At 65.1% G+C, this 56152-nt stretch carries 51 protein-coding genes, 2 tRNA genes and 2 pseudogenes (2 of these 55 only partly in view); 23 read left to right on the top strand and 32 right to left on the bottom strand.

Annotated features, from left to right (window positions below; all coding sequences use genetic code 11):
• A protein-coding gene (cfa, locus tag AB4Y42_RS14945; protein ID WP_368694604.1) for a cyclopropane fatty acyl phospholipid synthase crosses the window boundary here: on the bottom strand, window positions 1–749 show its 5' portion. 415 nt of this gene lie to the left of the window's left edge; the window shows 749 of its 1164 coding nt (coding positions 1–749); its start codon is at window positions 747–749; the stop codon falls past the left edge of the window.
• 234 nt (window positions 750–983) lie between these two features.
• Between cfa and AB4Y42_RS14940 the strand changes: the two genes are divergently transcribed.
• Entirely contained in the window at window positions 984–1400 is a 417-nt protein-coding gene (locus AB4Y42_RS14940; RefSeq protein ID WP_069262497.1) for an HIT family protein, read from the top strand.
• A gap of 36 nt (window positions 1401–1436) precedes the next feature.
• Here the strand turns inward: AB4Y42_RS14940 and AB4Y42_RS14935 are convergent, their stop codons facing one another.
• The 3 genes and pseudogenes from AB4Y42_RS14935 to AB4Y42_RS14925 form a co-directional block, all read right to left on the bottom strand.
• Window positions 1437–2108, bottom strand: a complete 672-nt coding sequence (locus AB4Y42_RS14935; protein WP_368686553.1) for a nitroreductase — start codon at window positions 2106–2108, stop codon at window positions 1437–1439.
• Between the two features lie 159 nt (window positions 2109–2267).
• A pseudogene (ltrA, locus tag AB4Y42_RS14930) lies at window positions 2268–3744 on the bottom strand (group II intron reverse transcriptase/maturase).
• Window positions 3745–4103: 359 nt separating this feature from the next.
• Window positions 4104–4252, bottom strand: a pseudogene (locus tag AB4Y42_RS14925) (porin); the annotation flags it as partial.
• Between the two features lie 182 nt (window positions 4253–4434).
• On the opposite strand from AB4Y42_RS14925, the gene AB4Y42_RS14920 reads away from it, so the two are divergent.
• Window positions 4435–4525, top strand: a tRNA-Ser gene (locus AB4Y42_RS14920).
• 114 nt (window positions 4526–4639) lie between these two features.
• Here AB4Y42_RS14920 and AB4Y42_RS14915 read toward each other — a convergent pair.
• The 4 genes from AB4Y42_RS14915 to acs form a co-directional block, all read right to left on the bottom strand.
• Window positions 4640–5002 carry a hypothetical protein gene (locus tag AB4Y42_RS14915; RefSeq protein WP_368686554.1) on the bottom strand — a complete coding sequence of 121 codons (363 nt, stop codon included), beginning with the start codon at window positions 5000–5002 and terminating at the stop codon, window positions 4640–4642.
• 389 nt (window positions 5003–5391) lie between these two features.
• The gene (locus tag AB4Y42_RS14910) at window positions 5392–7410 is read right to left on the bottom strand and encodes a VC_2705 family sodium/solute symporter (RefSeq protein WP_368686555.1); all 2019 of its coding nucleotides are present in this window, start codon (window positions 7408–7410) and stop codon (window positions 5392–5394) included.
• Window positions 7407–7772, bottom strand: a complete 366-nt coding sequence (locus tag AB4Y42_RS14905) for a DUF4212 domain-containing protein (protein ID WP_342921918.1) — start codon at window positions 7770–7772, stop codon at window positions 7407–7409. Before AB4Y42_RS14905 ends, AB4Y42_RS14910 begins: the two co-directional genes overlap by 4 nt.
• Before the next feature lie 100 nt (window positions 7773–7872).
• Entirely contained in the window at window positions 7873–9855 is a 1983-nt protein-coding gene (acs, locus tag AB4Y42_RS14900; RefSeq protein ID WP_368686556.1) for an acetate--CoA ligase, read from the bottom strand.
• A gap of 337 nt (window positions 9856–10192) precedes the next feature.
• Between acs and AB4Y42_RS14895 the strand changes: the two genes are divergently transcribed.
• The 9 genes from AB4Y42_RS14895 (at window position 10193) to AB4Y42_RS14855 (ending at window position 18000) form a co-directional block, all read left to right on the top strand.
• Window positions 10193–11089: a DMT family transporter gene (locus AB4Y42_RS14895; RefSeq protein WP_368686557.1), complete on the top strand. Its 897-nt coding sequence runs from the start codon at window positions 10193–10195 to the stop codon at window positions 11087–11089.
• A gap of 204 nt (window positions 11090–11293) precedes the next feature.
• Entirely contained in the window at window positions 11294–11938 is a 645-nt protein-coding gene (locus AB4Y42_RS14890; RefSeq protein ID WP_368694603.1) for a TIGR00645 family protein, read from the top strand.
• A 53-nt stretch (window positions 11939–11991) separates the two neighbouring features.
• Window positions 11992–13515 (top strand): fumarate hydratase, encoded by a 1524-nt coding sequence (locus AB4Y42_RS14885; protein WP_069262504.1) that lies wholly within the window; start codon window positions 11992–11994, stop codon window positions 13513–13515.
• A 202-nt stretch (window positions 13516–13717) separates the two neighbouring features.
• Window positions 13718–14197 carry a bacterioferritin gene (bfr, locus tag AB4Y42_RS14880; protein ID WP_110857464.1) on the top strand — a complete coding sequence of 160 codons (480 nt, stop codon included), beginning with the start codon at window positions 13718–13720 and terminating at the stop codon, window positions 14195–14197.
• Between the two features lie 70 nt (window positions 14198–14267).
• A complete protein-coding gene (gene murI / locus AB4Y42_RS14875; RefSeq protein ID WP_368694602.1) occupies window positions 14268–15128 on the top strand; it encodes a glutamate racemase in 861 nt (286 codons plus the stop codon).
• Between the two features lie 365 nt (window positions 15129–15493).
• Window positions 15494–15748, top strand: a complete 255-nt coding sequence (locus AB4Y42_RS14870) for a bacterioferritin-associated ferredoxin (protein WP_028208420.1) — start codon at window positions 15494–15496, stop codon at window positions 15746–15748.
• Window positions 15749–16036: 288 nt separating this feature from the next.
• Window positions 16037–16768, top strand: coding sequence for an energy transducer TonB (locus AB4Y42_RS14865; RefSeq protein WP_368686560.1), 732 nt, complete (start codon window positions 16037–16039; stop codon window positions 16766–16768).
• A 47-nt stretch (window positions 16769–16815) separates the two neighbouring features.
• Window positions 16816–17562, top strand: coding sequence for a MotA/TolQ/ExbB proton channel family protein (locus tag AB4Y42_RS14860; RefSeq protein ID WP_368686561.1), 747 nt, complete (start codon window positions 16816–16818; stop codon window positions 17560–17562).
• A gap of 18 nt (window positions 17563–17580) precedes the next feature.
• Entirely contained in the window at window positions 17581–18000 is a 420-nt protein-coding gene (locus tag AB4Y42_RS14855; protein ID WP_028208423.1) for a biopolymer transporter ExbD, read from the top strand.
• 417 nt (window positions 18001–18417) lie between these two features.
• On the opposite strand, the gene AB4Y42_RS14850 is transcribed toward AB4Y42_RS14855, so the two are convergent.
• Window positions 18418–19458: a LysR family transcriptional regulator gene (locus AB4Y42_RS14850; protein WP_368694601.1), complete on the bottom strand. Its 1041-nt coding sequence runs from the start codon at window positions 19456–19458 to the stop codon at window positions 18418–18420.
• 121 nt (window positions 19459–19579) lie between these two features.
• Between AB4Y42_RS14850 and AB4Y42_RS14845 the strand changes: the two genes are divergently transcribed.
• The 4 genes from AB4Y42_RS14845 (at window position 19580) to hemP (ending at window position 21956) form a co-directional block, all read left to right on the top strand.
• On the top strand, window positions 19580–20461 hold the full coding sequence (locus AB4Y42_RS14845) for a pirin family protein (RefSeq protein WP_368686563.1): 882 nt from the start codon (window positions 19580–19582) through the stop codon (window positions 20459–20461).
• Window positions 20462–20598: 137 nt separating this feature from the next.
• A complete protein-coding gene (locus AB4Y42_RS14840) occupies window positions 20599–20997 on the top strand; it encodes an OsmC family protein (protein ID WP_368694600.1) in 399 nt (132 codons plus the stop codon).
• A 38-nt stretch (window positions 20998–21035) separates the two neighbouring features.
• Window positions 21036–21521, top strand: coding sequence for an SRPBCC family protein (locus tag AB4Y42_RS14835; protein WP_133183540.1), 486 nt, complete (start codon window positions 21036–21038; stop codon window positions 21519–21521).
• Between the two features lie 174 nt (window positions 21522–21695).
• Entirely contained in the window at window positions 21696–21956 is a 261-nt protein-coding gene (hemP, locus tag AB4Y42_RS14830; protein WP_368686565.1) for a hemin uptake protein HemP, read from the top strand.
• A gap of 277 nt (window positions 21957–22233) precedes the next feature.
• On the opposite strand, the gene AB4Y42_RS14825 is transcribed toward hemP, so the two are convergent.
• The 6 genes from AB4Y42_RS14825 to uvrB all read right to left on the bottom strand — a co-directional run bounded on the left by AB4Y42_RS14825 (window position 22234) and on the right by uvrB (window position 28504).
• A complete protein-coding gene (locus tag AB4Y42_RS14825; protein WP_368686566.1) occupies window positions 22234–22641 on the bottom strand; it encodes a heme-binding protein in 408 nt (135 codons plus the stop codon).
• Window positions 22642–22783: 142 nt separating this feature from the next.
• Window positions 22784–24211, bottom strand: coding sequence for a 4Fe-4S binding protein (locus AB4Y42_RS14820; RefSeq protein WP_368694599.1), 1428 nt, complete (start codon window positions 24209–24211; stop codon window positions 22784–22786).
• Complete coding sequence (locus tag AB4Y42_RS14815; protein ID WP_368686568.1) at window positions 24208–25053, bottom strand: FTR1 family protein; 846 nt, start codon at window positions 25051–25053, stop codon at window positions 24208–24210. Before AB4Y42_RS14815 ends, AB4Y42_RS14820 begins: the two co-directional genes overlap by 4 nt.
• A 66-nt stretch (window positions 25054–25119) precedes the next feature.
• On the bottom strand, window positions 25120–25473 hold the full coding sequence (locus tag AB4Y42_RS14810; RefSeq protein ID WP_042261500.1) for a cupredoxin domain-containing protein: 354 nt from the start codon (window positions 25471–25473) through the stop codon (window positions 25120–25122).
• An 82-nt stretch (window positions 25474–25555) separates the two neighbouring features.
• Window positions 25556–26104 carry an iron transporter gene (locus AB4Y42_RS14805; protein WP_368686569.1) on the bottom strand — a complete coding sequence of 183 codons (549 nt, stop codon included), beginning with the start codon at window positions 26102–26104 and terminating at the stop codon, window positions 25556–25558.
• 318 nt (window positions 26105–26422) lie between these two features.
• A complete protein-coding gene (gene uvrB, locus AB4Y42_RS14800) occupies window positions 26423–28504 on the bottom strand; it encodes an excinuclease ABC subunit UvrB (RefSeq protein ID WP_368686570.1) in 2082 nt (693 codons plus the stop codon).
• Between the two features lie 344 nt (window positions 28505–28848).
• Between uvrB and AB4Y42_RS14795 the strand changes: the two genes are divergently transcribed.
• Window positions 28849–30048, top strand: coding sequence for an amino acid aminotransferase (locus AB4Y42_RS14795; RefSeq protein ID WP_368694598.1), 1200 nt, complete (start codon window positions 28849–28851; stop codon window positions 30046–30048).
• A 124-nt stretch (window positions 30049–30172) separates the two neighbouring features.
• On the opposite strand, the gene AB4Y42_RS14790 is transcribed toward AB4Y42_RS14795, so the two are convergent.
• A complete protein-coding gene (locus AB4Y42_RS14790; protein WP_368694597.1) occupies window positions 30173–31453 on the bottom strand; it encodes a DUF3734 domain-containing protein in 1281 nt (426 codons plus the stop codon).
• Window positions 31454–31482: 29 nt separating this feature from the next.
• Complete coding sequence (locus AB4Y42_RS14785; RefSeq protein WP_368686573.1) at window positions 31483–32286, bottom strand: 3-hydroxybutyrate dehydrogenase; 804 nt, start codon at window positions 32284–32286, stop codon at window positions 31483–31485.
• Between the two features lie 261 nt (window positions 32287–32547).
• Here AB4Y42_RS14785 and AB4Y42_RS14780 point away from each other — a divergent pair, with 261 nt between their 5' ends.
• Both AB4Y42_RS14780 and AB4Y42_RS14775 read left to right on the top strand, forming a co-directional pair.
• Window positions 32548–33519, top strand: coding sequence for a potassium channel beta subunit family protein (locus AB4Y42_RS14780; RefSeq protein WP_368686574.1), 972 nt, complete (start codon window positions 32548–32550; stop codon window positions 33517–33519).
• 198 nt (window positions 33520–33717) lie between these two features.
• The gene (locus tag AB4Y42_RS14775; protein WP_368686575.1) at window positions 33718–34563 is read left to right on the top strand and encodes a 23S rRNA (adenine(2030)-N(6))-methyltransferase RlmJ; all 846 of its coding nucleotides are present in this window, start codon (window positions 33718–33720) and stop codon (window positions 34561–34563) included.
• Window positions 34564–34592: 29 nt separating this feature from the next.
• Here AB4Y42_RS14775 and AB4Y42_RS14770 read toward each other — a convergent pair whose 3' ends face one another.
• From AB4Y42_RS14770 to cueR, 3 genes are all read right to left on the bottom strand, one after another.
• A complete protein-coding gene (locus tag AB4Y42_RS14770; protein ID WP_368694596.1) occupies window positions 34593–35015 on the bottom strand; it encodes a hypothetical protein in 423 nt (140 codons plus the stop codon).
• A 152-nt stretch (window positions 35016–35167) separates the two neighbouring features.
• The gene (locus AB4Y42_RS14765; protein ID WP_110388587.1) at window positions 35168–35317 is read right to left on the bottom strand and encodes a DUF3563 family protein; all 150 of its coding nucleotides are present in this window, start codon (window positions 35315–35317) and stop codon (window positions 35168–35170) included.
• A 297-nt stretch (window positions 35318–35614) separates the two neighbouring features.
• On the bottom strand, window positions 35615–36040 hold the full coding sequence (gene cueR, locus AB4Y42_RS14760) for a Cu(I)-responsive transcriptional regulator (protein WP_368694595.1): 426 nt from the start codon (window positions 36038–36040) through the stop codon (window positions 35615–35617).
• Window positions 36041–36203: 163 nt separating this feature from the next.
• Between cueR and AB4Y42_RS14755 the strand changes: the two genes are divergently transcribed.
• Together AB4Y42_RS14755 and AB4Y42_RS14750 are read left to right on the top strand one after the other, a co-directional pair.
• The gene (locus AB4Y42_RS14755) at window positions 36204–36410 is read left to right on the top strand and encodes a heavy-metal-associated domain-containing protein (RefSeq protein WP_201698136.1); all 207 of its coding nucleotides are present in this window, start codon (window positions 36204–36206) and stop codon (window positions 36408–36410) included.
• A gap of 11 nt (window positions 36411–36421) precedes the next feature.
• Window positions 36422–37345, top strand: a complete 924-nt coding sequence (locus AB4Y42_RS14750) for a dTDP-4-dehydrorhamnose reductase family protein (protein ID WP_368694594.1) — start codon at window positions 36422–36424, stop codon at window positions 37343–37345.
• A 10-nt stretch (window positions 37346–37355) separates the two neighbouring features.
• On the opposite strand, the gene AB4Y42_RS14745 is transcribed toward AB4Y42_RS14750, so the two are convergent.
• From AB4Y42_RS14745 to AB4Y42_RS14725, 5 genes are all read right to left on the bottom strand, one after another.
• Window positions 37356–40838 (bottom strand): error-prone DNA polymerase, encoded by a 3483-nt coding sequence (locus AB4Y42_RS14745; RefSeq protein ID WP_368694593.1) that lies wholly within the window; start codon window positions 40836–40838, stop codon window positions 37356–37358.
• A gap of 34 nt (window positions 40839–40872) precedes the next feature.
• Complete coding sequence (locus AB4Y42_RS14740) at window positions 40873–42477, bottom strand: DNA polymerase Y family protein (RefSeq protein ID WP_368686580.1); 1605 nt, start codon at window positions 42475–42477, stop codon at window positions 40873–40875.
• The gene (imuA, locus tag AB4Y42_RS14735; protein WP_368686581.1) at window positions 42386–43243 is read right to left on the bottom strand and encodes a translesion DNA synthesis-associated protein ImuA; all 858 of its coding nucleotides are present in this window, start codon (window positions 43241–43243) and stop codon (window positions 42386–42388) included. The genes AB4Y42_RS14740 and imuA overlap by 92 nt, the downstream gene beginning before the upstream one ends.
• 296 nt (window positions 43244–43539) lie before the next feature.
• On the bottom strand, window positions 43540–45156 hold the full coding sequence (locus tag AB4Y42_RS14730; protein WP_368686582.1) for an NAD(P)/FAD-dependent oxidoreductase: 1617 nt from the start codon (window positions 45154–45156) through the stop codon (window positions 43540–43542).
• A 172-nt stretch (window positions 45157–45328) separates the two neighbouring features.
• Window positions 45329–45405: transfer RNA gene (locus AB4Y42_RS14725), tRNA-Pro, on the bottom strand.
• 163 nt (window positions 45406–45568) lie between these two features.
• Here AB4Y42_RS14725 and sixA point away from each other — a divergent pair.
• Together sixA and AB4Y42_RS14715 are read left to right on the top strand one after the other, a co-directional pair.
• Window positions 45569–46033: a phosphohistidine phosphatase SixA gene (gene sixA / locus AB4Y42_RS14720; protein WP_342921894.1), complete on the top strand. Its 465-nt coding sequence runs from the start codon at window positions 45569–45571 to the stop codon at window positions 46031–46033.
• Between the two features lie 231 nt (window positions 46034–46264).
• Complete coding sequence (locus tag AB4Y42_RS14715; protein WP_324150960.1) at window positions 46265–47083, top strand: GNAT family N-acyltransferase; 819 nt, start codon at window positions 46265–46267, stop codon at window positions 47081–47083.
• Between the two features lie 135 nt (window positions 47084–47218).
• Here AB4Y42_RS14715 and ppx read toward each other — a convergent pair whose 3' ends face one another.
• Window positions 47219–48841, bottom strand: coding sequence for an exopolyphosphatase (gene ppx / locus AB4Y42_RS14710; RefSeq protein WP_368686719.1), 1623 nt, complete (start codon window positions 48839–48841; stop codon window positions 47219–47221).
• Between the two features lie 193 nt (window positions 48842–49034).
• Here ppx and ppk1 point away from each other — a divergent pair, with 193 nt between their 5' ends.
• The gene (gene ppk1, locus AB4Y42_RS14705; protein ID WP_342921892.1) at window positions 49035–51098 is read left to right on the top strand and encodes a polyphosphate kinase 1; all 2064 of its coding nucleotides are present in this window, start codon (window positions 49035–49037) and stop codon (window positions 51096–51098) included.
• 79 nt (window positions 51099–51177) lie between these two features.
• Here ppk1 and phoR read toward each other — a convergent pair whose 3' ends face one another.
• The 6 genes from phoR to pstC form a co-directional block, all read right to left on the bottom strand.
• Window positions 51178–52491: a phosphate regulon sensor histidine kinase PhoR gene (gene phoR, locus AB4Y42_RS14700; protein WP_368686583.1), complete on the bottom strand. Its 1314-nt coding sequence runs from the start codon at window positions 52489–52491 to the stop codon at window positions 51178–51180.
• A 132-nt stretch (window positions 52492–52623) separates the two neighbouring features.
• Window positions 52624–53325 (bottom strand): phosphate regulon transcriptional regulator PhoB, encoded by a 702-nt coding sequence (gene phoB, locus AB4Y42_RS14695; protein WP_042261377.1) that lies wholly within the window; start codon window positions 53323–53325, stop codon window positions 52624–52626.
• A 34-nt stretch (window positions 53326–53359) separates the two neighbouring features.
• Window positions 53360–54064: a phosphate signaling complex protein PhoU gene (gene phoU, locus AB4Y42_RS14690; protein ID WP_028208453.1), complete on the bottom strand. Its 705-nt coding sequence runs from the start codon at window positions 54062–54064 to the stop codon at window positions 53360–53362.
• A gap of 19 nt (window positions 54065–54083) precedes the next feature.
• A complete protein-coding gene (gene pstB / locus AB4Y42_RS14685; RefSeq protein WP_368686584.1) occupies window positions 54084–54944 on the bottom strand; it encodes a phosphate ABC transporter ATP-binding protein PstB in 861 nt (286 codons plus the stop codon).
• Window positions 54945–54962: 18 nt separating this feature from the next.
• Window positions 54963–55859, bottom strand: a complete 897-nt coding sequence (gene pstA, locus AB4Y42_RS14680) for a phosphate ABC transporter permease PstA (protein WP_342921888.1) — start codon at window positions 55857–55859, stop codon at window positions 54963–54965.
• Window positions 55856–56152 carry the end of a phosphate ABC transporter permease PstC gene (gene pstC, locus AB4Y42_RS14675; protein ID WP_342921887.1) on the bottom strand. It continues 690 nt past the right edge of the window, so 297 of the gene's 987 nt are visible here — the last part of the coding sequence; the start codon falls outside the window, past its right edge; it ends in the stop codon at window positions 55856–55858. Before pstC ends, pstA begins: the two co-directional genes overlap by 4 nt.

Below are 56152 nucleotides of genomic sequence, written 5' to 3'. Positions count from 1 at the left end.
TAGTTCTTCGGGCCTACGTGCTCGAACATGCCCACGCTCGCAATGCGGTCGAACTTCTCGTCGAGCAACCGGTAGTCCTGCAGGCGGAATTCGACGGGCAGATCCTTGCAGCGCTCGGCGCCGAGCGCGGCCTGCTCCTTCGAGATCGTCACGCCCACGCACGACACGCCATAGTGTTCGGCCGCGAACTTCATGAGGCTGCCCCACCCGCAGCCGATGTCGAGCAGGCGCATGCCGGGCTTCAAACCCAGCTTGCGGCAGATGAGATCGAGCTTGGCGTCCTGCGCCTCGTCGAGCGTCTTCGCGCCGCCCGACCAGTAGCCGCAGGTATAGGCCATGTTCTTGTCGAGCATCGCCTCGTAGAACTCGTTGCCGATATCGTAGTGCTGCTGGCCCACCTTCCATGCCCGGCGCACGGTCTGGCGGTTCATGAGGCGCGCCTTGAGCGCGTAGAAGACGAGACGGGAGGGATCGATCTGGTCATCTAGATGCGCGCGCAACACATGCGCGAAGAATTCGTCGAGCTGCTCGCAGTCCCACTGGCCGTCCATGTAGGCCTCGCCGAGGCCCAGGTTGCCTAGCGCCAATACGCGCTCGGGCAACTGCGGATCGTGAATGCGCATGTCCCACGGCCGGGTGCCGTTGAACTTCACGTCAGCGCGCGCCAATAGCTGGGCTATGAACCGCCAGGCCCCGGAAACGGTGGCCTCACGAACGGGTTGAGCTGCTTCGAGATCAGTCGTTGCCATACGTGCTCCATGCGGCAGGAGTCGGGTCCTTGGTACCTTGCTCCGATGCCATTCAAGAGGTTGCTATCAAGACATTCGTCGTCGCGCGCGCTGCGAGAAACTCTATGATGCACCTACTTCAAAAATTGTGCAGGAACACGCACAGGCCATACGGGGCGGGCCATAATCGCAAACTCGACGAAACCCATCGCCCCTGCGCGAGCAAACGGCGCGCCCGAACTGGAGAGACTGACCATGGCCTACGACGACAAGAACATCTTCGCGCGCATCCTGCGCGGCGAAGCACCCTGCATCAAGGTGTACGAGGACGACGCGACGCTCGCGATCATGGACGTCATGCCGCAATCCGAAGGCCATCTGCTCGTGCTGCCGAAGGAAGGCGCCGAGTTCATCTATGAGCTTTCGCTGGAAGCCGGCGCCGCCGCGATGGCGACGGTGCAGAAGATGGCGGTCGCGATGCGCAAGGTGCTTGCACCCGAAGGCCTGTTGATCGCGCAGTTCAACGGCGCCGCCGCCGGGCAGACCGTACCGCACGTGCACTTTCACCTGATTCCGCGCCGCGCGGGTGAAGAGCTGCGTCCGCATGCGCGCGAAATGGCCGACATGGCGCAGCTCGAAGCGCTGGCCGCGCGCATTCGCGCCGCACTGTAAGCAATATGTATTGCTATCGTTAGTTATTCATAAGATTTAAATGCCGTCGAATTGCACGAATTCGTCGAGCGGGACGCGCGCCGAGCGCCACTGGTTGATGGGCGCGTCCGCGTCTTCGTGACCGATCGCCATGCCGCAGAACACCATGCGTTCGCGCGGCAAGGCGAGAAACTCGCCAACGCTCTGCGCGTAGCGCGCCCAGCATTCCTGCGCGCAGCTATGCAGGCCGGCTTCGCGCAGGAGCAGCATCACCGTCTGCAGGAACATGCCGAGGTCGGCCCATTGCGGCGGCCCCATCTGACGATCCACGCTGCAAAAGAGCGCGAGCGGCGCATCGAAAAACGCGTAGTTGCGCGCGAATTGCCGTAGCCGGCCGGGCCGGTCCTCGCGAGCGACGTCGATGCTGCGGTAAAGATCCTCGCCCACCTGATAACGACGTTCGCGATACGGCGAACCCAGCTCGCGTGGATACACGTCGTACTCCATCGGCTCGCCCGCCGGCGCCTGCGCAATGCGATCGGCCATGATCGACTTGAGCTTCGCGAGCGATTCGCCGCCCACGACATGGACATGCCACGGCTGCAGATTGCCGCCCGAGGGCGCGCGCGCAGCGGTATCGAGCACGCGGCGAATGATGGCGGGATCCACCGGACCGGGCAAAAACTGGCGTACGGACTTGCGGCTGGTGACGGCTTCGCTGACTTTCAAGCAGATTCTCCTCGGGGGATCGCCGAAGCATTATCGGCGATCCCCCGTGCGGCTGCCGACGCTCGCCGCATAGGTCCGCGCTGGCGATCGCGGTAGGAATGCTCATTACTGGACACCCCCCGCACAGATCCCGGCGTGCCCAATTCGGGCACCGGGCTCCTACCTTGGGTGTTTGACGGCGAACCGGCGATCCGGCCACGGGTGAAGGATTCGAGGTTGGGGAAGCCAGGCATCCGCGATCCGCTCGACCCGCGTCCACGTCATGTGATCTTTCTGGCTGCGGCGCCGAAGCGCACGCCGCCAGAGATCCACGACATGGTAGCGGAACGCGCCAAGTGCTCGCGAATTCGTTGGTACCGCGTGGTACGCGAAGTAACCGCGCACCACCTGCCCGAGCCATTTCCCTTGTGCAGGAATCGGTTCGTGCATGCGCCGCCGTAGTTCCTCCTTGATCCCCCTGAGCTTCGCCCGCATGCGGTCGCCCCGGGTCTTCCGCTGAAGCTGGAAGGTACCCCGTCGCGATTTGCCGCAGATAAAGATGAAGCCCAGAAAGGTGAAGGTCTCCGGCCGGCCAAGGCCGCGGCTTCGGCGATTGGCCGCCGCATAGCGACCAAACTCCAGCAGCCTCGTCTTGTCCGGGTGAAGCGCCAAGCGCGAACTTCTCCAACCGCGAGCGCATCGCGTCCCAGAAGCGCCGCGCGTCAGCTTCGTGCTCGAAGCCGACAACAACATCATCTGCGTATCGCAAGATAATGACGTTGCCTTTGGCTTCTCGCCGTCGCCATCGGTTAGCCCAGAGGTCAAAGACGTAGTGCAGATACACGTTCGCGAACAGCGGTGAGGCCACTGATCCCTGCGGGGTACCTGTCTCACCCACGCTCAGCACTCCGTCTTCCAGCACGCCCGCCTTGAGCCACTTGCGCACAAGTCGGATGATCCGTTGGTCGCCGATCCGGTGTTCAATGAAACGAACTAGCCATTCCTGGCTAACCGAGTCAAAGAAGCTCTTGAGATCGGCGTCTAAAATCCAGTTCACCGGGGTGCTGGTGATCGCTGTCGCCAACGCGTCCAGCGCATCGTGCTGACTGCGCCCGGGCCGGAACCCGTACGAGAATCCGAGGAAATCCCCCTCGTAGATCGCGTTCAGCACATCAACCACCGCGCGCTGGACGATCTTGTCCTCCAGTGCTGCAATCCCCAACGGGCGCTGCTTGCCATCCGGCTTAGGTATGTACTGCCGCCGAACAGGCAGTGCCCGATACGCTCCGCTGTGCACTTGTGCGTGCAGACGCTGGAGATAGTCCTCCAGTCCTGCCTCGTAGTACCGCCACGTCATGCCGTCCACCCCGGGGGCCGCATTGCGCTTGAGCGCAAAGAACGACTCCCGAAGGCAACCGATCGTGACGTGGTGCAGCAGCGCGGTGAACCGCTCCTTCTTCCGCTGCCTCGCAGCTTGCCGTACACGTTCCAGCCCCTGTGGCACGCTTGCCCGGTTCTGCGCCCGGCGCGTGTGTTGCTGACCCGTGTTCCCCTTGGTCCCCGCCCTTCGCTCCACCTGCTCCGCAGCCGGCTTCCCGGCCTTGTTCGCAGGCTTCGACGCTACTATGGCGGAGTCTGACTTCTCCCGTCCGTTCATCATCGGCTACGGCTCCTCGCCTTCCCGACACGGACCAGTCCGTGATGCAACTGGCCAGACGAGAGATCTCCCGGTTCCCGCGCAAAGAGCGTCCGTGCGTGCCAGGGTCTCTGACCACGCCGGGTCGTCGGGGCGCTCGCGCTAGCGCGCCCCTCCATGTTGCCTTCCGCGTTCTGAACCGCGTCGGCACCCGGAATAACACAACTATCGCGGCTCAATGGCTGGCCCACACGCTCCCCTACCGACGCTTCGCCGACCACCTCGCGGCAGCCTGCGCACGGCTCGGGGCCGATGTGGTTCGCTACTCCTTCATCGTGGCAGACTTGCACCGCCTACTCCTTGCCGGTCTCCCGGCGCACTCAGAACTTGTGACGGATCCCCACTACGACGAGCGCCTGATTGTCGGCGCCCGAACTCACGCCAAAGTCGCCGATCGATGACTGCGCAACGAACTCGAACCCTTCGCGTCGAGCGTATGGCCGCTCGCCTTCTGGTAACCGGCGAGCGCGGTCCTTGCGAGGCGGCTGAAAGGCCGGCGCGGCAACGTTACGGAATGCCCGGCAAGCGGGGAACGAACGATTTCTGCGTTGCTTGAGCGGCGCCGGAGACTTTGCCGAGCGCAGATCGTGCCAGGCGCCGCGCGGGCGCTTTCCTCCGGCGCACGGAGTCTGCTATAATTCGCCTCCCGCCGGAGAGATGGATGAGCGGTTTAAGTCGCACGCCTGGAAAGCGTGTATAGGTTAATAGCCTATCGGGGGTTCGAATCCCCCTCTCTCCGCCAGAACGAAACGCCGAAACCCCGTAAGCTCAATGGCTTACGGGGTTTTTGTTTTTCAAGCCCGTCAAATAGCCCGCCCGAGAGGGAACAACGTGCGCGAGGCACGTCCAAACGCCCTCAATTACACCCACTCACCGTGCAATACTTGTTGTACACGAGCCCTTTCCCATCCATCCCCGAGATCGTTCTTGTGCCGTTGCCGTAGTTCGTGATCGTCTCGGTCCACGTCGACCCATCGGCGGCCTGCCCCGTGATGAACGTCGTGTCGCCAATGGATGCGCCGGTCTGCTCCCAGGCCTCTCCCGGCAGCTTTTGCTGATACCCGTTGACCGTAGACGTGTTGCCGAAGCGCTGCACCGTGTACGAATTGCCCGATTCGTCGACGCAGTTCTGGAAGGCGTCGTTGCCCCAGCATTTGGCAAAAGCGGCGGGCGCCGCAAAGGCGCCGACAATGATCAGGCTGAGTGCAATGCGCTTCAATGACTTCCCCGAGAAAACGCCTATTTCTGGCTCAATTCACCGCGAGTCCCAGCCGGCGGCGCGCGAAATTGTACCGTAGCCGCCAAGGCGATCTACTGGATGCGCCGGACACGCGTGCGTCGCACGCTCCCGCTGGTTATCGGACAAAAAGCGGATGACTTGATGGGCGCAATGAGAACAGCGGCGCCGCCGGTCGTTGAACACTCAACGTTGGAAGGAAGTCCGAATCGACCAGATCAGGCAAGAGAAAAGGACGTCGGGCCGCAGCCCGACGCCGAATTCCCGCGTACTGCTTCGAGGACCGGCGCGGGAACGAGAGGACTTCAGTATCGCCTCGCCCGCCCGTTTTTTAAGTGCTCGACCGCACACCGGCAATCAGGTCCCCACCCTTACGGGTGGCGGATATAGTCCACCAGCGCGAGCGTATACGCGTCCGGCTTGCGATCGAGCAGACTCACGCCGATCGCCACGAGAAAGCCAGCGGGCACACCGAACACGCCCGAGCTGATGGGCTCGATGCCGAACCATCGCGGGCCCGCGAAGCCCGTGAGCTGCGTAAAGAACGGGTACGTCGAGACGATGTAATAGACGCACACGCTCAGGCCCGCAATCATGCCGGCCACGGCGCCCAGGCGCGTCGTGCGTTTCCAGAACACCCCAAGCACGAGCACGGGAAAGAGACTCGACGCCGCCAGCGAAAACGCCGCCCCCACCAGAAAAAGAATGTTCCCTGCGTTGAGCGACGCCACATACGAGGCGAACAGCGCCACGCCGAGCAGCAGGATCTTCGACATCGTCACGCGCCGTTGGCTCGACGCGCTCGGATCGACCATGTGGTAGTACACGTCGTGCGAAAGCACGTTCGAGATCGTGAGCAGCAGACCGTCCGCAGTCGACAGCGCGGCCGCGAGCGCACCTGAGGCAATGAGCCCCGACATCACGTACGGCAGTCCTGCGATTTCCGGTGCCGCGAGCACGACCATGTCGGGCTGCATCTGGATGTCACTCCAGCGCACCACGCCGTCGCCGTTCACATCCGCAATGCTGATGAGGTACGGCTCGACGCGCCGCCACTGCATGACCCACTGCGGCAGATCGTCGAAGCGCTGCCCCATCAGATGCGTGAGGATCTCGAACTTGATCAGCACCGCGAGCACCGGTACGGTCAGATAGAACAGCGCGACGAAGAAGAGCGTCCAGCCCACCGAGCGCCGCGCCGAGGCCACCGAGGTCGTCGTGTTGTAGCGCGTGAGGATGTGCGGCAGGCTCGCGGTGCCAAGCGAAAGGCACAGGAGCAGCGAAAGGAAGTTGCGTTGATGAAGGCGCCGCTCGGCATCGTCGGCGGCGGGAAACGGTTCATTCATCGGCACGGGCGGTGAGGCGCGCTCGAGCAGGTCGTCGCGCTGGCGCGTCCACACCATGCGTGCGGCGTCCACGTCACGCGGGAAGGCGTTCAATTCACGCTCGAGCGAATCGATATCGCGCAGCGGGCCGTTGTGGCGGCGCAGGTTCGCGAGCGATTCGACGAGGTGCGTCTTCTCCGCGACGTACGACTGCGGCAGCGTGTCGAGGCGCGTCTGCCATTGCGCCGCGCGCTGGCGGTAGGCGTCGCGCACGGTGGCTTCGGCACTCGCGCCGCGCACGTCGCGCTCGAGCGCTTCCACGCGCTGCATCACGCTGCCGTAATCGACTTGCGGCAGCCAGCCGAGGCCGTCGCGGTGCGCGATCAGCGAAACCGGAATCAGGATGGCCGCGATGAGAATGATGTATTGCGCGACCTGCGTCCACGTCACGGCGCGCATGCCGCCGAGAAACGAACACACGAGAATGCCCGCCAGCCCGCAGAAAATGCCGATGGCAAAATCCACGCCGATGAAGCGCGTGGCGATCAGCCCCACGCCCTGGATCTGCGCGACGAGATAGACGAACGAGCAGAGGATTGTCGCGAGCACGGCGAGCGCACGCACGAGGTTGCTCGAGAAGCGCGTGCCGAGGAAGTCGGGAATCGTGTAGCGGGCGAGCTTGCGCACATACGGCGCGAGCAGGAAGGCGACGAGGCAGTAGCCGCCCGTCCAGCCCATCAGGTAAGCGAGGCCGTCGTAGCCGCTCGCGTAGAGCGAACCCGCGAGGCCGATGAACGACGCGGCGGAAAGCCAGTCGGCGGCCGTCGCCATGCCGTTGAAGAACGAGGGCACGCGCCGCCCCGCCACATAGTATTCGACGAGGTCCGAGGTGCGCGAAAGCAGCCCGATCACCGCGTACACCGCGATCGGCACGAACAGGAACACATAGCCGATCCACATGCCGGGGCCGGTGGAAAGCTCGATCCGCCACATCACATAGACGAAGGCGAGAAAGCCAAGCGTGTACAACGCGTAGGAGCGTATGAGCCGGTGCGCAAGCCTCATCGTTGCTGTGCCTTGCTGGCTTCGCGAATGGCGATGTCGGCTTCGAGCGCGGCTTGCAGCACGCGGTCGGCGCGCTGCATCAGCACGATATAGATCGCGACGAGCAGCACATAGAGCAGGATCGCACCCTGTGCGCCGAGGTAGAACGGCAGGCTGAAGCCCGCGAAGCGCAGGCCGGCGAGCTGTCGCGCAAAGAGCGGCGCAACGAACGAGACGAGGAAGCCGATCGTCATCAGCACGGCGATCAGCGCGAGATTGAAGCGCCAGTAGCGCCGATGCGCGCGCGCCATCGCCTCGCTCACCGGGGGCGGCTCGGGCAAGGGATTGAGATTGTTCTGCGGAGTAGTGTGTGGCGCGGCCATGCGCCTGTGTAGCAAAAACGCGTATGGCCGGCAATCCGGGGCAATGCGGGGATCGATGCGGCGCGCGGCGCCAGCCAAGGCGCCGCGCGAACCTCGGCGTTTAGAGCGATTCGCCGAGCTGGTCCAGAATCGCCGGGTTTTCCAGCGTGGAAACGTCCTGCGTGATCGCCTCGCCCTTCGCGAGCGAGCGCAGCAGACGGCGCATGATCTTACCCGAGCGCGTCTTCGGCAGGTTCTCGCCGAAGCGGATGTCGCGGGGCTTGGCGATCGGCCCGATCTCCTTGCCCACCCAGGCGCGCAGATCGTTGGCGAGCTTCACGGCCTCGTCGCCCTGCGGACGCGTGGCCTTGAGCACCACGAACGCCACCACGGCTTCGCCGGTGGTGTCGTCGGGGCGGCCCACCACGGCGGCTTCGGCCACGAGCGGGTTCGCCACCAGCGCCGACTCGATCTCCATCGTGCCGAGGCGGTGGCCCGAGACGTTCAGCACGTCGTCGATCCGGCCCATGATCGTGAAGTAGCCCGTGTCCTTGTCGCGCACGCTGCCGTCGCCGGCCAGATAAAGCTTGCCGCCGAGTTCCTCGGGGAAATAGCCCGACTTGTAGCGCTCGGGTTGTCCCCAGACGTTGCGGATCATCGCGGGCCACGGACGCTTCACGACGAGAATGCCGCCCTGCCCGTTCGGCACGTCCTGGCCGGTTTCGTCGACGATCGCGGCCATGATGCCCGGCAGCGGCAGCGTGCACGAACCCGGCACGAGCGGCGTCGCGCCCGGCAGCGGCGTGATCATGTGGCCGCCGGTTTCGGTTTGCCACCACGTGTCGACGATCGGGCAGCGCTTGGCGCCCACGTTTTCGTAGTACCACATCCACGCTTCGGGATTGATCGGCTCGCCGACCGTGCCGAGAATGCGCAGCGAAGAAAGGTCGTAGCTCTTCGGATGCACCTTCGCGTCGGCTTCGGATGCCTTGATGAGCGAGCGGATCGCCGTGGGCGCGGTGTAGAACACCGTGACCTTGTGCTTGGCGATCATGTCCCAGAAGCGGCCCGCGTTCGGGTACGTCGGCACGCCTTCGAACACAACCTGGGTCGCGCCGATCGTAAGCGGACCATAGGCGATATAGCTGTGGCCCGTGATCCAGCCGATGTCGGCCGTGCACCAGAACACGTCCGAGGGCTTGTGATCGAAGGTCCACTTCATCGTTTGCGCGGCCCACAACAGGTAGCCGCCCGTGCTGTGCTGCACGCCCTTCGGCTTGCCCGTCGAGCCCGACGTGTAGAGGATGAAGAGCGGGTGTTCCGCGCCCACCGGCACAGGCGCGCAGGTGTCGCTCTCGGCCGCCGAAAGTTCGTGCATCCACTGGTCGCGGCCTTCGTGCCAGGCGACCTTGCCGCCCGTACGCTTGTAGACGATCACGCTGTGCACCGCTTCGCAGCCGCCCATGGCGAGCGCTTCGTCGGCGATGTTCTTCAGCGGCAGCGCCTTGCCGCCGCGCATCTGTTCGTCGGCGGTGATGAGCGCGACCGCGCCCACATCGACCATGCGTTCGTTGAGCGACTTCGACGAGAAGCCGCCGAACACCACCGAGTGCGTCGCGCCGATACGCGCGCAAGCCTGCATGGCGACCACGCCTTCGACCGACATCGGCATGTAGATGACCACGCGATCGCCCTTCTTCACGCCGCGTTTCTGCAGCGCATTGGCGAAGCGCGACACGCGCGCGAGCAGGTCCTTGTAGGTGACGTTCGTGACGGTGCCGTCGTCGGCTTCGAAGACGATCGCGACGCGCTCGCCATTGCCCGCTTCGACGTGGCGGTCGAGGCTGTTGTACGAGGCATTGAGTTCGCCGTCTTCGAACCACGTGTAGAACGGCGCCTTCGATTCGTCGAGCACCTTCGTGAAGGGCTTTTGCCAGCTCAGGGTTTCGCGCGCGAGGCGCGCCCAGAAGCCTTCGTAATCGCGTTCGGCTTCGGCGCACAGCGCCTTGTATGCGTCCATGCCGGACACCGTGGCGCCCGCCACCGTTTGCTCGGAAGGCGCAAAGACGCGGCGTTCCTGAAGAACCGATTCAATCGCAGACATCGACAACCCCTTGGTGAAGATGAAACGTCAAATTCGTGGACACGCATGAGCATCTTCAATGCCCGTGCGCGCCGTCTCCGTGCGCCGCCGCCCGCATGCGGGCACGGCGCTATTGGCTTGCGCCGGGAGCCGCCATTGTGGCATCCCGGCATGCATGGGCGCGCGATACAGGCACGATCGTGCGCGATCTTCGCAAACTACCCATGCCGGCAAGATTAAGCGTAGCAACTTACCGGCCACTTACGCGCGCCCATGCAGACCATGCAAGCGGCGCGCCATGGCACGCAGGTAAGCAGACATTTAGAATGCTAACTGAACTGCGCACCCGGATTCCAGCTTGAATCGCTATTCCCTGTTTCTCATTGCCTCGATGCTGCTCGTGGGCAGCAACGTCGGCATCGGCAAGTCGATTGTCGCCTTCATTCCCGTTCCACTCTTCGCGCTGCTGCGCTTCGTGATCGCCCTCGCGGTGCTCGGCCCGCTCCTGCGTCGCTCCAGAATGCAACAGGTGAAGCGCGGCGAATGGATCAATCTGTTCCTCCAGGCGCTGTTTGGGACATTCGGGTTTACGCTGCTGATGCTCGGCGGCGTGCATCGCACGAGCGCGGTCGCGGCCGGCGTCATCACGAGCACGATCCCCGCCGTGGTCGCCCTCTTCTCCTGGCTCCTCCTGCGCGAGCGCCCCGACGCGCGGGCGCTCGCTTCCATCGTGCTCGCCATTGCGGGCATCGCGGTCATCAATCTCGCGCACGTGGGCGGCGGTGGCGACAGCGGCGCCAGCTCGTTGATCGGTAACCTGATGGTGCTCGGCGCGGTGTGCTGCGAATCGCTCTATGTGATCCTGTCGCGCCGTCTCACCCAAACGCTCGCGCCGCTCGATATCTGCGCATACACACACCTGTTCGGCTTTCTGCTGATGCTGCCCGTGGGGCTGCCCGGCGCACTGTCGTTCGATTTCTCGAGCGTGCCCGCTGGCATCGGGTGGCTCGCGCTCTGGTACGGACTTTCGGCGAGCGTGTTCTCGTTCTGCCTCTGGATGATGGGCATACGCCACGTGCCGGGCAGCATCGCCGGCGTGTTCACGGCCGTGCTGCCGGTGGCCGCGGCCGTCTATGGCATCGCGTTTCTCGGCGAGCGCCCCACGCCCGCGCACGGCATTGCGCTCGCCTGCGTGGTGGCCGGCATCGGGCTCGCGAGCCTCAAGATGAAGCGCCTGCCGCCGGTGGCCTCGTGACCATTCCGTAATCAGGTTGAAAGCATCGGGGCGCGGGCGGCGGTGCCGGAATCCCGGCGAGCCCCTCCTGCGACGCTGTACAATAGCGCCCGCCCGGCCCCTCGCGCGCGTCTTCTGGCCCTAACCAGACGACTGCACCAGGGCAGCCCCGCTTAGGCAGCCCCACTTAGGCAGCCCCGCCCGAATTCGCCACCGTGATTGCCCATGTCCGCCGCACGCCCCCAGCCGCCTTCCGTCGCCGCACCGGGTAAAGCCCGTCGCCGCATGCGTCCGTTGCCCAGCATCATCTTCATGAGCCGCTGGCTGCAGGTGCCGCTCTATCTGGGCCTGATCGTCGCGCAAGCCGTGTACTGCGTGCTGTTCCTCAAGGAGATCTGGCACCTCGTGAGCCACGCCACCACGCTCGACGAAACCAGCATCATGCTGGCCGTGCTCGGCCTGATCGACGTGGTGATGATCTCGAACCTGCTCATCATGGTGATCGTGGGCGGCTACGAGACCTTCGTCTCGCGCCTGAATCTCGAGGGCCATCCCGACGAGCCCGAATGGCTCGACCACGTGAACGCCGGCGTGCTCAAGGTGAAGCTCGCCATGGCGCTCATCAGCATTTCGTCGATCCACCTGCTCAAGACCTTCATCAATCCCGATGCCGCCTCGACGCATACGGTGATGTGGCAGGTGATCATCCACGTGGCGTTCCTCGTCTCCGCGCTCGTGATGGCGTGGATCGACCGCATCACCACGCATACGCACCCCGAACACTACCAGGAGCTCGCCGCCCGCCATCCGGTGCCAGGCGGGCAGGCCGCGGCGCGTCGAGCGGTTCCCGAGCACGCCGAGTCCGACTGAACCGCGCACACGGCAGACATGATTCAAAACACCCGTCCCCACAGAAGCTAGCCATGACCGTCATCAAACAGGAAGACCTCATCCAGAGCATTGCGGATTCGCTGCAATACATCAGCTACTACCATCCGCAGGACTACATCGAGGCGCTGGGCCGCGCCTACGAACTCGAAGAGAGCCCGGCCGCGAAGGACGCGATCGCGCAGATCCTCACCAACAGCCGCATGTGCGCCGAGGGCCGTCGCCCGATCTGCCAGGACACCGGTATCGTCACGATCTTCGTGAAGGTCGGCATGGACGTGCGTTGGGACGGCGCCACGATGGGCGTGACCGACATGATCAACGAAGGCGTGCGCCGCGGTTACCTGAACCCGGACAACGTGCTGCGCGCCTCGATCGTGAGCCCGCCCGAAGGCGGCCGCAAGAACACGAAGGACAACACGCCGGCCGTGATCCACTACGAGATCGTGCCGGGCGACAAGGTCGACGTGCAGGTTGCAGCCAAGGGCGGCGGCTCGGAGAACAAGTCGAAGTTCGTGATGCTGAACCCGTCCGACTCGATCGTCGACTGGGTGCTCAAGACCGTGCCGACGATGGGCGCGGGCTGGTGCCCGCCGGGCATGCTCGGCATCGGCATCGGCGGCACCGCTGAAAAGGCGATGCTGATGGCGAAGGAATCGCTGATGGAATCCATCGACATCCAGGACATCATCAAGCGCGGCCCGAAGGACTGGATCGAAGAACTGCGCGTGGAACTGCACGAGAAGGTCAACGCGCTCGGCATCGGTGCGCAGGGTCTGGGCGGTCTCGCCACCGTGCTCGATGTGAAGATCATGGCCACGGCCACGCACGCGGCTTCGAAGCCCGTCGCGATGATCCCGAACTGCGCCGCCACGCGCCACGCGCACTTCGTGCTCGACGGCTCGGGCCCGGCCAAGCTCGAAGCGCCCTCGCTCGACGCATGGCCGAAGGTCAACTGGGAACCGAACACGGAAACGAGCAAGCGCGTCGACCTCAACACGCTCACGCCGGAAGAAGTCGCTTCGTGGAAGCCGGGCCAGACGCTGCTGCTCTCGGGCAAGATGCTCACGGGCCGCGACGCGGCGCACAAGCGCATCGCCGACATGCTCGCCAAGGGCGAGAAGCTGCCGGTGGACTTCAAGAACCGCGTGATCTACTACGTCGGCCCGGTCGATCCGGTGCGCGACGAAGTGGTCGGCCCGGCAGGCCCCACCACGGCCACGCGCATGGACAAGTTCACGGAGCTGATGCTCTCGCAAACGGGCCTCATTTCGATGGTCGGCAAGGCCGAGCGCGGCCCGGTCGCCATCGAGGCGATCAAGAAGCACAAGGCGGCTTACCTGATGGCGGTGGGCGGCGCGGCTTACCTCGTGTCGAAGGCGATCCGCGGCTCGAAGGTCCTCGCGTTCGAAGACCTCGGCATGGAAGCCATCTACGAGTTCGACGTGCAGGACATGCCGGTGACGGTCGCCGTCGATTCGTCGGGCACCTCGGTCCACAAAACCGGCCCTGCCGAATGGCAGGCGAAGATCGGCAAGATTCCGGTCGCCACGGTTTGATGCCTGCCTGATGCCTGTTTAAAACCCGGGGCCGCGCGCCCCGGTTTTTTTTTGCATCACGCGCGGCGTACTGAGATTAATTCTCAGCGCTGAGTAAATCGCCGATATACACCGCAATTCAATGTGGATTCGGCCTTGGCTTTTGTGTATTGAGCGTTTATTGTTGGAAACCAGTCACCGCCCCACAAAGAAAGGAAAGACTATGCAAGGCGACAAGAAGGTCATCGAATATCTGAACGCGCAGCTCAAGAACGAGCTCACGGCTATCAATCAGTATTTCCTGCATGCCCGCATGTACAAGCACTGGGGCCTCGAGAAACTCGGCAAGCATGAATATGACGAATCGATCGGCGAAATGAAGCATGCCGATATGCTCATCGAACGTATTTTCATGCTCGACGGTCTGCCGAACCTCCAGGACCTGCATAAGCTGCTGATTGGCGAAGAAACCAAGGAAATTCTCGAGTGCGATTTGAAGCTCGAGCAGATTTCACAGTCCACCTGCAAGGAAGCGATTGTTTATTGCGAATCGGTGCGCGACTTCGTTTCGCGCGAGATTTTCGTGACGATTCTCGAAGACACCGAAGAGCACATCGACTGGCTCGAAACGCAGATCGACCTCATCGGCAAGATCGGCATCCAGAATTACCAGCAGTCGGCCATGGGTTCGGTAGAATCCTGATCGCGCGCCTCGCGCCCGCGCGCATCCGTCCGCCTTGCGGGTGCGCCCCAATCCTTTTGCGCCCATCCCCGTGAACCTTCCGGCCTCTTCCAGCGCTGCGCCCATCGGCATCTTCGACTCCGGCCTCGGCGGCCTGTCGGTGCTGCGCGCCGTGCGCGCGCTGCTGCCCGCCGAGCGGCTCGTGTATGCCGCCGACTCGCGCTACGCCCCCTACGGCCAGCGCGACGACGACTTCATCGCCGACCGCACGCTCGCGATCTGCGAATGGCTCGTGGCGCAGGGCGCGAAGGCGCTGGTGGTGGCCTGCAACACGGCCACGGCGCAATCCATCGCGCTCGTGCGCGAGCGGCTCTCCATCCCGCTCATCGGGGTGGAGCCGGGGATCAAACCCGCGGCGCTGGTTTCGAAATCGCGCGTGGCGGGCGTCCTCGCCACCCAGGTCACGCTGCGCAGCGCGCGCTTTCAGGCGCTCGTGGAGCGCCACGCGGCCGACCTGCGCGTGCTGTGCCAGCCGGGCCATGGCCTCGTCGAAGCCGTGGAGCGCTGCGACATCGGTTCGGCCGACTTGCTCGCGCTGCTGCGCGCGTACGTCGAGCCCATGCTCGACGCGGGCGCGGATACGCTCGTGCTCGGCTGCACGCACTACCCGTTTCTCGACGCGGCGATCCGCTCGATCGTCGGCGAACGCATGACGCTCGTCGACACGAGCGTCGCCATCGCCCGGCAGCTCGAACGCGTGCTCGACCAGCACGGCCTGCGCGCGAGCGGCGAGCCGGCCGGCGCGGGCGGCGACGAGATTCGCTTCTGCTCGACGAGCGACGGCGCGCACCTGCACGAACTCGCGGCCGCGCTGCTGGGTCTGAACGCCAACGTCGAGCGCGTGGCCATCCCCTCGCGCCGCACGCGGCAACTGGAAGCGAACGCGGCCTGACGCGCCGGCGCCACACGCCGCGCGCGATGCGAGGTTCGCGATTCGCGCCTCGCCCTGGTGTTCACGTTTCAACCCCGTTTCTACCCATCTGACTCATCCGCTTCGTTGTGCCTGGCTCCTGCCAGAAGTCCCTGTTGGGCTCCCGCGGCGATGCGCCACCCTGCCGACAGTAACGCAACGGATAAGCTCTAGGCGGCTCACCAAACGCCTTGACGAGCGCCCCACCCTGGCTCGCCTTTTCCTGACGCAAAGCAAAACCCCTGCTAGGCCTCCGGTTATGTTACAAAAAATCCGCCTACGCGCTTGCCAAACCCAGCAAACATAATGATAATAATTCGCATTAACTCTATCTATTGCGGTCCATCATGATTGTCTGCGTTTGCAAATCCGTCTCCGACCGGACGATCCGCGCCTCCATTCAGGAAGGCATGGATTCTTTCGACGAGCTACAGTTCGAGCTCGGCGTCGCGACCTGCTGCGGCAAGTGCGAAGAATCCGTTCGTGACGTGATGGCGCAAAGCGGTGTCTGTGCGAGCCGCTGCGGGGTCACGCAACCGGCGCACCCCGCCGTGGTCCCCCATGCGGTTCCGCTCACGTTTTACGAGCGCAAGGCTGCCTGAAGCCATGACGCGCATCCGGCCACCGATGCGCGTCCGCCCCGTCCGCCCGTTTAGCCAAAGGCGCCTCCGGCGCCACGCGCCGCGGACGTCAAATCGCCGCCGACAGCAAGCCCGTCTCCCGACCAGCCAGCTACCGCTCGTACCCCTCAAAGGAGGTCGTGATGGAATTGCTGCTCGGATTCGTAACGACGTTGTGCATCTCGCTGTTGATCTTTCGCAAATAAAGCTGCCCGACGCGACGCGTAGGTTCGCCTGCGCGCCGTCGTCCGCATGGCAGCCACGCTAAACATGCAGGCTCTCCAAACCACCGCTGGCACGCTGCCGTCTCCCTCCGTTCGCGTCAATCGCCGTGTCGTCACGGCGAGCGCGATCGTGGTCGCGCTGCATGCCGCGCTCATCGCCGTCGTGCTGATGAAGCGCGAACCCGTGACGCCCGTCGCGCTCCAGTCGCAGACGATGATGGCCGAACTGCTCAAGCCCGAGCCGGTCGCCGCCCCGGCTGCAATCCAGTCCACGCCTACGCCGCCTCCGCCCAAGCCGGTCCCGCACGTGACGCGCGAGAAGCCGAAGGTTCAGCCCAAGCCCAAGCCCACTCCGCTGCCCGTGGCCGAAGCGCCCTCGCAGCACGCGATCGAGTCGGCCGCGCCCACTGCGCCTACGCCGCCGGCTCCCACGCCGCCAGCACCCGCTCCGCAAGCCGCGGCGGCCACGGACGCTAAGCCGACCATGGCGCTCTCGGCGCCGAAGAACGTCTCGCATCTCGACTGCCGCATCGTGCAGCCCGACTACCCGACGCTCTCGCGCCGGCGCGGCGAAACCGGCACGGCATTCGTGCACTTCGTCGTGGGCCTCACGGGCAAGATCGAGAACATCGAGCTGAAGAAGTCGAGCGGCTCCAGCCGCCTCGACGACGCCGCGCTCGATGCGATGCGCCAGAGCTCGTGCAAGCCGTACCTGGAAAACGGCGAAGCCGTCCGCGCGGCCTATACGCAACCATTCGAGTTCAGCCTGAACAATTGACCGGCTGAAGTCACACGCTTCCATGAATTGAATAAAGAGGATCAGGAATGCAGAACTACGGTATCGCCCACGTCTGGGCGCAAGGAGATTTCGTGACACGCGGCATCGCGCTCGCGCTGTTGATCATGTCGGTGCTGTCGTGGTGCGTGATCGTCGTCAAGGGCTGGAATGTCGCGCGCCTCAAACGCCTCACGAAGAACGCCGAGCAGCAGTTCTGGCACTCGGACGATCTCGCCGACGGCGTGAAGAAGCTCGGCAGCGGCTCGCGTGAAGACAACCCGTTCCTCGCACTTGCGCTGTCGGGCCAGGAAGCCGCCGACCACCATCACCAGACGCAGCCGCATCTGCACGACCGCATGGATGTGTCGGACTGGGTCACGCGCTGCCTGAAGGACACGATGGACGAATCGGTCGCGAAGATGCAAAGCGGCCTCGCCATTCTCGCCTCGATCGGCAGCACGGCGCCGTTCGTCGGTCTGTTCGGCACGGTGTGGGGCATCTATCACGCACTGCTTACGATTGGCGCGACGGGTCAAACCTCGATCGACGCCGTGGCCGGTCCCGTTGGCGAAGCGCTCATCATGACCGCCTTCGGCCTCTTCGTCGCGATCCCCGCCGTGCTCGGCTACAACGCCCTCACCCGCGCCAACAAGGCGATCGTCACGAAGCTCAACCGCTTCGCGCACGGCCTGCATGCCTTCTTCGTGACGGGCGCGCGCCTCACCTCCACCGCACGTAGCGGCGCAAAAGACGGCAACACGAGCAACCTGCGTGTCGCTGCACGTAGCCACTAAAGAGCGGAGGCAAGCATCATGGCGATGAGCCCCTTTGCCAGCGACGACGACGATGGCCTGATGAACGAAATCAACATGACGCCGCTCGTCGACGTCATGTTGGTTCTCCTGATCGTTTTCATGGTGACGATTCCCGTGATCCGTCACGCCGTGAAGATCGACCTGCCGCATGCGAGCAGCCAGAAGGAAGACGCGAAGCCCGCGCAGATCAACATCTCGATCGAAGCGGACGGTACGGTGCTGTGGGACGGCACGCAGGTCGACGACGCGGCGCTGAACCAGAAGATCGCAGCCGCGGCGCAAACGACGCCGCAACCGGAACTGCATCTGAATGCGGACCGCAAGGTGCAGTACGAACGCGTGGCCCAGGTGATGTCTGCCGCGCAAAGTGGCGGCCTCACGAAGCTCGGCTTCGTCACCGACCCTGCGCATCACTGATCGCGTCACTGCACGCAGCACGCAAAATTGAGCGGTACAAAGTAAAAGGCCTTCATCGTCAGATGAAGGCCTTTTTTCGTGCGCACGCGGCGCATTCGGGCGGTGGCGGCGACTCCCCGACAATCGATCGGTTCACACCGGCACATGCGACTGCCGTGGGCAACACGGACTGCGCTTTCGGCCCTGAAGGCCCACTATGATAGCGGCCATCAATCCCCACTCAAGACCGGTGCTTGGCGAGGAGGACTTCAATATATTCCTCTCGCTTCGTACCTTCAAGAGTTAGGCCATTGAAAGTAGCGATGGCCGCTCACGCTTGAATGCCTAAAAACAAATGGCGCTAGACGTTGCGCACAAATGCACTGCATGAAAACTCAAGTTTCATACAAGCGCACGCGCGTGCACGTTCGCAAAGCTTCATGCAGTTTCGATCCTGCTTGTGCTCTTTGTGCGCGAGAGCCCAACCTTGCCGCTGGATGCATTTTCCGTTTCTGCTTGCGTACCAGGCGCAGCGATCTCGCTTCTGAGCGGACATTCCTGCTGCAAGCCCTTATCGGCATCGAGCACTTCGACGAGGTAATCGACGAAGGCACGCACGGCCGGAACCATGCCCTGGCGCGAGAGAAATACCGCATAGAGCTGCGGCACCGGCAGCGTCCAGCCCGGCATCACCGGAGAAAGCTTGCCCGAGCGCAGCGCGGCGCCATACATCATCTCCGGCAAGGCCGCGATGCCGAGGCCCTGCAGCGCCGCTTCACGGATCGTCGTGAGGTCCGCGGTGATGAGGCGCGGCTCGTGTTCGTGCGCGTGGCGCGTGCCATCGGGCGCGATGAGCTGGAAAACGTGGCGGCCGTCGCCCGTGGGCGTATCGAGCGTTTCGAAGCGCGCGAGGTCTTCGGGCGTGAGAGGCGGCGCGTTCTGCGCGAGCAGGCTCGGCGCGCCCACCAGCATCTGCTCGGTGCGCCACAGCGGACGCACCACGATATTGGCGTTCTGCGGCGGCTCCGAGCGCACGCGCAGCGCGATATCCACGGAATCTTCGAACAGGTCGATCACGCGGTTCGTCACGCGCATCACCACCCGCACCTCGGGGTAGCGATGCATGAATTCCGGTATGACCTGCGAAAAGATCGTTTGCGACAGCGTGACCGGCACGCTCACGCGCACCGTGCCGCGCGGCGACGAGCGCAGCGACTGAACGACGTTCACCGCGGCCTGCGCCTCGGCGAGCATCGAGCGGCAATGCTGGTAGAAGAGTTCGCCCGCCTCGGTGAGCGCGAGCTTGCGCGTGGAACGCTGCAACAGGCGCACGCCGAGCGAGGCCTCGAGTTCGCTCACCCGCCTCGACAGACGCGACTTCGAGATGCCGAGCACGCGTTCCGCAGCGGAAAAGCCGCCATGCTCGATCACCTGCGAAAAGTACATCAGGTCGTTGAGGTTATGCGAATCGATTTTCATGTCGTCGTTCCAGCGATGGGACAATCCATTGCGATGAGGCCGTAAAACAGGCCAAATTGGCTACCTATAATAGCGGTTTGTTTCGCATATAACGCAATTCCCACAATTCGAGGTGATATCCATGACCACGACCCGTACGATCGAGCGCGTTTATCCCGCGGTTCGCACCACCGAGGGTGGCGGATTCATCGTCCATCGGCCGTTCCCGACCCGCCAGTTGATGGACTTCGATCCGTTCCTGTTGCTCGACGAAATGGGCCCCGTCGATTACGCCCCCGGCGAGGCCAAGGGCGCGCCCGACCATCCGCACCGCGGCTTCGAAACCGTCACCTATATGGTCGAAGGCCGCTTCGGCCATAAGGACTCGGCGGGCCATTCGGGCACGCTGCGACCCGGCGACGTGCAATGGATGACGGCCGGCGCGGGCGTGATCCACAGCGAGATGCCCGACCCCGAATTCACGCGTGCGGGCGGCCGCATGCATGGCCTGCAGCTGTGGGTGAATCTGCCCGCGCGCGACAAGATGATGGCGCCGCGCTACCAGGAACTGCCCACGGAGCAGATTCCGGTGGGCCGCTCGAAGGACGGCAAGGTTGCGGTGAAGGTGATCGCCGGCGAAGCGCTGGGCGTCAAGGCTGCGATCGAAACGCGCACACCCATCCTCTACCAGCACTTCACGCTCGCGCCCGGCGCGCGCGTGGAGCAACCGGTGCCGAGCGAGTATCGCGTGTTTGCGTATGGTCTCTCAGGTACGGGTCTGTACGGGCCCGATGCGCAAGCCATCGATGCCCAGCAGATGGTGACCTTCGCGAGCGACGGCGACACCGTCACGCTCGCCGCCCCGGCCGACGCGAGCGCGCCGCTCAGCGTCCTGCTGATCGGCGGCGTGCCGCTGAACGAGCCGGTCGTGCGCTACGGCCCGTTCGTCATGAACACGGAGCAGGAGATCCGCCAGGCCGTGCTCGACTATCAGGCCGGGCGCATGGGGCGCATCGCTCACTGAAGCCGGACGGCGCAGCGACGCGGGTTTCCGAAGCATCGCCACGGGCCCGCCCGCTTTCCGTCACAATAAGGTTTCTGGGGCGCGCATCGCAGGTTGCGCGCCCGTCCCTCTTTAACCGTCCCGCCCGCGAGGAGCGCATGGTCGAACCCGCAGTCACCGCACACATTGGCTCGACGAACTACCAGGTCCAGTTCGACGACGGCACCCACACCTGGATCGCCGACGAACCCGCCTCGCTCGGCGGCGGCGACCGCGGACCGTCGCCCTTCTCACTGTTGCTCTCGAGCCTTGGCGCCTGCACCTCCATCACGCTGAAGATGTATGCGCAGCGCAAGGAGTGGCCGCTCGAAGGCGTACGCGTGAAGCTCACGATGGAAACCGGCAGCGAAGGCACGAAGATCGACCGCCAGATAGTGCTCGAAGGCGCGCTCACCGACGAGCAGCGCGAGCGCCTGCTGCAGATCGCCAACGCCTGCCCGGTCCACAAGGTCCTCACGAACACGATCACGATCCGCACGGGTCTCGTCGTCGCTTGAGCGGCGACGCGCGGACACAGACACAGGAAGGCGCCGCCTTGAATTTCGAACACCTCATCCAGATCAACGATCCGCTGAACCCGCTCGTCGAGGCCATGACGCGCGAACAGCTCTGGGAAGGGCTCGTGCTGCGCGCCGAGCAGCCGCAGCTCTTCGTGATCGGGCTCGACAGCTGCACGATCCTCTCGCGCACCGAAAGCACGATGGAGCGCGAGTTGCACTATGGCCACGCCACGGTACGCGATCGCGTCACGCTCACGCCCAACGAGAGCGTGCGCTACGACATCATGGCGACCGCCGAGTACGTGGGCGGCTCGCTCACGATGACGATCGAGCAGCCCGATCCGTTGCAGCTCTTTCTGCGCTTCGAGTACCGCACGACGCTGCCCACCGCCGATACCGAGGACGATCGGCAGACTTCCGAGATCGTGAAGTCGGCCTATCGCGAGTCGGACATCGACACCGTGCGTCTCATCCGCCAGTTCGTGCAGGGCGACGGCAGCGCGCCGAACGCGCTGCACTGAAGCCTCCGGCGCTTGCCCTCCTGCCCTGCGCGGCACGGCGAGCGCCGATTCACACGACAGCACGCTTCGGTACAGGCTATCGGCGTTCGATTCCGATGAATATCTCGCAGTTGCAAATACGAACTATTATCATTTAGAATTCATCCATCGAATCGAGACAAAGACGTCACGTTCATGACCGAACTGAACCGCACCTCCACACTAAGCTTGCGCCGCAACGGCAGCTCGGCATTGACCAGCGCGCGGCCCAAGCCTGCCGTCGCCCAGCCCAAGCCGCGCAAGAGCGCCGAGCCGGCGGCCGCCGCGGCAAGCGACGAGAGGAAACTGGATAGCGCGGCGCTGCTGCAAGGCCGCAGCCATGTGAGCATCATGCACAACGGCGAAACGTATCAGCTGCGGGCCACCCGGCTTGGCAAGCTGATCCTGACGAAATAGGTTTCACGCAGGTTTCAACCGGGTATTGTGGGGACCGCCTCCACCGAGAGGCGTTGGGGCATTAGCCAGCAACGACGGCTTGCACGCGAGATCTAGACCCCTTCGTGCAGACATCCTTCAAGCTTCAAGCCGGCCGTCGAAGCAAGCCACGCCATTTTTTTGTTCTCGTACCAGATCGGGGCGGCGCGCGAAGCGTGTGCCGCCCGAGACAAACGCCGCGGCATCCGTCCGCGGCTTTTGTTTTTTCTGGCGTCGTCGAGCGCGACAGTGGATCGAATTACTCCACCCCGAGCGCCGCGATGCCCGCACGCGCAATGGAGGCATCCTGGTCGGACTTCACGCCCGAGACCCCGACCGCGCCAATCACGTCGCCGTTCACGCTCACGGGTACGCCGCCTTCCAGCATGCCGGTGAGCGGCGCACTCAGGAACGCCGTGCGGCCCTGCTTGATCACGTCCTCGTACACCTTGCTCTCGCGGCGGCCCAGCGACGCGGTGCGCGCCTTGGCCACGGCGATCTCGGCGCTGATGGGCGCGGCGCCGTCGAGGCGGCGCAGATACAGCAGATGGCCGCCCTCATCGACGACGGCGATCGTCACGTGCCATTCATTCGAGCGGGCGTGCGCGACGGCTGCGTCGCCTACCCGGATCACGTCTTCATCGGTCAGTACTGCTCGCGTTCGCATGCGTCTCTCCGAAAAGTCAAAAACCGGGTTTGGCGAAATCGCCAACCCGGTTTCGAGAGTAACACTCAGACTTGTGCCGCGACGCGCGGATCCCTCGTATGTCGCCTATATCAGCGGCAGATGAAGAAACGCCGAAGCAGGCTCAGCGCACCCAGCCCCAAAGCATGAGCCACCACGCGCTGTCCACCACGGCGAGCGCGAGCGCGAAGCCCGCGAGCGCGAGCGCGCGCTGCCAGAACCGCGAGCTGTAGCGGCCCGTCACGCGCCACGCGAGCCAGGCGCTCCAGAGGTTCGTGATGACCAGAATCGCAATGCGCACCTCGGCGGCCCAGTCGAGCGGCACGTGCTCCGCGCGCAGCAGCGAGAGCGTCGTGGCCGACAGGCCGAGGAACACGCCCGCCCCCGCCAGCGGGATCAGCGACTGCGCGAAGTGATGCAGACGCCGCATCTCGAAACGCCCGAGCACGGCGGTCGAACCCGCGAGGATCGCGAGCAGCGCCGTGCCATAGACGAGCCCCGTCGCGACGATATAGCCGACGATCATCGCGCCGTCGAGCCACGAGAACACGTCGTTCTGCGCCGGGTAATGCGTGAGCAGGAACCACGGCGCGTTGGTGTCGAGCGGCCAGGTGATGTCGCGGTCGATGAGCCAGCCCGCGAGCCACTGCTTGATGCCGATGAACCACGGCGAGCCGGTCCAGTGGAACGCGCCGATCGCCACGCCGAGCAGGCCGTAGAGAATCAGCGCCGTGTCCCACGCGCTGGCCTGGCTGTCGCCGAGTTCGACCACTTCTTCGGCCGGCGAGCGCCACGAGAGCGCGATGGCGTCGCGATGGCCGCTGCAGCGGCCGCACATGTGGCACTGCGCGGCGCCCTTCATGTTGCGCAGCGGCACGAGCGGCGCGCAGTTCACGGGAATCACGCGATGCCCGCCGTGCTCGCCGTGCGTGTAGGAGTTGCGCCAGGCGTCTTCGTCGACCTTGTAGCGAAACGGCGCGAGACGCGCCAAAAGCGCGAAAACCCCGTTCACGGGGCAGAGATACTTGCACCAGACGCGCTTCTCGCGTCCGTACAGGAAGCCGATCACCATCGCGCCGAGCGTCGATCCGCCCAGCACCAGCAGCACCGCCTTGGGGTACTGGTAGACGCTCACCATCTGTCCATAGATCGTGGTGAGGCCGAAGGCCACGAAAGGCCAGCCGCCCCAGCGCATCCAGTGCGGGATGGCGCGGCCGCGGCCGAACTTGCTCGCGAACTCGGTGAGAGCGCCTTCGGGGCACAGCACGCCGCACCACACGCGGCCGAGCATGACCATCGAGAGCAGCACGAACGGCCACCAGATGCCCCAGAACACGAACTGCGCCGCGAGCGTGAGGTTATTCCACAGATGCGCCGTATCGCCGGGCAGCGGCATTGCCGCCGGCACGAGAATCAGGAATGCGTAGACAGCGACCACGACCCACTGCACGGCGCGGATCGCCGCGCCGTTACGTTGCATCCACTGGCCCGCCTGGGCGAGCTTGCCTGGGCGACCCGTTGCCTGTGTCGGGCGAGCGGATGCACAACTCATGCTGCCTTCCTCTTCGCAACCGCGCCCGCGCGGCCGGTGGCGCGCCGCACGAGGAACCACACCACGAGCCAGTACACAGCATAGGCGATCAGGTTCATGAGCGCCGGATGCGCGCGGTAGCCCGTGAGCGTCGCGACGAGCGAGCCGAAGGTGCTCGAGTCGTCGAGGATCGCCGAGGAGTTCCACACCTGGTCGACGATGGTCGGCAGGATTTCCTTGTCGATCAGCTTGTCCACACCGGTCTGGAACAGGCCCGCGCCGAGGAACAGCAGCATGATCTCGGTGACGCGGAAGAAGTGCCGCCACGAGAAGATCTTGCCGCCCAGCTGCAGGAGATAGAACGTGAGGAACGCAAGCGCAAGGCCGATCAGCACCGCGAGGTACTGACTCGCATCGACATGGCCCGACTGGCCGAAGCCGAGGCCGTAGAGAAAGATCACCGTCTCGCTGCCCTCACGCGCGATGGCAAGTGCGACGAGAATCGTCACGCCCCACCAGTTCGCGTCCTGCGTGCTCTTTTCCAGCGACTCTTCCATCTCGCGTTTGAGCGTACGGCCGTGCTGCTTCATCCACAGCACCATCTGCACAATCAGCACGCATGCCACCAGCACCATGCCGGTCTGGAAGTAGTCCTGCGCATCGCCCGACAGCACTTCGGTAAAGCCGACCAGCGCCGCACCGAGGCCGATGGCGGCAAGAATGCCGAGCGCCACGCCGCCCCACAGGTACGGCACGCCGCGCCGCGCATCCGCGTCGCCGTTTTTCAGCCACGCATAAAGAATCCCGACGACGAGCAGCGCCTCGACGCTCTCCCGCCATACGATGAACATCACCTGACCCATTCAACACCTCCTGCTACCGGCGCTACGCGCCAGCGGCCTGACTTCGCAACGCTCATTTGGCGACGCTCATTTGGCGACAATCACGCCCTGCGCCTGCTGATGGAAATCGTCGAAAAACTTGTACTCGCCCGGATCGAGCGGCGCGATCACGACGAACGAGTCCGCGCCCGGCGCCAGGACTTTTTCCTTGCGCAGCTGAACGCTCTCGAACTCGGCCGCGCCCTTGCCCGTATTGCGCACCTCGATCTTGATGCGCTTGCCCGCCGGCACTTCGATGCGCGCGGGGTTGAGCTTGCCGTCGGTCATTTCGAGCTTGAACGTGGGCAGATCTTCGGCGTGCGCCGTCGTGGCCACGCCCGCCAGCGACACCGCAAACGACGCGCTGAGTGCGAGCGCCGCAAACTTCCGCATTCCAGTCATTGGTTTTACCTGCTCCTTGCTGCCATTCATGCGGCGGCGCTGCACGAGATGCGCGCCGCCGCCCGAGCTGCTTCGCGACGGCTTAGTAGCCGCCCTTCTTGCCGATGCCCGCGAACGGGAAATCGTATTCCAGCGTGATGGGCTTGAACCACGGGCCCACCCCCGTTTCCTTGTCGACGTGACGGCCGAACGCCATGTGGCCCGTCTGCATCGGCGCGTCCACGATCAACTTAAGGTGGTACTTGCCGGGACCGGCCAGCTTCACGTTGTCGCCATAGTGCGGGCCGTCGTTCGCGACCATCGGCATCAGGTCGCCCTTTTGCGCGTAGCTCGAACCCGGCTTCGTGAGTTCGTAGTGAACCTGCAGATACGGCATCCAGTCGCCTTCGGCGAAGCCGGTCGGGTTGTTCTTGACCGCGTGGATGTCCGATTCGAGGTGAATATCGGAATCCGATGCCTTGCGCATCATGCCTTCCGGCTCCATCGTGATCGGCTGCAGATAGACCGCGCCGATTTCCATGCCGCCCTGGATGGCCTGCTTGCCGATCGGGTATTCCGCTGCGTTGGCAGTCAATGCCGCCGTGGCCGCCGCGATGACGGCGGTGCCGCGCAAGAGGGTGTGAATCCGCATCGAAACTCCTGGTTTTTATATGAGGGTGACTTCCCACTGAGCCTGCCGCATGCACATAGAAAAGTTAATGCGAACAATTCTCAATAATGGCGAAGTTTAACACCGATGCAGATGAGGGACAAATTCGGCGCCATGAAAAGCCTCAGTGGAACAGGGTTTTAGCAGCGTTTAGTTAACAGAGGCTTAGGGTGCCTTACAGCACGGTTCCGGGGCCGCGAATACGCGCAAGGCAATCGAAGGAATTTCAGGGTCGAGGCAGGCGCAGAGCGGCGTCCATGCCGCCCTGCCCGCCCGAGCGGACAGTCCGCTCGAAACCCGTCAGATCGGATGGTCGCCCACGTTCGCCCCGAACACGCGCTGGCGCAGCACGGCGAGCTGGTCGCGCGCCTGCGCGGCCTTCTCGAATTCGAGGTTCTTCGCGTAGTCCATCATCTGCTTTTCGAGCTTCTTGATTTCCTTCGCGATCTGCTTCTCGGACATGTCCTCGAACTTCGCGCGCTCCTGCTCCTCGCGCAGCTCGGCGCGGGCTTCATCGACGTTGTAGACGCCGTCGATGATGTCCTTGATGCGCTTCACGACGCCGCGCGGCACGATGCCGTGCTCCTCGTTGAAGTGCATCTGCTTGGCGCGGCGCCGCTCGGTTTCGTCGATGGCACGGCGCATCGAGTCCGTGATGCGGTCGCCATAGAGGATCGCCTTGCCGTTCACGTTGCGCGCGGCGCGGCCGATCGTCTGGATCAGCGAGCGCTCGGCGCGCAGGAAGCCTTCCTTGTCGGCGTCGAGAATCGCCACGAGCGAGACCTCGGGAATGTCGAGGCCCTCGCGCAACAGGTTGATGCCCACGAGCACGTCGAACGTGCCCAGCCGCAGGTCGCGGATGATCTCCACGCGCTCGACCGTGTCGATGTCGCTATGCAGATAGCGCACCTTCACGCCGTGGTCGGCGAGGAACTCGGTGAGCTGCTCGGCCATGCGCTTGGTGAGCGTGGTCACCAGCACGCGCTCGCCCACGGCCACGCGCTCGTTGATCTCGCCGAGCACGTCGTCGACCTGGGTCGATGCGGGCCGCACTTCGATCACCGGGTCGACGAGGCCCGTGGGCCGCACGACCTGCTCGGCGATCTGGCCCGTCACCTTCTTCTCGTAGTCGGCCGGCGTGGCCGAGACGAACACCACCTGGCGCATCTTGCGCTCGAACTCGTTGAACTTGAGCGGCCGGTTATCGAGCGCCGAAGGCAGCCGGAAGCCGTAATCGACGAGATTTTCCTTGCGCGCGCGGTCGCCGTTGTACATGCCGTTGAACTGGCCGATCAGCACGTGCGATTCGTCGAGGAACATCATGGCATCGGTCGGCAGGTAATCGACGAGCGTGGGCGGCGGCTCGCCGGGCAGCGCGCCCGAGAAGTGCCGCGAGTAGTTCTCGATGCCCTTGCAGAAGCCCAGCTCCTGAAGCATTTCCAGATCGAAGCGCGTGCGCTGCTCGAGGCGCTGCGCCTCCACGAGCTTGCCTTCCGCATGGAAGAACTCGAGGCGCTCGCGCAATTCCGACTTGATGGTTTCGACGGCGCGCAGCACGGTCTCGCGCGGCGTCACATAGTGCGACGACGGATACACCGTAAAGCGCGGAATCTTCTGGCGCACGCGGCCCGTGAGCGGATCGAACAGCTGCAGCGTTTCCACTTCGTCGTCGAACAGTTCCACGCGCACCGCCATTTCGGCGTGCTCCGCCGGGAAGATGTCGATGGTGTCGCCGCGCACGCGGAAGGTGCCGCGCTGGAAGTCCTGCTCGTTGCGCGTGTATTGCATGGCGATCAGGCGCGCGATGACGTCGCGCTGGCCGAGCTTGTCGCCGTGGCGCAGCGTGAGAATCATCTGGTGGTATTCGGACGGATTGCCGATACCGTAGATCGCCGAAACCGTCGCGACGATCACCACGTCGCGCCGCTCCATCAGGCTCTTGGTGGCCGACAGCCGCATCTGCTCGATGTGCTCGTTGATCGACGAATCCTTCTCGATGAAGAGATCGCGCTGCGGCACATAGGCTTCCGGCTGGTAGTAGTCGTAGTACGAGACGAAGTACTCGACGGCGTTGCGCGGAAAGAATTCGCGGAATTCCGCATAGAGTTGCGCAGCGAGCGTCTTGTTCGGCGCGAACACGATGGCCGGGCGGCCGAGGCGCGCGATCGTGTTCGCCATCGTGTAGGTCTTGCCCGAGCCCGTCACGCCGAGCAGCGTCTGGAACGAGAGGCCGTCTTCCACGCCTTCGACGAGCGTTTCGATGGCCGTAGGCTGGTCGCCGGCCGGCAGGTACGGCTGGTAGAGCTGGAACGGCGAGCCTTCGTACTGGATGAATTTCGACTCGTCGAGCGCGGGCGCGTCGGCGACGGGGTGGTCGGACATGGGGGGCATCCTGTGCGCGGAGCAAACAACTATTCTAGCGTCTCGCCGCATCTTGCCGAGGGGCGAGCCTGGGTGGATCTGGGTGAACCTGGGGGTCTGCATGCTAGATGGGGTGCGGCGGCCGGCCCTGCAAGGGCCGCGCGCGGCGATGGCGGCCGGCGGCCGGTGAACGCTGCGCAACGACGCGGCAGAAATCGCCCAATCGCGCCGGAAATAGCCCCGAAAACGGCGCGGGGAATGGCAAATCCGCGGAAATCCCGCTTGAGGATTCGTTACAATAGCGAGTTCCGTGGCCGGTGCAGCATGTGGCCCAACCGATCTTCCTTCACTTTTGCCGAACGATCATGTCCCTCTTTTCCGCTGTCGAACTCGCCCCCCGCGACCCGATCCTGGGTCTGAACGAAGCCTATAACGCCGATGCGCGCGCGACCAAGGTGAACCTCGGCGTGGGCGTGTACACCAACGAGGAAGGCAAGATTCCGCTGCTGCGCGCGGTGCGCGAAGCAGAAAAGGCCCGCGTGGAAGCCGGTCTGCCGCGCGGCTATCTGCCGATCGAAGGTCTGGCCGCCTATGACGCCGCGGTGCAAAAGCTGCTGCTCGGCGACGACTCGCCGCTGATCGCCTCGGGCCGCGTCGTCACGGCGCAGGCGCTGGGCGGCACGGGCGCGCTCAAGATCGGCGCCGACTTCCTCAAGCGCGTGAACCCGAACAGCAAGGTCGCGATCAGCGACCCGAGCTGGGAAAACCATCGCGCCCTGTTCGAAAGCGCGGGTTTTGAAGTCATCGCGTATCCGTACTACGACGCGCAAACCAACGGCGTGAACTTCGAAGGCATGCTGAGCGCGCTGAACGGCTACGCCGCCGGCACCGTCGTCGTGCTGCACGCGTGCTGCCACAACCCGACCGGCGTGGACCTCACGATCGACCAGTGGAAGCAGGTCATCGAGGCCGTGAAGGCGCGCGGCCTGGTGCCGTTTCTCGACATCGCCTATCAAGGCTTCGGCGACGGCATCGCGGAAGACGGCGAAGTCGTGCGCCTCTTCGCCGCTTCGGAACTCAACGTGTTCGTCTCGTCGTCGTTCTCGAAGTCGTTCTCGCTGTACGGCGAGCGCGTGGGCGCGCTGTCGATCCTCACCGCCAGCAAGGAAGAGTCGGCGCGCGTGCTCTCGCAACTCAAGCGCGTGATCCGCACGAACTACTCGAACCCGCCGACGCACGGCGGCTCGGTGGTCGCAGCCGTGCTCGGCTCGGCCGACCTGCGCGCCATGTGGGAAGCGGAACTCGGCGAAATGCGCAACCGCATCCGCGCGATGCGCACGGGCCTCGTCGAACGCCTCACGGCCGCCGGCGTAGACCGCGACTTCAACTTCATCAACGTGCAGCGCGGCATGTTCTCGTACTCGGGCCTGACCGCTGCCCAAGTCGACCGCCTGCGCGAAGAGTTCGGCATCTATGCCGTGAGCACGGGCCGCATCTGCGTGGCCGCGCTGAACACGCGCAACCTCGACGTCGTGGCGAGCGCAGTCGCCCAAGTGCTGAAGTAAGCGCGTTCGCCAGCAAGACGGGCCGCTGCGAAGCGGCTTGCTGGCGCGATAAAAAAGGCGTCCGTTCTTGCGAACGGACGCCTTTTTTTTTGGCGAACGCCTTGGAAAACTTCGCCGGAAAACGTCAGCTGCCGTGGCCTCGCGAATCGCGATGGATATCGTGCGTGACGAAGCCCGAGTCGTTGTCCGGCTTGTCGAGCCAGTCCGGCTGCGCGAGCGAGGCGCGGATATCCTGCAGGCCGCTAGCCCAGTGCTCGTGCATGGTCGAGAGGCCGAACTGGTAATCCTTGAAGTGCCCCTCGTATTCCTTCTGCCGGTAGATGAGGTGGATCACGTTGTACTTCTTCGAGCACGAAAGCTCGTCCGCCAGCGCGACCCACGGGTCATTGCGATGCTCGGGCGCGACGCGGTCGAGCACCTCGCGCAGCACATGCCGGTAACGCTGCGAGCGCTGCAGAATATCGGTCACGAGACGCGTGCGGCTCGAATACTGAATGTCCTTCACGCGTCCCTGCACGTCGATGAGGTTGTCGGGCACCGGCCCGCGCGCGCTCCAGAGATCGACCTGAAACGCCAGCGTGTCGCGCCGCGGCGTAGTCTGGATCACTTCATAGAGCGGCGTGTTCGACATCAGGCCGCCGTCCCAGTAGTACTCGCCGTCGATCTCCACGGCCGCGAAGCCCGGCGGCAGCGCGCCCGAGGCGATGAAATGCTCGGGACGCAAGGTCGTGGTCTTGTTGTCGAAGTAGACGAAGTTGCCGCTGCCCACGTTGACCGCGCCCACCGACACGCGCGTTTCGCCCGAGTTGATGCGCTCGAAGTCGCACAGGCGTTCCAGCGTGGCCTTGAGCGGCTTGGTGTCGTAGTAGCTGGCCGTTTCTGGCGAACCCGATCCGTTGGGCAGCGGCGGCGGAAAGCGCGGCACGAAGAAGCCCTTCTGCCCTTCCACGATCGCGCCTGCCGCCTGCATGGCCGTGAAGGTCTTGCGCACGGCGGCGTTCGCATTGAAGAGCGCGTGCTCGACGAAGGGCGGCAACGGGAAGCTGAAGGCCGGCTGGCAGATCGTCTCCCAGAACTCGCGCAGCCGCGCCACGCGATGTTCGGGCGCATTGCCCGCGATGATGGCGGTATTGAGCGCGCCGATCGAGATACCCGCGATCCAGTTCGGCGCGATGCCGGCCTCGACGAGCCCTTCGTACACGCCGGCCTGATACGCGCCGAGCGCACCGCCCCCCTGCAGCGTGAGCGCGATGGTTTCCCATTCTTTAGCTTGCGCGCCGCAATTCGAAACATGCGGCTGCGGTGCGCTCCCCTGCGGTGCGTTGCCGATACGCGCGCCGGTATGCGCACCGACCTCGTCGTCGACTGCGCTCGACTGGACCTGCCCCTTCTTGCGTTGCGCCATTGCTGCGCCTCCTCGGCCCGATGCCTGCGTTATTGCATGAACCAGCCGTGGCTCACCACGAAGGACTGGCCCGTAAACGCTGCGCTCGGGAACGCCGAGAGGAACAGCACGGTTTGCGCGACGTCGTCGACGGTCGTGAAGATGCCGTCCACCGTGCCGCCGAGCATCACGCGCTTGACCACTTCTTCTTCGGAAATGCCGAGTTCCTTCGCCTGCTCGGGAATCTGCTTTTCGACCAGCGGCGTGCGCACGAAGCCCGGACACACCACATGCGAGCGCACGTTGTGCTTGCCGCCTTCCTTGGCGAGCACGCGCGCGAGGCCGAGCAGCGCGTGCTTGGCCGCGACATAGGCCGACTTGAGCGGCGACGCTTCGTGCGAGTGCACCGAACCCATGTAGATCACGACGCCGCCGCGGTCGTCCTGGTACATGTGCTTGAGCACCGCCTTGGTGGTGAGGAATGCGCCGTCCACGTGGATGGCCTGCATCTTTTTCCAGTCGGAGAACGCGTAGTTCTCGATCGGGTTCACGATCTGGATGCCGGCGTTCGAGATCAGGATGTCCACCGGGCCGAGTTCGGCCGCGACGCGGTCGATGCCCTGATTCACGGCCTCTTCACTGGTGACGTCCATGGCGACGCCGATGGCCTTGCCGCCTGCGCCCTTGATCTCTTCGGCCACGGCGTCCGCGCCGCTCTGGTTCAGGTCGGCGATGGCGACTGCGGCGCCCGCCTGCGCGAGCGTGAGGGCAATCTGCTTGCCAATGCCGCTGGCCGCGCCGGTAACGACTGCGACCTTGCCATCGAGTTTCGTGTTCAGGGAGAGAGACGACATCGGGCACCTCCAGGTGAGTGAACGGGACAGGATGAAACCTCGGAGCGCGCGCCGTCAAACCTGACGAATGGCTTATGCCATCCGGCCGGATGTTGCGTCGCGGCCAACGAGGCTATTGTGCATGAAGGCGCCTCGTCGAAGCATCGAGCACGACAGGCAAAAGAGATTTTCGCCGCACTGCAAGGCGCGGCGCGCGGCGCAAGCCCGTTCAGCAGCAACGGCGAAGTCGTGCTAGCTTTATCGGCTCACAAGGAGGCGTTCATGAACTATCGGCGACTGGGCCGCTCAGGCCTGCAGGTAAGCGAACTGTCCATCGGCTCGTGGGTCACCTACGGCAACCAGGTCGACGCCAGGCTCGCGCGCGAATCGCTCGCAGCGGCGCGCGACGCGGGCATCAACTTCTTCGACAACGCCGAGGCCTATGCCGGCGGCAAGTCCGAAGAGCTCATGGGCCAGGCGCTCAAAGAGCTCGCATGGCCGCGCGTGAGCTATGTGGTCTCGACCAAGTTCTACTGGGGCTTGAACGAAGCGCCCAACCAGTACCACACGCTCAACCGCAAGTACCTCATGAACGCCATCGACGGCTCGCTCACGCGGCTGCAACTCGATTACGTCGATCTCGTGTTCTGCCACCGCCCCGACCCGAACACGCCGGTCGAAGAAACCGTCTGGGCGATGAGCGACATGATCACGCGCGGCAAGGCGCTCTATTGGGGCACCTCGGAGTGGAGCGCCGACGAAATCCGCGCCGCGTGGGAAATCGCGGAGCGCCATCACCTGCACAAGCCGGTCATGGAGCAGCCGCAATACAACCTGTTCCACCGCACGCGCGTGGAAGACGAATACCGTCGGCTCTACGAGGACATCGGCCTCGGCCTCACCACCTGGAGCCCGCTCGCCTCGGGTCTGCTCACCGGCAAGTACCGCGGCGGCGTGCCGTCGGGCAGCCGCGCGGAACTGCAGGGCTACGACTGGTTGCGCAAGAACGTCACCGACCCCGACAAGAACGAGATCGTCGGCAAGCTCGCCGAATTCGCGAAACAACTCGACTGCTCGGTGGGGCAACTGGCGCTCGCGTGGATCCTGACGAATCCGCGCGTGAGCACGGTCATCACCGGGGCCTCGCGCATCGAGCAGATCGGCGAAAACATGAAGGCGCGCGACGTGGCGGAAAAGATCACGCCGGACATCAAGGCGCAGATCGAGGCGATCGTCGGCGACGCTTACGACTGATGTAGGGCGCGTGCCCGCAAGGCGCGGGCCGCCCGAAACCGCGGGGCGGGCTCACGCGCGGGCGTAGCCGGCCAGGCGGCGTACCGCGGCTCACGTATTGCGGTGGCGGCGTACAATACGCGGCCTCGCGGGCGGCGCCGTCATCGCGCCGCCGCTGCCGTCTTCCCCGTTTTCACCGGACCTCGTGTCCCGTCCATCATGCTGAGCTACCGTCACGCCTTCCACGCCGGCAATCATGCCGATGTCCTGAAACACGCCGTCGTCGTGCAATTGCTGCATTACCTCGGCAAGAAGGACAAGGCGTACTGGTACATCGACACCCACGCGGGCGCCGGCGCCTATGCATTGCGCGAAGGCTACGCGACGAAGAATGCCGAGTTCGACACGGGCATCGGCAAGCTGTGGGGCCGCAACGACCTGCCCGCGGCGCTGGCGGACTACGTCGACGAAGTGGCGGCACTGAACCCCGACGGTGAACTGCGCTTCTACCCAGGTTCCCCCTATCTCGCTTGGCGTCTCATGCGCGAGCAGGACCGCATGCGGCTGTTCGAATTGCACAGCACGGAAATCGACGTGCTGCGCCACCGCTTCCACGACGCGGGCCGCCGCGTGATGATCTACGCAGGCGACGGCTTCGACGGCATCAAGGCGCTCCTGCCCCCGCCGCCGCGCCGGGCGCTCGTGCTGATCGACCCGTCTTTCGAGGACAAGCGCGACTACGCGCGCACGCTGACGTGCGTCGAAGAAAGCCTCAAGCGCTTCGCCAACGGCACCTATGCGGTCTGGTATCCGCAAGTCACGCGTCCCGAATCGCAGCGCTTCCCGGAGCAGCTCAAGCGCCTGCAGAACAAGAACTGGCTGCACCTCTCGTTTTCGGTGAGCAACCCGCCCGAAGACGGCTTCGGCCTCTACGGCAGCGGCATGTTCATCCTGAACCCGCCCTACACGCTCGAAGCGCAGATGAAAGAGGCGCTGCCGTGGCTCGTGAAGACGCTCGGCCAGGACGCCGGCGCGCAATTCAGGATCGAGTCGCGCGGCGACTGAGCCGCGGACTCAACCCCGCGCGAGCGGCCTTACTGCCCGGATGGCAGCGGCTGGGGAAGCGGCGGCGTCGGGCGATGAGGGGGGCGCGGCGGTCGCGGCGGCGGAGTCGGCCGCCCACCACCCTGCTGCACTTCCACGTACGGCGCGACGACATACGGCTGTGACGAATCCGGCGCGAGACCCGCCGGTTGCACCGCCTGAACCATCGGCTCGGGCGAGAGCGGCGCGTTTTGCAGCACCAGCCCCGGCTGGCCGTCGCTGATCCCTCTTTGTGTATCCAGAATGAGCGGCTGCCCGGCATGCGCGCCGGCGCTGGCGCACGCCATGACGACGGCGATCAGGCCCGCACGCGCAACAGAAAAACGACGCAACGCGCGGCGAGGCGACACAGGCGTGCGGTGGGAAATGCGGTCTTGCACCATGAACGGCCCCCGGAGAGAAAGCGACACCATTGCTATGACGGCTTGTCGCAAAAAAGACTTTACCTTACCCCGGTGGGAAGGCTCAGGCTCTGTTCCATCGGTGGTGCAGAAATGACAAAGCCCCGCCAATGCGGGGCTGAGATCGTGCTGCTTCAACCGGACCGAGCCCGGCTGAAACTGGCTTACAGCGAATTGTAGCCGTTCGTTTCGATCGAACGAAGGCGCTGCTCGAGCTGGACGATATCGGCCGACGAGGCGAGATACGCTTCGCGGCGACGACGTTCAGCAGTTTCAAACCAGTTGCTCAGCTTTTCAAGAACGAATGCAAACATGATGGTGTGCTCCAGGGATTCGGTTCGGCGATCCCCGGTGAATTCGCATCAGGGATAACCCTCATCAGGGATAACCCGTATTGTAGCGGTTGCACCGAACTTTGCTAGTGAATTGCCCGAATACTGTGCATTCCATTTTGGAATGCCCCCAGAGAGCGAATTGGCAACATCATGTTTTATTGACACATTTTCCGGCGATTTCGCAGAGACTTGGCGGCAATCCCGTTTTGTCGCACCAATACGGTGCGCACAGCCCATGCGGTTGCGTCAATTTGCCCGCCGCGGTTGCACCTGCGTTCAGTGAACGTGGCCGGGCTCGTGGCATTCTGCCGGGGCGACGTCGGCAAGCCGTTCGATGATCGGGCAGTCGGGCCGGTCGTTGCCCTGGCAGTGCGAGGCCAGGTGGGCGAGCGTGTCGCGCATCTGGGACAGTTCGGCGATGCGCTGGTCGAGTTCGGCGACATGTTCGAGCGCGATCGACTTGACCTCGGCGCTCGCGCGGGAGCGGTCGTGCCAGAGCGCCAGCAGGCGTCGGATGTCGTCCACGAGAAAGCCCAGCCGGCGCGCCTGGCGGATGAAGCGCAGCGAATGCACTTCCTCCGCCCCGTACACTCGGTAGCCGGACTCCGTGCGCCCCTTGGGCGCCAGCAGCCCGACGCTTTCGTAGTACCGGATCATTTTTGCCGTCACGCCCGATTCGCGCGCCGCTTCGCCGATGTTCACGCCGTTCTCCCGCTGTCTGGCCGATCGTTTGATCAATGCTCTGATCGTACACCTTCCCACAATGGGAAGGTCCAGCGCGACATCCGGTCTCCGCTGGCATAATCCGCCGGCGGCCTCATATCGGGTAGTAACCAGCCTCAATCTCTGAAAAAAGGAACACACGATGATCCAGTTCAACGTCGAAGGCATGAGCTGCCAGCACTGCGTAGGCGCCGTCACGCGCGCGATCCACGAACATGACGCGCAAGCCCGGGTCGAGATCGATCTGGCCGCCGGCCGCGTGAAGGTCGAGTCGAGCCAGAGCGCCGAAGTCCTGAAGTCGGCGATCGACGAAGCCGGCTACACCGTCGTCGGCACGGCCAGCGTCTGACGGACCGGGCCATGTTCAAGGTTGCCGTGATCGGCGCGTCTGGCCTGCTTGGGCGCGCCGTGGTGCGCGAACTCGCCGCCGAGACCGCCTGGCAAGTCGTGCCGACCGCGTTTCGGCACGGCGGCCCGCAGCAGACCGTGCTCGATGTGCGCGACGCGCAGGCCGTGAACGCGTTCGTCGAGCGCGAGGCGCCCGACGCGATCGTGCTGGCTGCCGCCGAGCGCCGCCCCGATGTGTGCGAACACGACCCGGCGGCGGCGCGCGCGCTCAATGTCGATGCGGTGCGCAGCGTCGCCGCGGCGGCGCGGCAGCGCGGCGCATGGGTGCTGTCAATCTCCACCGATTACGTCTTCGACGGCACGCAACCGCCCTACCGCGCCGGCGACACGCCGAATCCGCTCAACGCCTATGGCCACAGCAAGCTCGAAGGCGAGCGTGCCTTGCTCGAAACCAGCGACAACGCCCTCGTGCTGCGCCTGCCCTTGCTGTATGGGCCGATCGTCGGCTGGCACGAATCCGCGGTCACGAGCCTCGTGCCGGCCATCGTCGCTTCGGCAGAGCCCGGCGCGCAGGCGGCGCCGATGGACGCGTGGGCCACGCGCTACCCCACTTTCACGCCCGACGTGGCGTTCGCGATCCGCGAACTGTTGCTGCGCTGTGCGGACGGCAACGCGGTGCACGGGGTCGCGCAGTGGTCCGGCGACGAGCCGATGACGAAGTACGACATCGCCCAACGGATCGCGCAGGCACTTGGCATTGAGGCGCGTCTGCTCGCACAGCCGACGCCCACCGACGCCACGCCGCGCCCGCGCGACTGTCATCTCGATTCGAGCCGCCTCGAAACGCTGGGGATGGGCCGCCGCACGCCGTTCGACGTGGCGATTCGCGCCGTGCTCGACGCGTTCATGAGAGGCGGCGGGCAGCGCAACGCGTAGCGGCGCAAACTCAGTGAAAATTGCGGCTCTCCGTGGCGAGCCGCCCGAGCAGCCGGCTGTGATCCTCCAGCCGGTGCGCCACGAGGTGCACGACCTCGCCCTCGCGCTGCACCACGCCCGCCACCGCCAGCAGCGAAGACCCTAGCAGTTCCTTGCGCTGCGACTCGACGAGCGACGCGTGCACGATCACGTTGACGCTGCCGGTCTCGTCCTCGAGCGACACGAAGATCGTGCCGTTCGCCGTGCCCGGCCGCTGCCGCACCGTCACGATCCCGCACACGCGCGCGAGCATGCCGTGCCGGCAATGCGCCAACTGCTCCGCCGTACGAAAGCGCTGCTTCGCGAGGCCGTGACGCAGCAGCTCGAGCGGATGGCGATTGAGCGTGAGACGCAGGCTCGCGTAATCGGCGACGATTTCCGCACCTTCGGAAGCGCGCGGCAACGCAAGCGGCGCCTCGGCAACGGGCGCATCGCGCAACAGCGCGGGCACCGCGTGCTGCGCGGTCACGGCCCACCACGCCTCGCGTCGGTGGCCCGCGATGCTCGCGAGCGCGTTCGACGCCGCCAGCGCCTCCAGTTCGCGCCGCGTGAGCGCCGCACGGCGCGCGAGATCGTCGACGTCGGCGAACGGTGCGCGCTCGCGCGCTTCCATCACACGCCGCGCGGCATCTTCGGAAAAGCCCTTGATGAGACTGAAGCCGAGCCGCACGGCCGGCCCGCCGCGTCCATAGCGGCGCGGCGCAAGCGCAATGCGCGAGCGCACGACGCGCTCGAGGCCGTCCATGAACCTGTGCCGCCGGCCGCCGCGCTTGAGCGTGCCCCTGCGCATCAACGCGGCCGCGCCCAGCAGCGCGCGATGACGCAGCCCCTCGGCGGTGCGCGCGCGAACCGCCTCGTCATCGAGCCGCTCGCCGGGTGCGTTGCGACGCTCCAGCACCGACGCCCAGTCGCTCAACGCGATATCGGGCGCGCGCACCGGCACGCCGTGACGCTTCGCATCCTGCACGAGCTGGGAAGGCGAATAGAAACCGAGCGGCTGGCTATTCAGCAGTCCTGCCAGGAATGCGGCGGGCTCGTAACGCTTGAGCCACGAACTCGTGTAGACGAGCAGCGCGAAACTCGCCGCATGGCTTTCCGGAAAGCCGTAGTCGCCGAAACCCTCGATCTGCTTGCAGATGCGCTCGGCAAATTCCAGCGTGTAGCCCTTCTTGAGCATGCGTTTCGTGAGATCGGCCTGATACGGTCGCAGATCACCATCGCGCCGCCATGCGGCCATCGCGCGGCGCAGCTTGTCGGCTTCCTCGCCGGTGTAGTCCGCGGCGACCATCGCGAGATGCATCACCTGCTCCTGGAAGATCGGCACGCCGAGCGTGCGTTCGAGCACTGGGCGCAATTCCTCCTTCGCATATTCCACCGCCTCGTCGCCGTGCCGGCGCTTGAGGTACGGATGCACCATGTCGCCCTGGATCGGCCCCGGCCTCACGATCGCCACCTGGATCACGAGGTCGTAGTACGTGCGCGGCCGCAAACGCGGCAACATGCTCTGCTGCGCGCGCGACTCGATCTGGAACACGCCGACCGTATCGGCCCTGGCGCACATGCGATACACCGCCGGGTCCTCGACCGGAATGTCCTGCACGCGCATCTCGGCCAGCCCGCGCCTTTGCGCCACGAATTCGAGCGAGCGCCGGATCGCCGAGAGCATGCCGAGCGCGAGCACGTCCACTTTCAACAGCCGCAGCGCGTCGATATCGTCCTTGTCCCACTCGATCACGTAGCGGTCCTTCATCGCCGCGTTTTCGATCGGCACGAGGCGCGAAAGCTTGTCGCGCGCGATCACGAAGCCGCCCACGTGCTGCGAGAGATGGCGCGGAAAACCGCGCAGCTCGCGCGTGAGGCGGATGAGCTGCTGCGTGACGTGCGAGTCGGGCGAAAAGCCCGCTTCCTCCAGATGGCGCGCGATCGAATCGGGGCCGTCCCACCACTGATGCGCGCCCGAGAGCTTTTCGACGAGCGCGCTGTCGAGGCCGAGCGCCTTGCCCACATCGCGCAACGCGCTGCGCGAACGATAGGTGATGAGCGTCGCGGCCAGCGCGGCGCGGCGCGTGCCGTACTTGCGGTAGATGTACTGAATGACCTCTTCGCGACGCTGATGCTCGAAGTCGACGTCGATGTCGGGCGGCTCGTTGCGCGCCCGCGAGAGAAAACGCGCCACGAGCATGTTCATGCGCACGGGGTCGATCTCCGTGATCTTCAGGCAGTAGCACACCACCGAGTTCGCCGCCGAGCCGCGCCCCTGGCACAGGATCTTCTGATCGCGCGCGAAGCGGACGATGTCGTGCACCGTGAGGAAGTACTTCTCGTACTTCAGCTCGTCGATGAGCCCGAGTTCCTGTTCGATCTGATCGCGGCGCTTGTCGTTCAGGCCGTCGGGCCAGCGCTCCAGTGCGCCCTTCATCACGAGCTTGCGCAGCCACGACTGCGGCGTCTCGCCGGGCGGCACCAGTTCCTCGGGATATTCGTAGGCCAGCTCGCCGAGCGAAAACGTGCAGCGGCGCGCGACGTCGAGCGTCGCGTCGAGCGCCTCGCGCGGATAAATCGCGCCAAGCCGCACGCGCGAGCGCAGATGCCGCTCCGCATTCGCCTCCAGCGCGCGCCCGCACGACGCGAGCGGCTTGCCGATCCGGATCGCGCTCAGCGTATCCTGCAACGGCTTGCGCGAACGGGCGTGCATCAGCACGCCGCCCGCCGCGACGAGCGGCAGGCCGCTCTCCTGCGAGACGTGGCGCAGCACTTCGATCTGCGTGTCGTCGCCGCCGGTTTGCCAGAGTTCGAGCGCGAGCCAGGCGCGCTCGGCCGCGAAGCCCGCGAGCCAGTGCGCGGCGCGCAGCGTTTGCGCGAGCGTGGCCGCGCGCTGCGGCACGAGCAGCAACACGCACTCGCGCAAGTGCTTCAGATGCTCGAAGCCCGGCTCGGGCTCGGTGAAATCGGCGGGATGCACGCGATAGCTGCCCTTTGCCGCCCGCGAGCGCGCCAGCGTGATCAGCTCGCAGAGATTGCCGTAGCCTTCGCGTGTCGTTGCGAGCGCAACGATCGTGCAGAACGGCGCGCCATGTTCGTCGACGAGATTCAGCTCGCTGCCGATCAGCAGGTGCAGCGACGGCTCGAACGGGCCCAGGGCCGCGGCGGCGGCATGGCCGCCGCATTCGCGGGCCTCGCGCACGGCTTCGTCATACGCCTTCTTGCGCGCCTCGTCGTATTCGTTGAGCGCGCTCCAGGCGCGCACGACGCCCGCGAACGAGCATTCGTCGGTGATCGCGAGCGCGCGGTAGCCGTGGCGGATCGCCTGCTCGACCATCTCGCCCGGGCGCGACGCGCCGTGCAGGAAGGTGAAATTGGTCAGGCAGTGCAGCTCGGCGTAGTCAGGCAGCTGCGCGGCCCACTGCGCCGGCAGTTGTGGAGGCGACGACGCGCCCGTCCCGCTGATCGACATGATTCCTGAAACCCGAAAGAACGACGAATAAACGCTAGCCGAACAGCCCTTGCAGATACCACTGGCCGCCAATGCGCTCGCGATACAGCCAGAACATGCGGCCCTGGTCGTCGGCGGCGACGTAATAGTCGCGCCCGACGCCCTCGCCGTCCCACCAGCCGGACTCGATGCGCTCGGTACGCGTGAGCGTCTTCAGCGGCCGTCGATAAACGGGCCGGTCGCCGCGTGTCGCGAGCTTGAGCGGCTTTTCGAGCAGCCACGCCGGACGCGGCTGGGTCGGCAGCGGCACCTCGGGCAGATCGAAGGCGCTTTGCACGGGCGCGCTCGCGCCGGCCTCCTGCTGCGGCTTGCCTGCCTTGCGCGGCTTGCGCGTACGCTTCGCGCCGCTCTCGCGGTAAGGCCGCGCCGACATCGCCAGTTCGGGCCGGTGATCGTCCTCGACGAAAAGCTGCAGCACGTTCTGCTCACCGAGCCGCGCGCCGATGCGCTCGAAGAGCTGCCCGAGCGACGCCTCGGCGGCCTCGGCCATCGGAAAGAGCGTGTCGGTGGGCGCCGCGTATGCGCTCACCTGCGAGGCGACGAGCGCAAGGCCGATCACGGGCGCGGCAAGCTCGGTCTGATTCAGGCGCTCGCGAAGCAGCCACAGCAGATGCTCGGCGTCGCGCGAAGGCGACGCCCAGGCGATCGTGAGCGTCGAGGTGCGCGGCGCGTGACGCGAAGCCAGCTCGTGCTCCAGACGCAGCTCGAAGCCGCTCAACGCCGCGTGCTGCGCAGCCAGCCAGCCGGCCAGCTGCATCACGAGCCGGCGCGCGGCAAAGAGCAGCGCCTCGGCGCTCTCCACGCGCGCCTGCAATTCGAGCGACGCGTGAAACGACGGCGGCGCGGCAAACCAGACGCGCGGATCGGGCGCCTCGCCGCGCGCCCGCGCGAGCCAGCCGAGCACGCCGTCGCCGAAACGCCGCACGATGCCGTCGCGCGGCAGCCGCCGCAAGTCGCCGAGCGTCGCGCAGCCGATCTGCGTGAGCGCGTGGTCGTGCTGCGCGGCGAACGGCGCAAGCGTGACCGGCAGCGAATCGAGCACGCGCGCGAGCGTCGTTTCCTTGAGCACATGCCAGCGGCGCGACGAACGCGTGACGTGCGCCTGCGCGAGCGTCCACGCCCCCCACGCCGTGGGCGCGCACGCCATGCGCGCGGTGTGCCCGCAGCCGGCCACCGTCGCCGCAACCCTCCCGAGCAGCGCACGCACGCCGCCGAACAGACGCAAGCCCGAACCGACTTCGAGCAACAGCGTGTGCGACTGCGCGAACGACACCTTGGGCGTATAGGCGAGCAACGCGAGCGCGAGCGCCTCGAACGCGCGGGTCTCGCGCGCCGGATCGGCTTCGAGCAGCACGAGCCCCGGCGCGAGCGCGAGCGCATGCGAGCGCGTGTTGCCGGGCTCGACGCCGGCGCGCAGCGCGTCGAGATCGGCGCTCAGGATGCGCGTGTGGTCGGCGAGCGCGTAGCAGCGCGGCGCGCTGGCGACATCGGCATCGGCATCGACGCTTTCAGGCGGAAGCGGCGTTGACGGCGCCGGCGGCATCAGAGGTCTGACGGCCTCCAGCGGCAACAACGGCAAGGTGACGGCGATCCACAGCATGATTGACCCCGGGCCACGGCATGACGACGGAAGCTGCGTCCGGCTGGGGCAGCACCGCGTCCTGCAGCGGCAATGTAATGACGAGTGGCTGGGCGGGCGGCGGCCCGCGGCGCTTGAAAATATCGACGGAGAGCGCGGCGAGCTGCATCCATTGCCGGCGGTTCAGGTTCGCGTCGTCGGGCGGCGGCACCGGCGAGCAGGTCATGCGCAGCGGCGCCGGCGACGACTGGTTGCGCGCGGCGAGCGGCCGCACGAGAAACGCGAGCGCCTGCGAATCCTGGGCGGCGACCTGCAGACGGCGCACGGCGTCGGCGCGCGCCTTCGTCTGCCAGAGCAGCACGGCGCCCATGCCTTCCTGCTTGAGCGCCTGCTCGGCCACCCACGCGGCCTCGTCTTCGGCCGCGCGCACCCAGATCACGCGCTCGAGTGCGAGCCCCCATGCCTTGAGCGCGCAGGCGTAGGGGCGCCACGGCGGCGCGACGAGCAGCACGTGCCGGCCCGCCTGCGCGGTGAGCGCGCGCAACGCCGGCGCGACGAGCCGCATCTCGCCCACGCCGCCCTGCTCGACGAGCAGCTCGGTCAGGCTGCCCGAGGGCCAGCCGGCGCCGGGGAGCTGGGCGTCGAGCGTCGCGTGGCCGCTCGGCACCGTGCGCTCGCTGGCGCGCGCGAGCTGATCGCCTTGCCACACGCGGCTTTGCAGCCGCGGGGGCAAGTGCGCGGCGAGTTGCGCTGTAGTCTGCGCAGTGATCTGGGCTGCTGCTGCCATGGTTCGTGGCCTGATTGATGGGAACGCTCCGCCCTGCCCGGCAAGAAATGGGGCATCGGCAGGAAGGAGGTCGACTCGCCTCCACCTGTATGTTTATACAGTATTTTGAGAGATTGGAGGAGGCGGAAATTGGGGGAGGGTCATTTTGCGATCCATTGCAAAATGCTGATCCAGGCGCTTGCGCGATGGATCGGCCGCCGGACGTCGCGCTGACGTCCGGGGCAAACGCCGCTTCTTAGTATTCGCCGCCAGCCCGATGCGGGCGACTGCGATAAACGGCGCGGAGCTTGTTGCTATCAGGACGCCGACGTCAGATCGAGCGCCACGGCTTGCGCCACCTCGATGCCGTCGATGGCCGCCGAGTAGATGCCACCGGCATACCCGGCGCCTTCGCCGGCCGGATACAGACCTACGACGTTCATGCTCTGGTAATTGTCCTTGCGCCGAATGCGCAGCGGCGACGACGTGCGCGTCTCCACGCCGGTGAGCACGGCGTCGTGCATCGCGAAGCCTGCGATCTTCCTGTCGATCTGAGGCAGGGCTTCGCGGATGGCTTCGATCACGTAGTCGGGCAGCGCGGTGCTGAGATCGGTCGGGTGCACACCCGGCTTGTAAGACGGCACCACGGAGCCGAGCGACGTCGACGGCCGGCCGGCGATAAAGTCGCCGACCAGCTGGCCCGGCGCCTGGTAATTGCCGCCGCCGAGTTCGAACGCCCGCTCTTCCCACTTGCGCTGGAAGGCGATGCCCGCGAGCGGACCGCCCGGATAGTCCTCCGGCGTGATGCCGACGACGATGCCCGCGTTCGCGTTGCGCTCGGCCCGCGAATACTGGCTCATGCCGTTGGTGACCACGCGGCCGGGTTCGGAGGTCGCCGCGACCACCGTGCCGCCGGGGCACATGCAGAAGCTATAGACCGCCCGTCCATTGTTGGCGTGATGCACCACCTTGTAGTCGGCCGCGCCGAGTTGCTTGTGGCCCGCAAACTTGCCGAAACGGCTGCGATCGATCAGCCCCTGCGGATGCTCGATCCGAAAGCCCAGCGAAAACGGCTTGGCTTCCATGAACACACCGCGATCGTGCAGCATCTGGAAGGTGTCGCGGGCGCTGTGGCCCACGGCCAGCACGACGTGGTCGCACGGCAGCGTCTCGCCGTTCGAAAGCTTGAGCGCGCGCACCTTGCCCTGCTCGATTTCGATGTCTTCGACGCGGGTTTCGAAGCGCACTTCACCGCCCAGTTCGTGGATGGTGGCGCGCATTTTCTCCACCATGCTCACGAGACGGAACGTGCCGATGTGCGGCCGGCTCAGATACAGGATGTCTTCCGGCGCGCCGGCCTTGACGAATTCCTCGAGCACCTTGCGGCCGTAGTGGTGCGGATCCTTGATCTGGCTGTACAGCTTGCCGTCGGAAAACGTCCCGGCCCCGCCTTCGCCGAACTGAACGTTGGATTCGGGGTTGAGCACGGACTTGCGCCACAGCCCGAAGGTGTCCTTGGTGCGCTCGCGCACGGCCTTGCCGCGTTCGAGGATGATGGGACGAAAACCCATCTGCGCGAGGATCAGTCCCGCGAACAGGCCGCACGGCCCCATGCCGATCACCACCGGACGCGCACGCGTCGAGTGCTCGGGCGCCCTGGCGACAAAGCGGTAGGTCATGTCCGGCGTCACCCCGCAATGCGGCTTGCCGGCGATCCGCTTGAGCGCGGCCGCTTCGTCCTTGACTTCGACGTCGACGATATAGGTCAGCTTGATATCCGAGCGCTTGCGTGCGTCGTGCGCACGGCGGAACACGGTGTAACGCACGAGCGCATCCGCCCCTACGCCGAGTTCCGCGAGGCGGCCCCGAATCGCGGCGTCAAGTTCGCTTTCGGCGTGGTCGAGGGGGAGTTTGACTTCGGATAAACGTAACATGGCTGCCAGGGTGCGATCGCCACGGGAGTTGTGGCCGATCCGTATTTTATAAGCTCGGCGGCTTTTCAAAGGGAACGCAAGCCGTACGACGAGACGCGAGCGCGTTTGACCCAACATGGGACAAAAAGAAAAAGGGGCTACAGGCCAATGGCGTGTAACCCCTCGGTATTGCTGGTCGGAGCGATAGGATTCGAACCTACGACCCTCTGATCCCAAATCAGATGCGCTACCAGGCTGCGCTACGCTCCGACGAATCAGCGATTGTATCGGCACTGATGCCACGCCGTCAAATCTTCGGGATCCATAGCGACGAAAAGCGATCCACATCACGCGCTTGCCGCACACCGGCCTGGCGTGCACCATGACAGGACACGCCGTACGTGCACCCCATACCGCCAAAAAAGGAGACGCCATGCACCTCATCCTCTGGCGCCACGCCGAAGCCGAAGACATCGCCGCCAGCGACCTCTCCCGCCAGCTCACCACGCGCGGGCGCAAGCAGGCGCAGAACGTCGCGCGCTGGCTGCGCGCACGCCTGCCCGACGACGCCGTGATCCTCGCGAGCCCCGCCGCACGCACCATCCAGACTGCCGAGGCGCTCACCGATCAATATCGCGTCGTGCGCGAACTCGCACCCGATGCGAGCGTCGAGCAGGTCCTCACCGCCGTCGGCTGGCCCGAGGGCCTCGCATCCACGGTCGTCGTGGTCGGCCATCAGCCCACGCTCGGCGAGGTCGCGGCGCGGCTGCTCTCGGGCGGCGCCGATTCGCGCAGTTGGGCCGTGAAGAAGGCCGGCGTGCTCTGGCTTGCGAGCCGCGAGCGCAGCGGCGGCGACCAGGCCGTCCTGCACGCGGCCATCACGCCCGATCTCGTCTAGCCCTCCAACCCGCCTGCGCCTGCCCACCGGGCCGCCTGTACGCGGCCCCTACAACGATTCAAGCGCGCTTCAACCGCACTTCAAACGCGCCCCGCCGCCCCCGGCCTTTCGGGCCACCTCGTCCGTCTGCCTGACGCCACGTCATCGAATCGTCATTGCGTTTTCATGGAAACGTAACCGCGTATTACTACATTGCCGGAAAAGTTCTCTTACTTCCGACCAGGACGCCCCATGCGAGATCTGCCGACGCCCACCCTGCCGTTCGCCTCGACGCTGTTCGAGTCGAACCGACGCTTGCCGCGTGCCGAAGAAACGGTCACCGCGCAGCATCGGCTGCAGGTGGCCTGGGCGCGCACCGACGAGGAGCTGCGCGAAGCCCAGCGCCTGCGCTACCGCGTTTTCGCCGAAGAGATGGGCGCACGCCTGACCGGCCCCGCCGGCCTCGACGTCGACGCCTTCGACGCCTACTGCGACCACCTGCTCGTGCGCGACCTCGACACGCTCAAGGTCGTCGGCACCTACCGCGTGCTGCCGCCGCACCAGGCGGCGCGCATCGGCCGCCTCTATGCCGAAAGCGAATTCGACGTCTCGCGCCTCGCGCATCTGCGCCCGAAAATGGTCGAGGTGGGCCGCTCGTGCGTGCATCCCGACTACCGCAGCGGCTCGGTCATCATGTCGCTGTGGGGCGGTCTGGGCGGCTACATGCAGCACAACGGCTACGAGACGATGCTCGGCTGCGCGAGCGTGGCCATGGCCGACGGCGGCCACTACGCGGCGAACCTGTACTGCGCGCTCGGCGCCGACGCGCTGACCGCGCCCGAATACCGCGCGTTCCCGCACACGCCGCTGCCCGTCGAGGAACTGCGCACCGGCACGCCCGCCGTGCCGCCGCCGCTCATCAAGGGCTATCTGCGCCTTGGCGCGAAGATCTGCGGTGCGCCCGCCTGGGACCCCGACTTCAACACCGCGGACTTCCTCACGCTCTTCCGCCTCTCGGAGATCAACGAACGTTACGCACGCCACTTCCTCGGCGAAGCCGTGACGCGTTAAGGCCTCATCGGCCCTTCACCGGGCAAAATCAGTAGGCAAACTCCGCGGGCAAAACCAGCGGACAAAAAAAGCCCGGCTCACCAACGAGCCGGGCTTTTTTATCGGCACAGTAAGACGAGGCGCAGCGCGCTACGCTCACTCCTCCGTATAGACCACGCGATACGGAATGCCGATCTTGCCCCATTCCGCCGCTTCCTGAACGAGGTTGTAATCGGTGAGCGGATTGTTCTGGACCCAGGCATTGGGCAGCAGCACTTCGTAGCCGTTGCCCTCCTCCTCCACCTTGATGTGCGGCAGGCCGACATCGGCGCGGCGCCGCGTCAGCAGCGCGGCGAGGCGCAGACAGAACAGCAGCGTCCATTCCACATCGCGCGTTTGCGAGAGCTTGCCGAGCTTGCCCACGTGGCCGAGCACGAGCGCGGCGAGGCGCGCCTGGTCGGTGCGCGAGAAGCCGGGCATGTCGGCGTTGCTGGCGATGTAGGCCGAATGCTTGTGGTACGCGCTGTGCGAGATGGAAAGCCCGATTTCGTGCAGCGACGCCGCCCACGTGAGAAACATGCGGTTCTCTTCGCGGCGCTCCTCGTCGGGCTCCTCGAACTGGTCGTAGAACTTCACGGCCAGTTCGCCAATGCGCCCCGCCTGCGCGCGATCGACGCCGTAGCGGCGCATGAAGCCCTCCACCGTGACCGTACGCATGTCCTCGTGCTGCGAGCGGCCCAGCAGGTCGTAGAGCACGCCCAGGCGCAGCGCGCCATCCGTGGTATCGACATAGTCGATGCCGAGTTCCTCGAACACCGCGATCATGATCGAGAGACCACCCGCCAGCACCGGGATGCGGTCGGGCTTGAGCGCGACGAGCTTGAGCCGGTTGACGTTCTCGGCCTTGATGAGCGCGCGCTTCAGGCGCTCGAGGCCGCCGCGCGAAATGCCATGCGTGATGCCGGGATCGTTGAAGCCGTTCGCCTCGACGAGTTCCGCGAGCGCGCGCGCCGTGCCCGACGAGCCGATCGCCTGGTCCCAGCCGGTCTTGCGGTAGTCGCCGGAAATGATCTGGATTTCGCGCGTGGCCGCGAGTTCGGCCTGGCGCATGGTGTACTCGTCGACGTTGCCCGAGGGGAAGAACTGGCGGCTATGGCTCACGCAGCCGATATAGAGGCTTTCCATGCGGATCGGCGTGTAGTGCGCGCCGATGATGAACTCGGTCGAGCCGCCGCCGATGTCCACCACGAAGCGCTTGCCCGCGCTCGCCGGCACCGAGTGCGCGGCGCCCGCATAGATGAGACGCGCTTCTTCGCGCCCCGCGATCACCTCGATCGGGAAGCCGAGCGCCGCTTCCGCCTCGGTGAGGAACTCGCGCGCGTTCTTGGCGACACGCAGCGTATTGGTCGCCACCGCGCGCACCTGGTCGGGATGGAAGTCGCGCAGGCGCTCGCCGAAGCGCTTGAGCGCGTCCCAGCCACGCACCTGCGAGGCGCGGTCGAGCAGTTTGTCCCTCGAGAGGCCGGCCGCGAGGCGCACCGGTTCGCGCAGCGCGTCCACCGGGTAGATCTGGCTGCCGGCATCGGTTTCCTCGACGCGGCCTACGATCAGACGAAAGCTGTTCGAACCGAGATCGACGGCGGCAAGCAGTTGGGGATTGGTGACCATCGAAGGGGCAGGCTCCATGCGTGCATACAGAGACGAACGCGCAGCCATGCGGGCTTGTTGCGCCGCCGCCGCGCTGTCCAAATGCGTCATTTTAAGCGTAGCCGACTTCACCATGTCGCTCCTCGCATTGGTCATGACCATGGGTACTTTTACCCAGCGTGCATGTTCGCAACGCGACTTGTCGATTTCGTGAAAATGCGGCGTAAAATTTATGACACTACGAATGTCACAATAAAGTCATATTACTGTGAGAATTTCCGAGCGTCCGTTCGAATCCATTCCTGACATTCCGTTTTCATTGCCGATGTCCATCCGCTATCCCCTACTCAATCGCGAACTGGGCATTCTGGGATTCAATGAGCGCGTGCTCGCACAGGCGTCCGATCCCGCTGTTCCTTTGCTGGAGCGCTTGCGCTTCATCTGTATCACCAGCAGCAACCTCGACGAATTCTTCGAAGTCCGTATGGCCGGGCTTCAGGAGCAGATGCGCGACAACCCGGGCGCGCTCTCGCCCGACGGCATGTCGCTGCAGCACGTGTACGACCTCGTGGTCGAGCGCGCGCAGCGTCTCGTGCATCGCCAGTACCGCATGCTGCACGACACCGTGCTGCCCGCGCTCGAACAGGAAGGCATCTACTTCCACGGCACCGACGCGTGGAACGAAGCGCAAACCGCATGGGCACGCAAATACTTCTTCGACGAACTGCTGCCGGTTCTCACGCCCATCGGGCTCGATCCCGCGCACCCGTTCCCGCGCGTGCTCAACAAGAGTCTGAACTTCGTGGTCGAACTCGAAGGCAAGGACGCCTTCGGGCGTCAAGCCGTCATGGGCATCGTGCAGGCGCCGCGCGCGCTGCCGCGCCTCGTGCGCATGCCGCAGGAGCTTTCCGGCTTCCAGCACGGTTTCGTGCTGCTCGGCTCGCTGTTGCAGCGCTTCGTGGGCGAGCTGTTCCCGAGCCTCGTCGTGCGCAGCTGCAACCAGTTCCGCATCACGCGCAACAGTGAACTCTTCGTCGACGAAGACGAAATCACCAACCTGCGCGTGGCGCTGCAGGGCGAACTGCCCGCGCGTCACCTCGGCAACGCGGTGCGTCTCGAAGTGTCGGCGGAAACGCCTCCGCATCTCGTGAAGCGCCTGCTCGACGAAAGCGGCCTCGACGAAAAGGACTGCTATTTCGTCGATGGTCCCGTGAATCTCGTGCGGCTCATGCAGCTGCCCGAGATGGTCGATCGCCCCGACCTCAAGTTCGTGCCGCACGTGCCTGCCATTCCGCGGCGCATCGCCGCGAACAGCAACATGTTCGACGTGATCGATCAGGGCGACGTGCTCCTGCATCATCCGTACGAGAGCTTCCAGCCCGTGCTCGAACTGCTGCTGCAGGCCGCGAACGATCCGAACGTGGTCGCGATCAAGCAGACGATCTACCGCACCGGCACCGACTCGCCGCTCATGGACGCGCTCATGCAGGCCGCGCGCAACGGCAAGGAAGTAACGGTGGTGGTGGAGCTGCTCGCGCGCTTCGACGAAGAGACCAACATCAACTGGGCCGCGCAGCTCGAAGCCGTGGGCGCGCACGTCGTGTACGGCGTGGTGGGCCACAAGTGCCACGCCAAGATGATGCTGATCGTGCGCCGCGTGCCCGTGAACGGGCGCATGGTGCTGCGCCGCTACGTGCACCTCGGCACGGGCAACTACCATCCGCGCACCGCGCGCCTTTATACCGACTTCGGCCTCATGACCTCGGAGCCGAAGATGTGCGAGGACGTGCACCACGTCTTCCAGCAGCTCACGGGCATCGGCGGCGAGCTGCAGCTGCACGATCTGTGGCAGTCGCCGTTCACGCTGCATCCGAAGATGATCGAGGCGATCCGCAACGAAGCCGACGCCGCGCGCGCCGGCAAGAAGGCGCGCATCGTCGCGAAGATGAACGCGCTGCTCGAGCCGACCGTGATCGACGAGTTGTACGAAGCCTCGCAGGCCGGTGTGAAGATCGATCTGATCATCCGTGGCGTGTGCTCGTTGCAGCCGGGCGTGCCGGGGCTCTCCGAGAACATCACGGTGCGCTCGATCGTCGGGCGTTTCCTCGAGCACCACCGCATCTACTACTTCTATGCGGGCGGCAAGGAAGACGTCTATCTGTCGAGCGCGGACTGGATGGATCGCAACCTGTTCCGCCGCGTCGAAGTGGCGTTCCCGATTCACGACCGCCGGCTCAAGCGCCGCGTGATCGCCGAAGGGCTTTCCACCTTCCTCGGCGACAATCAATCGGCGTGGCTCATGCAAAGCGACGGCCACTATCGCCGCCGCCGCGCGGGCAAGGCCGTGCGCAATGCGCAGCTGAGCTTGCTGGCGAAGTTCTGTCCGTGACGCTTTGACGGATCGATCACGCTGGACGCAAAAAAGCCGCTTCGAATGAAGCGGCTTTTTCAATTGCGGCTGTGGATCGTTAAACCGGCGCCGGCTGCCGTCTCGTCGTGCGCGCGGCCGGGAAGCGCACCGTGAACGTGCTGCCCCGCCCTTCCTCGCTCTTCACTTCGAGCGCCGCGTCGTGACGCTGCAGCACGTGCTTGACGATCGCGAGGCCCAGTCCCGTGCCGCCCGTGTCGCGCGAGCGGCTGCGGTCCACGCGATAGAAGCGCTCGGTCAGGCGCGGAATGTCGGCGGCCGGAATGCCGAGGCCGCTGTCGGTAACCGAAAAGACCGCGCTGCCCTGTTCAGAGCGCCAGGATAGATGCACGATGCCACCGTCCGGCGTGTAGCGCACCGCGTTGGTCGCGAGATTGCCGAGCGCGCTCATGATCTCGGTTTCGGAACCGGTGACGCTCAGTCCGTCGTCGAAATCGGCCGTGATGCGGTGACGGCCGCCCGAGAGGCTTTCGGCGTCCTCGCGCACGTGCCCGAGCACCGCGCGCATGTCGACCATATGGTCGCCGGGCTGACGCCCCTCGCCTTCGAGCTTGGCGAGCACGAGCAGGTCGGTGACGATGTGGCGCATGCGCGAGGCCTGCTGCTCCATCAGCTCCAGATAGCGGTTGCGCTCGGCTTCGCCAAGCGGCAGCTCGCGCATCGTCTCGAGGAAGCCCGAGAGCACCGTGATCGGCGTTTTCAGCTCGTGCGAGACGTTGGCCACGAAGTCGCGCCGCATGGCGTCGGTGCGCTCGAGTTCCGTGATGTCCTGCGACAGAATGAGCTTGCGGTTCTCGCCGTACGGAAACACCTGCACCGAGATCACGTTCTGACGCTTCGCGCCCATGCCGCGCATGATCAGCATGTCCTTGTAATCGTGCGAATTGAGGTAGCGCACGAAGTCGGGCTGACGCACGAGATGCGTGATGTGCTGGCGCAGGTCGCGCTTGGCGTCGAGGCCGAAGTGGACTTCCGAGATCGCGTTGCACCACTCGATCTGGTCGTGGTCGTCGAGCATGGCGACGCCGTTGGGCGAAGCCTGGATCGCCTGGATGAAGCGCGAATGCTGCTGCTCCACCTGGCGCACCTGAGCGTGCCAGCGCTTCGCGAGCTTATGCAGACGGTAGTAGATTTCGCCCCAGATGCCGGGGGCGCTCGGCACTTCGCCGTAGACCGGCGCGTCGAGCAGGCGCCACAGACGCTGCTTGTGAAACGTGCTGAAGAGCATTTGCGCGAGCAGCGCCAGCACGGCGATGCTCAGCGCGAGCTTGACGCCAAAAATCGCGCCAATACCCGCGCAAATGAGCGCGAGCAATACGATCGATACGAGGGAGCGCGCCCAGATGATGTTCATGTTCCTGCGATCGAAGATAAATACGGTCGGATGCGGGCACGCGACATCGAGTGACTACCGCGCGAGTACCGGCGGCAGTGAAACGGTCGCGCCGCCCGGTGAGTCACCCTGCGGCGCGGCCATGGGTCCAGCTCAGGCGCTCTTGGCGAGACGGTAGCCGCTGCCGCGCACCGTTTCGATCATAGCATCGCACCCCGCCGGCTTGAGCGCGGCGCGCAGACGCTTGATATGCACGTCCACCGTGCGCTCTTCCACGAACACGTGATCGCCCCATACCTGGTCGAGCAGCTGCGTGCGGCTATGCACGCGCTCCGGATGCGTCATGAAGAAGTGCAGCAGGCGGAACTCGGTCGGGCCGAGATCGAGCTTGATTTCCGAGCCTTCGGCGGCGGCCGCGACGCGGTGCGTGGCCGGATCGAGCTTCAGACCGTTGATCGCCACCACGTCTTCCGTGAGCTGCGGCGCACGGCGGCGCAGCACCGCCTTGATGCGCGCCATCAGCTCCTTGGGCGAGAACGGCTTCGTTACGTAGTCGTCAGCGCCGATTTCGAGCCCGAGCACCTTGTCCTGCTCGTCGCCACGCGCCGTCAGCATGATGATCGGAATATGCTTCGTGCGTTCGTTGTTGCGCAAGTCGCGCGCGAAGTTCACACCCGACTTGCCCGGCAACATCCAGTCCAGCAGGATGAGATCGGGCAGCACGTCGCTGATCAGGTTCTGCGCCTGCTCCGCGTTGTAGGCGCGGATCGGGCAGTGGCCTGCGTGCTGCAGGTTCACCGAAATCAGCTCGGAAATGGCGGGCTCATCTTCGATGACGAGAATGCTGCTAGGCATCGGCACCTCTTGACCTTGTTACCTATGGAATGAATTAGCTGAGCGCTTCGCGTTCGAGGGCGTCGCGCGACTTGTGGCGCACGTCGGTGCCCTTCACGATGTAGATGATGAATTCCGCGATGTTCTTCGCGTGGTCGCCGATCCGCTCGATCGCCTTGGCGATGAACAGATAGTCGAGGCCCACCGAGATCGTGCGCGGATCTTCCATCATGTAGCTCACGAGCTTGCGCACGAACGCGCGGAATTCCTCGTCGATCGCCTTGTCGTCGCGCACGATCTGCGCGGCGGCCACGGTGTCGAGGCGCGCGAACGCGTCGAGCGCGCGGCGCAGGATCGACACGGCCATTTCGCCCGAGACCTTGATCTCGGCGATGTTGACGGTGCGCGAAGCGCCGTCTTCCATCAGGCGCTTGGTGCGCTTGGCGATCTTCTCGGCTTCGTCGCCGGCGCGCTCGAGATTCGTGATGGTCTTCGAAATGGCGAGCACGAGGCGCAAGTCACGCGCGGCCGGCTGGCGGCGCGCGATGATATTGCTGCACTCCTCGTCGATCTCGACTTCCATCGTGTTGAGGCGGTCCTCGGCGGCGATCACGCGTGCGGCGGCCTCGCTGTCGAAGTCGTTGAGCGCCTGCATTGCCGTGATGATCTGCGATTCGACGAGGCCGCCCATTTCGAGCACCTTCGACGAAATGAGGTTCAAATCGGCGTCGAACTGGCTGGACAAGTGTTTGTCGGACATGATTTGCTCCCTGCTCCGATTAGCCGAAGCGGCCGGTGATGTAGTCTTCCGTTTCCTTGCGGACCGGCTTGATGAAGATCTTTTCGGTGTCACCGAATTCGATCAGCTCACCAAGGTACATGTAAGCAGTGTAGTCCGAGCAACGCGCGGCCTGCTGCATGTTATGGGTGACGATCACCACCGTGTAATCGCTCTTGAGTTCCGCGATCAGCTCTTCGATGCGGCCCGTGGAAATCGGGTCGAGTGCCGAGCACGGCTCGTCGAGCAGCAGCACTTCGGGACGGATGGCAATGCCGCGCGCGATGCACAGGCGCTGCTGCTGGCCGCCCGAGAGGCCGTAGCCGCTCTGGCCGAGCTTGTCCTTCACTTCGTTCCAGAGCGCGGCCTTGGTGAGCGCCCATTCCACGCGGTCATCCATTTCCGGACGCGAGAGCTTCTCGAACATCTTCACGCCGAACGCGATGTTGTCGTAAATCGACATCGGGAACGGGGTCGGTTTCTGGAACACCATGCCGATACGCGCGCGCAAGAGCGAGATGTCGCGCTTGGTCGTCAGCAGGTTCTCGCCGTCCATCACGATCTCGCCTTCGGCGCGCTGCTCCGGATAGAGCGCGAACATCTTGTTGAAGGTGCGCAGGAGCGTGGACTTGCCGCAGCCCGACGGGCCGATGAACGCCGTCACCTTGCCGTCGGGAATCTGCAGGTTGATGTTCTTCAGCGCGTGATACTTGCCGTAGAAGAAGTTCAGGTCCTTCACTTCGATCTTCGGCTTGCCCAGCGCCGGCAGGCGTGCGTTCTGGGCGGGATCCGCAGGTTCAAACCCAGCGGAGGGCGCATTGCCGTGCGCAGCGGTGTTGAGGTGACTCTCAGCCATGTTCATCGGGAACTCCGCCCTTGCTTACTTGTTCGAAAAGATCGTGCGCGCGAGGATATTCAGACCCAGCACGCCCAGCGTGATCAGGAAAACGCCGGCCCACGCAAGCGACTGCCACTGCGCAAACGGGCTCATCGCAAACTTGAAGATCGTGACCGGCAGGTTCGCGATCGGTTGATTCATGTTCGCGGTGAAGAACTGGTTCGACAGCGCGGTGAAGAGCAGCGGCGCGGTTTCGCCGGCGATACGCGCAACCGCCAGCAGCACGCCCGTCACGATACCGGCGACCGATGCCTTCAGCGTGATCGACATCACCATCTTCCACTTCGGCGTGCCGAGCGCGAATGCGGCTTCACGCAGGTTGTTCGGCACGAGCTTGAGCATGTTCTCGGTCGTGCGAATCACGATCGGAACCTGCAGGAGCGCCAGCGCAATCGCGCCGGCCCAGCCGCTGAAGTGCCCCATCTTCGCCACGACGAGCGCGTACACGAACAGGCCCACGACGATCGAAGGCGCCGACAGCAGAATGTCGTTGATGAAACGCGTGACGCTCGCGAGCCAGCTCTTCTGGCCGTATTCCGCGAGATAGATGCCCGCGAGAATGCCGATCGGCGTGCCGACGAACGTTGCGATCGCAACGAGCATCAAGCTGCCGACGATGGCGTTGGCGAGACCGCCGCCGTCGGTGTTAGGCGGCGGCGTGGACTGCGTGAACAGTTCCACCGAAAGGCCGCCGATGCCAAGCGAGAGCGTCGTATAGAGAATCCACACGAGCCAGATAATGCCGAACGCCATCGCCGCGAGCGAGCACGTGAGCGCGATCGCATTGGTCACGCGGCGGCGGCGCTGCAGCTTGTCGCGCATGCGCTCCAGCTCGGGACCGTAAATCGCACCCGGAATTTTCATCATCGGTTCGCTCATCGCGCACCCTCCGCTTTTTCAAGGCGCAGCAACATGAGCTTCGAGATCGACAGCACGATGAACGTGATTACGAAAAGGATCAGGCCGAGTTCCATCAGCGCGGCGGTGTGCAGGCCCGGGCTCGCTTCCGCGAACTCGTTGGCGAGCGCCGAGGTGATGCTGTTGCCCGGCGAAAAGAGCGACACGTTGTCGAGCAGGTTCGTATTGCCGATCACGAACGTGACGGCCATCGTCTCGCCGAGCGCGCGGCCGAGACCCAGCATCACGCCGCCGATCACGCCGGTCTTGGTGAA

The organism is Paraburkholderia sp. EG286B (genome assembly GCF_040965655.1).
Lineage (GTDB): Bacteria > Pseudomonadota > Gammaproteobacteria > Burkholderiales > Burkholderiaceae > Paraburkholderia.
This window is presented reverse-complemented; position numbering and strand designations above follow the sequence as displayed.

What these genes read in the sequence shown, in the direction of transcription:
- AB4Y42_RS14940 (WP_069262497.1), top strand. Translation starts at nt 984, where the DNA reads ATGGCCTACGACGACAAGAACATCTTCGCGCGCATCCTGCGCGGCGAA.
- AB4Y42_RS14910 (WP_368686555.1), bottom strand. Translation starts at nt 7,410, where the DNA reads ATGAGGCTTGCGCACCGGCTCATACGCTCCTACGCGTTGTACACGCTT.
- AB4Y42_RS14905 (WP_342921918.1), bottom strand. Translation starts at nt 7,772, where the DNA reads ATGGCCGCGCCACACACTACTCCGCAGAACAATCTCAATCCCTTGCCC.
- acs (WP_368686556.1), bottom strand. Translation starts at nt 9,855, where the DNA reads ATGTCTGCGATTGAATCGGTTCTTCAGGAACGCCGCGTCTTTGCGCCT.
- AB4Y42_RS14890 (WP_368694603.1), top strand. Translation starts at nt 11,294, where the DNA reads ATGTCCGCCGCACGCCCCCAGCCGCCTTCCGTCGCCGCACCGGGTAAA.
- AB4Y42_RS14885 (WP_069262504.1), top strand. Translation starts at nt 11,992, where the DNA reads ATGACCGTCATCAAACAGGAAGACCTCATCCAGAGCATTGCGGATTCG.
- bfr (WP_110857464.1), top strand. Translation starts at nt 13,718, where the DNA reads ATGCAAGGCGACAAGAAGGTCATCGAATATCTGAACGCGCAGCTCAAG.
- AB4Y42_RS14870 (WP_028208420.1), top strand. Translation starts at nt 15,494, where the DNA reads ATGATTGTCTGCGTTTGCAAATCCGTCTCCGACCGGACGATCCGCGCC.
- AB4Y42_RS14865 (WP_368686560.1), top strand. Translation starts at nt 16,037, where the DNA reads ATGCAGGCTCTCCAAACCACCGCTGGCACGCTGCCGTCTCCCTCCGTT.
- AB4Y42_RS14860 (WP_368686561.1), top strand. Translation starts at nt 16,816, where the DNA reads ATGCAGAACTACGGTATCGCCCACGTCTGGGCGCAAGGAGATTTCGTG.
- AB4Y42_RS14855 (WP_028208423.1), top strand. Translation starts at nt 17,581, where the DNA reads ATGGCGATGAGCCCCTTTGCCAGCGACGACGACGATGGCCTGATGAAC.
- AB4Y42_RS14850 (WP_368694601.1), bottom strand. Translation starts at nt 19,458, where the DNA reads ATGAAAATCGATTCGCATAACCTCAACGACCTGATGTACTTTTCGCAG.
- AB4Y42_RS14845 (WP_368686563.1), top strand. Translation starts at nt 19,580, where the DNA reads ATGACCACGACCCGTACGATCGAGCGCGTTTATCCCGCGGTTCGCACC.
- AB4Y42_RS14840 (WP_368694600.1), top strand. Translation starts at nt 20,599, where the DNA reads ATGGTCGAACCCGCAGTCACCGCACACATTGGCTCGACGAACTACCAG.
- hemP (WP_368686565.1), top strand. Translation starts at nt 21,696, where the DNA reads ATGACCGAACTGAACCGCACCTCCACACTAAGCTTGCGCCGCAACGGC.
- AB4Y42_RS14825 (WP_368686566.1), bottom strand. Translation starts at nt 22,641, where the DNA reads ATGCGAACGCGAGCAGTACTGACCGATGAAGACGTGATCCGGGTAGGC.
- AB4Y42_RS14820 (WP_368694599.1), bottom strand. Translation starts at nt 24,211, where the DNA reads ATGAGTTGTGCATCCGCTCGCCCGACACAGGCAACGGGTCGCCCAGGC.
- AB4Y42_RS14815 (WP_368686568.1), bottom strand. Translation starts at nt 25,053, where the DNA reads ATGGGTCAGGTGATGTTCATCGTATGGCGGGAGAGCGTCGAGGCGCTG.
- AB4Y42_RS14810 (WP_042261500.1), bottom strand. Translation starts at nt 25,473, where the DNA reads ATGACTGGAATGCGGAAGTTTGCGGCGCTCGCACTCAGCGCGTCGTTT.
- AB4Y42_RS14805 (WP_368686569.1), bottom strand. Translation starts at nt 26,104, where the DNA reads ATGCGGATTCACACCCTCTTGCGCGGCACCGCCGTCATCGCGGCGGCC.
- uvrB (WP_368686570.1), bottom strand. Translation starts at nt 28,504, where the DNA reads ATGTCCGACCACCCCGTCGCCGACGCGCCCGCGCTCGACGAGTCGAAA.
- AB4Y42_RS14795 (WP_368694598.1), top strand. Translation starts at nt 28,849, where the DNA reads ATGTCCCTCTTTTCCGCTGTCGAACTCGCCCCCCGCGACCCGATCCTG.
- AB4Y42_RS14790 (WP_368694597.1), bottom strand. Translation starts at nt 31,453, where the DNA reads ATGGCGCAACGCAAGAAGGGGCAGGTCCAGTCGAGCGCAGTCGACGAC.
- AB4Y42_RS14785 (WP_368686573.1), bottom strand. Translation starts at nt 32,286, where the DNA reads ATGTCGTCTCTCTCCCTGAACACGAAACTCGATGGCAAGGTCGCAGTC.
- AB4Y42_RS14780 (WP_368686574.1), top strand. Translation starts at nt 32,548, where the DNA reads ATGAACTATCGGCGACTGGGCCGCTCAGGCCTGCAGGTAAGCGAACTG.
- AB4Y42_RS14775 (WP_368686575.1), top strand. Translation starts at nt 33,718, where the DNA reads ATGCTGAGCTACCGTCACGCCTTCCACGCCGGCAATCATGCCGATGTC.
- AB4Y42_RS14770 (WP_368694596.1), bottom strand. Translation starts at nt 35,015, where the DNA reads ATGGTGTCGCTTTCTCTCCGGGGGCCGTTCATGGTGCAAGACCGCATT.
- AB4Y42_RS14765 (WP_110388587.1), bottom strand. Translation starts at nt 35,317, where the DNA reads ATGTTTGCATTCGTTCTTGAAAAGCTGAGCAACTGGTTTGAAACTGCT.
- AB4Y42_RS14755 (WP_201698136.1), top strand. Translation starts at nt 36,204, where the DNA reads ATGATCCAGTTCAACGTCGAAGGCATGAGCTGCCAGCACTGCGTAGGC.
- AB4Y42_RS14750 (WP_368694594.1), top strand. Translation starts at nt 36,422, where the DNA reads ATGTTCAAGGTTGCCGTGATCGGCGCGTCTGGCCTGCTTGGGCGCGCC.
- AB4Y42_RS14745 (WP_368694593.1), bottom strand. Translation starts at nt 40,838, where the DNA reads ATGTCGATCAGCGGGACGGGCGCGTCGTCGCCTCCACAACTGCCGGCG.
- AB4Y42_RS14740 (WP_368686580.1), bottom strand. Translation starts at nt 42,477, where the DNA reads ATGCTGTGGATCGCCGTCACCTTGCCGTTGTTGCCGCTGGAGGCCGTC.
- imuA (WP_368686581.1), bottom strand. Translation starts at nt 43,243, where the DNA reads ATGGCAGCAGCAGCCCAGATCACTGCGCAGACTACAGCGCAACTCGCC.
- AB4Y42_RS14730 (WP_368686582.1), bottom strand. Translation starts at nt 45,156, where the DNA reads ATGTTACGTTTATCCGAAGTCAAACTCCCCCTCGACCACGCCGAAAGC.
- sixA (WP_342921894.1), top strand. Translation starts at nt 45,569, where the DNA reads ATGCACCTCATCCTCTGGCGCCACGCCGAAGCCGAAGACATCGCCGCC.
- AB4Y42_RS14715 (WP_324150960.1), top strand. Translation starts at nt 46,265, where the DNA reads ATGCGAGATCTGCCGACGCCCACCCTGCCGTTCGCCTCGACGCTGTTC.
- ppk1 (WP_342921892.1), top strand. Translation starts at nt 49,035, where the DNA reads ATGTCCATCCGCTATCCCCTACTCAATCGCGAACTGGGCATTCTGGGA.
- phoR (WP_368686583.1), bottom strand. Translation starts at nt 52,491, where the DNA reads ATGAACATCATCTGGGCGCGCTCCCTCGTATCGATCGTATTGCTCGCG.
- phoB (WP_042261377.1), bottom strand. Translation starts at nt 53,325, where the DNA reads ATGCCTAGCAGCATTCTCGTCATCGAAGATGAGCCCGCCATTTCCGAG.
- phoU (WP_028208453.1), bottom strand. Translation starts at nt 54,064, where the DNA reads ATGTCCGACAAACACTTGTCCAGCCAGTTCGACGCCGATTTGAACCTC.
- pstB (WP_368686584.1), bottom strand. Translation starts at nt 54,944, where the DNA reads ATGAACATGGCTGAGAGTCACCTCAACACCGCTGCGCACGGCAATGCG.
- pstA (WP_342921888.1), bottom strand. Translation starts at nt 55,859, where the DNA reads ATGAGCGAACCGATGATGAAAATTCCGGGTGCGATTTACGGTCCCGAG.